Annotated in this window: 49 protein-coding genes and 1 tRNA gene (2 of these 50 cut by a window edge); 19 read left to right on the forward strand and 31 right to left on the reverse strand. The window is 73.2% G+C overall.

Annotated features, from left to right (window positions below; genetic code table 11):
• Both OG618_RS12980 and OG618_RS12985 read left to right on the forward strand, forming a co-directional pair.
• A protein-coding gene (locus OG618_RS12980) for a hypothetical protein (RefSeq protein WP_329487557.1) crosses the window boundary here: on the forward strand, positions 1-79 show its 3' end. Its footprint begins 1,046 nt before the window's first position; only the last 79 of its 1,125 coding nucleotides appear in the window; the start codon falls outside the window, past its left edge; it ends in the stop codon at positions 77-79.
• Positions 80-147: 68 nt separating this feature from the next.
• Positions 148-1,425, forward strand: a complete 1,278-nt coding sequence (locus OG618_RS12985; RefSeq protein WP_329487559.1) for a hypothetical protein — start codon at positions 148-150, stop codon at positions 1,423-1,425.
• A gap of 98 nt (positions 1,426-1,523) precedes the next feature.
• Here OG618_RS12985 and OG618_RS12990 read toward each other — a convergent pair whose 3' ends face one another.
• Positions 1,524-2,906, reverse strand: coding sequence for a glycine--tRNA ligase (locus tag OG618_RS12990; RefSeq protein WP_329487560.1), 1,383 nt, complete (start codon positions 2,904-2,906; stop codon positions 1,524-1,526).
• A gap of 190 nt (positions 2,907-3,096) precedes the next feature.
• Between OG618_RS12990 and OG618_RS12995 the strand changes: the two genes are divergently transcribed.
• The 4 genes from OG618_RS12995 to OG618_RS13010 are packed head-to-tail and all read left to right on the forward strand — an operon-like array spanning position 3,097 to position 6,216.
• Entirely contained in the window at positions 3,097-4,068 is a 972-nt protein-coding gene (locus tag OG618_RS12995) for a metal ABC transporter substrate-binding protein (RefSeq protein ID WP_329487561.1), read from the forward strand.
• Positions 4,069-4,085: 17 nt separating this feature from the next.
• Complete coding sequence (locus OG618_RS13000; protein WP_329487562.1) at positions 4,086-4,850, forward strand: metal ABC transporter ATP-binding protein; 765 nt, start codon at positions 4,086-4,088, stop codon at positions 4,848-4,850.
• Positions 4,847-5,770 carry a metal ABC transporter permease gene (locus OG618_RS13005; RefSeq protein ID WP_329487564.1) on the forward strand — a complete coding sequence of 308 codons (924 nt, stop codon included), beginning with the start codon at positions 4,847-4,849 and terminating at the stop codon, positions 5,768-5,770. Before OG618_RS13000 ends, OG618_RS13005 begins: the two co-directional genes overlap by 4 nt.
• Positions 5,771-5,805: 35 nt before the next feature.
• Complete coding sequence (locus OG618_RS13010; RefSeq protein WP_329487566.1) at positions 5,806-6,216, forward strand: Fur family transcriptional regulator; 411 nt, start codon at positions 5,806-5,808, stop codon at positions 6,214-6,216.
• A gap of 112 nt (positions 6,217-6,328) precedes the next feature.
• On the opposite strand, the gene OG618_RS13015 is transcribed toward OG618_RS13010, so the two are convergent.
• The 4 genes from OG618_RS13015 to leuA form a co-directional block, all read right to left on the reverse strand.
• Complete coding sequence (locus OG618_RS13015) at positions 6,329-7,174, reverse strand: isoprenyl transferase (RefSeq protein ID WP_329487567.1); 846 nt, start codon at positions 7,172-7,174, stop codon at positions 6,329-6,331.
• A 4-nt stretch (positions 7,175-7,178) separates the two neighbouring features.
• Complete coding sequence (gene recO / locus OG618_RS13020; RefSeq protein WP_329487568.1) at positions 7,179-7,925, reverse strand: DNA repair protein RecO; 747 nt, start codon at positions 7,923-7,925, stop codon at positions 7,179-7,181.
• A gap of 276 nt (positions 7,926-8,201) precedes the next feature.
• The gene (locus OG618_RS13025; protein ID WP_329487569.1) at positions 8,202-8,888 is read right to left on the reverse strand and encodes a TerB family tellurite resistance protein; all 687 of its coding nucleotides are present in this window, start codon (positions 8,886-8,888) and stop codon (positions 8,202-8,204) included.
• Between the two features lie 249 nt (positions 8,889-9,137).
• Entirely contained in the window at positions 9,138-10,934 is a 1,797-nt protein-coding gene (leuA, locus tag OG618_RS13030; protein ID WP_329487570.1) for a 2-isopropylmalate synthase, read from the reverse strand.
• A 332-nt stretch (positions 10,935-11,266) separates the two neighbouring features.
• Here leuA and OG618_RS13035 point away from each other — a divergent pair, with 332 nt between their 5' ends.
• Positions 11,267-12,286 (forward strand): M4 family metallopeptidase, encoded by a 1,020-nt coding sequence (locus OG618_RS13035; RefSeq protein WP_329487571.1) that lies wholly within the window; start codon positions 11,267-11,269, stop codon positions 12,284-12,286.
• Between the two features lie 114 nt (positions 12,287-12,400).
• Positions 12,401-12,667, forward strand: coding sequence for a protealysin inhibitor emfourin (locus tag OG618_RS13040; protein WP_329487572.1), 267 nt, complete (start codon positions 12,401-12,403; stop codon positions 12,665-12,667).
• A gap of 63 nt (positions 12,668-12,730) precedes the next feature.
• Here OG618_RS13040 and era read toward each other — a convergent pair whose 3' ends face one another.
• The 14 genes from era to hrcA all read right to left on the reverse strand — a co-directional run bounded on the left by era (position 12,731) and on the right by hrcA (position 26,584).
• On the reverse strand, positions 12,731-13,660 hold the full coding sequence (gene era, locus OG618_RS13045; RefSeq protein ID WP_329487573.1) for a GTPase Era: 930 nt from the start codon (positions 13,658-13,660) through the stop codon (positions 12,731-12,733).
• A 50-nt stretch (positions 13,661-13,710) separates the two neighbouring features.
• Positions 13,711-13,872 (reverse strand): hypothetical protein, encoded by a 162-nt coding sequence (locus tag OG618_RS13050; protein ID WP_329487576.1) that lies wholly within the window; start codon positions 13,870-13,872, stop codon positions 13,711-13,713.
• 139 nt (positions 13,873-14,011) lie between these two features.
• Positions 14,012-14,365: a cytidine deaminase gene (locus OG618_RS13055; protein WP_329487578.1), complete on the reverse strand. Its 354-nt coding sequence runs from the start codon at positions 14,363-14,365 to the stop codon at positions 14,012-14,014.
• 88 nt (positions 14,366-14,453) lie between these two features.
• Positions 14,454-15,035 (reverse strand): DUF4383 domain-containing protein, encoded by a 582-nt coding sequence (locus OG618_RS13060; RefSeq protein WP_329487579.1) that lies wholly within the window; start codon positions 15,033-15,035, stop codon positions 14,454-14,456.
• Positions 15,036-15,098: 63 nt separating this feature from the next.
• Positions 15,099-15,335: a hypothetical protein gene (locus tag OG618_RS13065; RefSeq protein WP_329487580.1), complete on the reverse strand. Its 237-nt coding sequence runs from the start codon at positions 15,333-15,335 to the stop codon at positions 15,099-15,101.
• Positions 15,336-15,367: 32 nt separating this feature from the next.
• The gene (locus OG618_RS13070; protein WP_329487581.1) at positions 15,368-16,693 is read right to left on the reverse strand and encodes a hemolysin family protein; all 1,326 of its coding nucleotides are present in this window, start codon (positions 16,691-16,693) and stop codon (positions 15,368-15,370) included.
• A 19-nt stretch (positions 16,694-16,712) separates the two neighbouring features.
• On the reverse strand, positions 16,713-17,207 hold the full coding sequence (ybeY, locus tag OG618_RS13075; protein WP_329487582.1) for an rRNA maturation RNase YbeY: 495 nt from the start codon (positions 17,205-17,207) through the stop codon (positions 16,713-16,715).
• 14 nt (positions 17,208-17,221) lie between these two features.
• Complete coding sequence (locus OG618_RS13080) at positions 17,222-18,355, reverse strand: PhoH family protein (protein WP_396487028.1); 1,134 nt, start codon at positions 18,353-18,355, stop codon at positions 17,222-17,224.
• Between the two features lie 226 nt (positions 18,356-18,581).
• On the reverse strand, positions 18,582-19,505 hold the full coding sequence (locus tag OG618_RS13085) for a ribonuclease Z (protein ID WP_329487583.1): 924 nt from the start codon (positions 19,503-19,505) through the stop codon (positions 18,582-18,584).
• A 5-nt stretch (positions 19,506-19,510) separates the two neighbouring features.
• A complete protein-coding gene (locus tag OG618_RS13090) occupies positions 19,511-19,864 on the reverse strand; it encodes a histidine triad nucleotide-binding protein (protein ID WP_329487584.1) in 354 nt (117 codons plus the stop codon).
• 182 nt (positions 19,865-20,046) lie between these two features.
• Complete coding sequence (locus OG618_RS13095; protein WP_329487585.1) at positions 20,047-23,367, reverse strand: S41 family peptidase; 3,321 nt, start codon at positions 23,365-23,367, stop codon at positions 20,047-20,049.
• 126 nt (positions 23,368-23,493) lie between these two features.
• Complete coding sequence (locus OG618_RS13100; protein WP_329487586.1) at positions 23,494-24,243, reverse strand: 16S rRNA (uracil(1498)-N(3))-methyltransferase; 750 nt, start codon at positions 24,241-24,243, stop codon at positions 23,494-23,496.
• Positions 24,244-24,333: 90 nt separating this feature from the next.
• The gene (dnaJ, locus tag OG618_RS13105) at positions 24,334-25,473 is read right to left on the reverse strand and encodes a molecular chaperone DnaJ (RefSeq protein WP_329487587.1); all 1,140 of its coding nucleotides are present in this window, start codon (positions 25,471-25,473) and stop codon (positions 24,334-24,336) included.
• 76 nt (positions 25,474-25,549) lie between these two features.
• The gene (gene hrcA / locus OG618_RS13110; protein ID WP_329487588.1) at positions 25,550-26,584 is read right to left on the reverse strand and encodes a heat-inducible transcriptional repressor HrcA; all 1,035 of its coding nucleotides are present in this window, start codon (positions 26,582-26,584) and stop codon (positions 25,550-25,552) included.
• A 260-nt stretch (positions 26,585-26,844) separates the two neighbouring features.
• On the opposite strand from hrcA, the gene htpX reads away from it, so the two are divergent.
• The 3 genes from htpX to OG618_RS13125 are packed head-to-tail and all read left to right on the forward strand — an operon-like array spanning position 26,845 to position 29,244.
• On the forward strand, positions 26,845-27,765 hold the full coding sequence (gene htpX, locus OG618_RS13115; RefSeq protein ID WP_329487589.1) for a zinc metalloprotease HtpX: 921 nt from the start codon (positions 26,845-26,847) through the stop codon (positions 27,763-27,765).
• A 29-nt stretch (positions 27,766-27,794) separates the two neighbouring features.
• Positions 27,795-28,379, forward strand: coding sequence for a PspA-associated protein PspAB (pspAB, locus tag OG618_RS13120; protein WP_329487590.1), 585 nt, complete (start codon positions 27,795-27,797; stop codon positions 28,377-28,379).
• 31 nt (positions 28,380-28,410) lie between these two features.
• The gene (locus OG618_RS13125; RefSeq protein ID WP_329487591.1) at positions 28,411-29,244 is read left to right on the forward strand and encodes a DUF3097 domain-containing protein; all 834 of its coding nucleotides are present in this window, start codon (positions 28,411-28,413) and stop codon (positions 29,242-29,244) included.
• A gap of 57 nt (positions 29,245-29,301) precedes the next feature.
• Here OG618_RS13125 and hemW read toward each other — a convergent pair whose 3' ends face one another.
• Entirely contained in the window at positions 29,302-30,531 is a 1,230-nt protein-coding gene (hemW, locus tag OG618_RS13130) for a radical SAM family heme chaperone HemW (RefSeq protein WP_329487592.1), read from the reverse strand.
• Between the two features lie 59 nt (positions 30,532-30,590).
• Positions 30,591-32,513, reverse strand: a complete 1,923-nt coding sequence (locus tag OG618_RS13135) for an AMP-dependent synthetase/ligase (protein ID WP_329487593.1) — start codon at positions 32,511-32,513, stop codon at positions 30,591-30,593.
• 323 nt (positions 32,514-32,836) lie between these two features.
• On the opposite strand from OG618_RS13135, the gene OG618_RS13140 reads away from it, so the two are divergent.
• The 4 genes from OG618_RS13140 to OG618_RS13155 all read left to right on the forward strand — a co-directional run bounded on the left by OG618_RS13140 (position 32,837) and on the right by OG618_RS13155 (position 38,828).
• Entirely contained in the window at positions 32,837-34,570 is a 1,734-nt protein-coding gene (locus OG618_RS13140) for an ABC transporter ATP-binding protein (RefSeq protein ID WP_329487594.1), read from the forward strand.
• 23 nt (positions 34,571-34,593) lie between these two features.
• Entirely contained in the window at positions 34,594-36,576 is a 1,983-nt protein-coding gene (locus OG618_RS13145; RefSeq protein ID WP_329492095.1) for an ABC transporter ATP-binding protein, read from the forward strand.
• Between the two features lie 148 nt (positions 36,577-36,724).
• A complete protein-coding gene (gene sigJ, locus OG618_RS13150) occupies positions 36,725-37,651 on the forward strand; it encodes an RNA polymerase sigma factor SigJ (RefSeq protein ID WP_329487595.1) in 927 nt (308 codons plus the stop codon).
• 109 nt (positions 37,652-37,760) lie between these two features.
• On the forward strand, positions 37,761-38,828 hold the full coding sequence (locus OG618_RS13155) for an NAD(P)/FAD-dependent oxidoreductase (protein WP_329487596.1): 1,068 nt from the start codon (positions 37,761-37,763) through the stop codon (positions 38,826-38,828).
• Positions 38,829-39,033: 205 nt separating this feature from the next.
• Here the strand turns inward: OG618_RS13155 and lepA are convergent, their stop codons facing one another.
• Entirely contained in the window at positions 39,034-40,902 is a 1,869-nt protein-coding gene (lepA, locus tag OG618_RS13160) for a translation elongation factor 4 (protein WP_329487597.1), read from the reverse strand.
• A gap of 312 nt (positions 40,903-41,214) precedes the next feature.
• On the opposite strand from lepA, the gene OG618_RS13165 reads away from it, so the two are divergent.
• The 3 genes from OG618_RS13165 to OG618_RS13175 all read left to right on the forward strand — a co-directional run bounded on the left by OG618_RS13165 (position 41,215) and on the right by OG618_RS13175 (position 43,377).
• Complete coding sequence (locus OG618_RS13165; protein WP_329487598.1) at positions 41,215-41,520, forward strand: antibiotic biosynthesis monooxygenase family protein; 306 nt, start codon at positions 41,215-41,217, stop codon at positions 41,518-41,520.
• A 169-nt stretch (positions 41,521-41,689) separates the two neighbouring features.
• Complete coding sequence (rpsT, locus tag OG618_RS13170; protein WP_329487599.1) at positions 41,690-41,956, forward strand: 30S ribosomal protein S20; 267 nt, start codon at positions 41,690-41,692, stop codon at positions 41,954-41,956.
• Positions 41,957-42,711: 755 nt separating this feature from the next.
• Complete coding sequence (locus tag OG618_RS13175; RefSeq protein ID WP_329487600.1) at positions 42,712-43,377, forward strand: hypothetical protein; 666 nt, start codon at positions 42,712-42,714, stop codon at positions 43,375-43,377.
• Between the two features lie 145 nt (positions 43,378-43,522).
• Here OG618_RS13175 and holA read toward each other — a convergent pair whose 3' ends face one another.
• A complete protein-coding gene (holA, locus tag OG618_RS13180; RefSeq protein ID WP_329487601.1) occupies positions 43,523-44,524 on the reverse strand; it encodes a DNA polymerase III subunit delta in 1,002 nt (333 codons plus the stop codon).
• Positions 44,525-44,702: 178 nt separating this feature from the next.
• Here holA and OG618_RS13185 point away from each other — a divergent pair, with 178 nt between their 5' ends.
• A complete protein-coding gene (locus OG618_RS13185) occupies positions 44,703-44,996 on the forward strand; it encodes a hypothetical protein (protein WP_329487602.1) in 294 nt (97 codons plus the stop codon).
• Positions 44,997-45,107: 111 nt separating this feature from the next.
• On the opposite strand, the gene OG618_RS13190 is transcribed toward OG618_RS13185, so the two are convergent.
• The 8 genes from OG618_RS13190 to OG618_RS13225 form a co-directional block, all read right to left on the reverse strand.
• Positions 45,108-47,735, reverse strand: a complete 2,628-nt coding sequence (locus OG618_RS13190; RefSeq protein ID WP_329487603.1) for a ComEC/Rec2 family competence protein — start codon at positions 47,733-47,735, stop codon at positions 45,108-45,110.
• A gap of 187 nt (positions 47,736-47,922) precedes the next feature.
• Positions 47,923-48,930: a ComEA family DNA-binding protein gene (locus OG618_RS13195; protein ID WP_329487604.1), complete on the reverse strand. Its 1,008-nt coding sequence runs from the start codon at positions 48,928-48,930 to the stop codon at positions 47,923-47,925.
• A gap of 294 nt (positions 48,931-49,224) precedes the next feature.
• Positions 49,225-50,070, reverse strand: a complete 846-nt coding sequence (locus OG618_RS13200) for a DegV family protein (RefSeq protein ID WP_329487605.1) — start codon at positions 50,068-50,070, stop codon at positions 49,225-49,227.
• 217 nt (positions 50,071-50,287) lie between these two features.
• Positions 50,288-51,061, reverse strand: a complete 774-nt coding sequence (locus tag OG618_RS13205) for a hypothetical protein (RefSeq protein ID WP_329487606.1) — start codon at positions 51,059-51,061, stop codon at positions 50,288-50,290.
• Between the two features lie 298 nt (positions 51,062-51,359).
• Positions 51,360-54,257, reverse strand: a complete 2,898-nt coding sequence (leuS, locus tag OG618_RS13210; RefSeq protein ID WP_329487607.1) for a leucine--tRNA ligase — start codon at positions 54,255-54,257, stop codon at positions 51,360-51,362.
• 208 nt (positions 54,258-54,465) lie between these two features.
• Positions 54,466-55,902 carry a hypothetical protein gene (locus OG618_RS13215; RefSeq protein WP_329487608.1) on the reverse strand — a complete coding sequence of 479 codons (1,437 nt, stop codon included), beginning with the start codon at positions 55,900-55,902 and terminating at the stop codon, positions 54,466-54,468.
• Positions 55,903-56,126: 224 nt separating this feature from the next.
• A tRNA-Ala gene (locus OG618_RS13220) sits at positions 56,127-56,199 on the reverse strand.
• A gap of 101 nt (positions 56,200-56,300) precedes the next feature.
• Positions 56,301-57,671: the 3' portion of an MFS transporter gene (locus tag OG618_RS13225; RefSeq protein ID WP_329487609.1), read on the reverse strand. 72 nt of this gene lie beyond the right edge of the window; only the last 1,371 of its 1,443 coding nucleotides appear in the window; the start codon falls outside the window, past its right edge — the gene reads right to left on this strand; its stop codon occupies positions 56,301-56,303.

Consider the following 57,671-nt stretch of genomic DNA (forward strand, 5'->3'; position numbering starts at 1 on the left):
CGTCGTCGGCTTGCTCACCACCGGTGCCGTCTGCGCGGTCCTGGACGGCAGTCGCAAACATTTCGACGCACTCCCGTAACTCTGTCGCCGTATATCGACGCCAGGATGACCCGCAGTCAGGGTCGAGATGGACAGGGTGCGGCGATCATGCGGATACGGCACACGGAACAACCCCCGGCTCAGCACAGCGGCGAGAGCGAACAGGACGCGCTCGACCTCCGTGCCGAGCTGGACGAATTACTGCGAGCCCGGCAGTACGCCAACCAGCGCGAACGGCGGCTCGCCGAGGCCGTGCGGGCCGTCCCGGAGCGGCAGCGGCCGGACGCGGAACTGCTGCGGCAGCTGGCCCAGGCGCGGACGCTGCGCGAGGGGCTCGGCACCCGCTGCCTGGAGCTCAGCGAGCAGTTGACCGCGCTGGAGGACCGGCTGCGCCAGCCGCCGGTCCGCAATCCGGTGCCCCGGCAGCCCACCGGCGCCCGCTTCGGGGGCGTGCGGGAGAAGGAAGGAGCGCACGCCCCGTCGGCGCGCCGAGCCGCTCCGCCGCCACCCGCCACCGGGGCCCGGTTCGGCTCCCCGCGGTCCCGCCCCGAGGAGGCCGGCGAACCGACCCCGCCCCGGACGGTCCCGGCGCCCCAGCCACCGCCCGCGCCCGAAGAGCCACCGGAGCCGCCCCGGCGCCGCTCCCCCGCCGAACTCACCGCCCTCGCCGAGCGGATCACCGCTCTGCACCGCCAGGGCGCCACCCAGGAGATCACCTCCCTGCTGGGCCAGGCCGCCGCCCTGCTCCTCCCGCTCGACACCGCCCGGCTGGCCGGTCTGCTCGCCCGCGGCGGCCCGCCCGACGCCTCCGTCCAGCTGGCCCGCGGCGCCGCGGCCGGCACTCCGACGCAGGCCGCCAGCACCCTCGCCGAACTGCGTTCCGCCGGCCTGGCCCAGGAGGCGACCGAACTGTTCCACGCCCTCTGGGCCTACCCGGCCGACGCGCTGCCGGCCCTGCTGGTGGCCCTGGAACGGGCCGGCCAGCACGCGGACAGCGCCACCCTGCTCTGGGAGTGGGGCTCCGCGCCCACCGCCGAGCTGGCCGCCCTCGCGGCCGGGCTGGAGCGGGCCGGCCGCTCCGAGGACGCCCGGACGCTGCTGCGCCAGGCCGCCGGCCGGCCCGCCGCCGAGCTCACCGACCTGGCCGGCACCCTGCCGGAGCCACTGTCCGGCGTCCTGCTGCGCGACCTCGCGGCGCTGCGCCCGCCGGCCGAACTCGTCCGGCTCGCCACCGCGCTCGCCCCGCACCGGCGGCTCTACGACGGCCTGCTGGCCGCCCTCCTGGAGGACGAGGGCCGCCACCGCAGCACCCTCGCCTCGCTGCGCGGCGCCGGCCTGCCGACCGCCCCGGCCGGCCCGCCGCGCTCCCGCTGGGGCCGCCGGTAGGCCGGGGTCGGCGGATTCGACGAGCCGGACGCGGGGAGCCCCCGCCCGCCGGAAGGCGGACGGGGGCTCCTTCGGCGCGACGGCCGGGTGTGCTGCGGTCAGCAGCCGATCAGCCGCGCGGCCAGGTACGACTTGACCTGGTCGAGCGAGACGCGCTCCTGCGACATGGTGTCGCGCTCGCGCACGGTCACCGCGTTGTCCTCAAGGGTGTCGAAGTCGACGGTGACGCAGAACGGCGTGCCGATCTCGTCCTGGCGGCGGTAGCGCTTGCCGATCGCGCCCGCGTCGTCGAACTCGACGTTCCACGCGGTGCGCAGGTCGGCGGCCAGGCCGCGGGCCTTCGGCGAGAGGTCGGCGTTGCGCGACAGCGGCAGCACCGCGACCTTGACCGGGGCCAGCCGCGGGTCCAGCCGCATGCCGACGCGCTTCTCCAGGACGCCCTTGGCGTTGGGCGCCTCGTCCTCGAAGTAGGCGTCGATCAGGAAGGCCAGCATGGCGCGGTTGAGGCCCGCCGCCGGCTCGATGACGTACGGGAAGTACCGCTCGCCGGACTCCTGGTCGAAGTACTTGAGGTCCTGGCCGGAGGCCTCGCTGTGCACCGTGAGGTCGTAGTCGGTGCGGTTGGCGACGCCCTCCAGCTCGGAGAACTCCTGGCCGCCGAAGTTGAAGCGGTACTCGATGTCCACCGTGCGCTTGGCGTAGTGGGACAGCTTCTCCTTCGGGTGCTCGAAGAAGCGCATGTTCTCGGTCCGCAGGCCGAGGTCGACGTACCAGTCCCAGCGCTGCTGGAGCCAGTAGTCGTGCCACTGCTCGTCCTCGCCCGGCTTGACGAAGAACTCCATCTCCATCTGCTCGAACTCGCGGGTGCGGAAGATGAAGTTGCCGGGGGTGATCTCGTTGCGGAAGCTCTTGCCGGTCTGGGCGATGCCGAACGGCGGCTTCTTGCGCGAGGTCGTCTGGACGGCCTTGAAGTTGGTGAAGATGCCCTGCGCCGTCTCCGGGCGCAGGTAGGCCAGGCCGCCCGCCTCCTCGGTGACGCCGAGGTGCGTCTTCAGCATGCCCGAGAACTCCCGGGGCTCGGTGAAGGAGCCCTTGGTGCCGCAGTCGGGGCAGTTGATGTCCTTGAGGCCGTTCGCCGGCGGGTAGCCGTGCTTGGCCTCGTACTTCTCCTCCAGGTGGTCGGCCCGGTGGCGCTTGTGGCAGGAGAGGCACTCGGTCAGCGGGTCGTTGAAGGTGGCGACGTGACCGGAGGCCTCCCAGACCTCACGGGCCAGGATCACCGACGAATCGAGCCCGACGACGTCCTCACGGGCCTGGACCATCGCGCGCCACCACTGGCGCTTGATGTTCTCCTTCAGCTCGACGCCCAGCGGCCCGTAGTCCCAGGCGGCACGCGTGCCGCCGTAGATCTCGCTGCAGGGGTAGACGAAGCCACGGCGCTTGCTCAGGCTGACGATCGTGTCGATCTTGTCGGCGGCCACAGTGCTCTCTTCAGTACGACGGCACGGTCAGGGCACGGCTGGTTGCGCGTACCCGAATACCTCAGGTTACCGGCCATACGGGTACGGGGTTCAAATCGGTATCGCCCGGCCCCGCCCAACCATCACCATCCACCGTTCACCCGTCCGAGTGATTTGACAATCATTTCCATCTAACCTGAGAATGGTTGTCATGATGATCCGACGACCTACCCGCACCGTCCTCGCCCTGACCGCGACCACCCTCGCCGGCACCCTCCTGCTCACCGCCTGCGGCGGGGACGGCGGCGCCAAGGGCACGGACGGCAAGCTGGGCGTCGTCGCCTCGTTCTATCCGATGGAGTTCCTCGCCTCGCAGATCGGCGGCGAGCACGTCAAGGTCACCACCCTGACCCCGGCCGGCACCGAGCCGCACGACCTCGACCTCACCGCCAAGCAGGTCGCGAGCGTCAAGAAGGCCGACGCCCTGCTCTACCTCAAGGGCCTCCAGCCGACCGTGGACAAGGCGGTCGCCGACTCCGGCGCCAAGCACGTCGTCGACGCCACCGCCGCCAGCCCGCTGGTCGACCACCACCTCGGCGAGGGCGAGGAGGGCCACGCCGAGGGCGACGGCCACCAGCACGACGGCGCCCCCGGCGACCCGCACATCTGGCTCGACCCGACCCGCTACGCGGCGGTCGCCCAGAGCGTCGGCGCCGAGTTCGCCAAGGCCGACCCGGCGCACGCGGCCGACTACCGGAAGAACACCGACGAACTGGTCGGCAAGCTCACCACCCTGGACCAGCGGTTCCGGGACGGCCTCAAGGACGCGAACACCAGGACCTTCGTCACCAGCCACGCCGCCTTCGGCTACCTCGCCGAGCACTACGGCCTCACCCAGGTCGCCATCAACGGCGTCGACCCGGAGTCCGAGCCCACCCCCGCCCGGCTGGCCGACGTCCAGAAGGCCGCCAAGGACAACGGCGTCACCACGATCTTCTTCGAGACCCTGGTCAGCCCCAAGCTCGCGGAGACCGTCGCCAAGGACCTCGGCCTCCGGACCGCGGTGCTGGACCCGCTGGAGGGTGTCAAGGACCCGGCCAAGGACACCTACCTGACGGTGATGGAGCAGAACCTCGCCAACCTGCGGGCCGCGCTCGGCACGGCCGGCGCCACCACCAGCTGAGGGGACGACAACACGCCATGACCCACCCGATACCCCCGGCCGTCCGCCTGCACGACGCCGTCGCCTCGCGCGGCGGCCGGCCGGTGCTGCGCGGCGTCGACCTCACGGTGCAACCCGGCGAGGTGGTCGCCCTGCTCGGCGCCAACGGCTCCGGCAAGTCCACCACCGTCAAGGCCGTCACCGGCGCCGTCCCGCTGGAGCACGGCAGCCTGGACCTGTTCGGCATCCCGTTCGCCAAGTTCCGTGCCTGGCACCGGGTCGGCTACGTGCCGCAGCGCACCACCGCCGCCTCCGGCGTGCCGGCCACCGTGCGCGAGGTGGTCTCCACCGGGCGGCTCCCGCAGCACCGGCTGCTGCCCTTCCGCCGCCGGGACCGGGACGCGGTGGACCGCGCGCTGACCGCCGTCGGCATGCTGGACCGGGCCGGGGACGGCGTCGCCGACCTCTCCGGCGGCCAGCAGCAGCGGGTGCTGATCGCCCGCGCCCTGGTCGGCACCCCCGACCTGCTGATCATGGACGAGCCGATGGCCGGAGTGGACGCCACCAGCCAGCAGGTGCTCGCCGACACCCTGCGCGCCGAGGTCGGACGCGGTGCGGCCGTGCTGCTGGTGCTGCACGAACTCGGGCCGCTGGAGCCGCTGATCGACCGCGCCGTGGTGCTGCGCGACGGCTGCGTCGCGCACGACGGCCCGCCCGTCCCCAACACCGGCCTGCACGCCCTGCCCGGCCACGACCACGTCCATCCGCACGCCGACCACACCCCGCCGAGGCTGCTCGCATGACCGAGATGCTCTCCTACGACTTCATGCAGCGCGCCCTGCTCGCCGCCGTCCTGGTCGGCATCACCGCGCCGGCCGTCGGCATCTACCTGGTGCAGCGGCGCCAGGCACTGCTGGGCGACGGCATGGGCCACGTCGCGATGACCGGGGTCGGCCTCGGCTTCATCTTCGACACCAGCCCGGTCTGGATGGCCGTCCTGGTCTGCGTCCTCGGCGCCGTCACCATGGAGCTGGTCCGCTCGCGCGGCAACCAGCGCGGCGACATCGCCCTCGCCATGCTGTTCTACGGCGGCATGGCCTGCGGCAAGCTGCTCGTCTCGAAGTCCGCCCAGGCCGGCGCCGGCAGCCTGGAGAGCTACCTCTGGGGCTCCATCCTGACCGTCGCCCCCGCCGACCTCGTCACCATCGGCGTCCTCGGCGCCGTGGTCATCGGCGTCACCGTGGGCCTGCGCCGCCAGCTCTTCGCGATCTGCCAGGACGAGGACTTCGCCCGGGTCACCGGCCTGCCGGTGCGCCTCCTCAACCTGCTGCTCGCGGTGATGGCCGCGATCACCGTCACGGTCGCCATGCGGGTGGTCGGGCTGCTGCTGGTCAGCGCGCTGATGGTGGTCCCGGTGGTGGCCGCCCAGCAGCTCACCCGCTCCTTCGCCGCCACCCAGGCCGCCTCGATCGGCCTCGGCGTCCTGGTCTCGCTGGCCGGCGTCACCGGCTCCTACCAGCTCGACGTCCCCTCCGGACCGGCCATCGTGCTGCTCGCCATCGCGGTGTTCGCGGTGTTCAGCGCGATCGCCGCGCCGCTGGCCCGCCACCGGCACCGGACGGCGAAGGCCGACCCCGGCCCCGCGGTCTGCGACGTCCAACTGCCCGGGCAGAGCGCGTCCGACGCGACCACTCCGGACCGGAGGGCGGGGCTGGCACAATGAGGTGCGAGATGCCCACACCCCCAGGAGGACCCACGGTGACCACCGCAGGCCCGTCGCCGCGCGCCCGCTCGACCCGGCAGCGAGCCGCCGTCTCGGCGGCCCTGGACGAGATCGAGGACTTCCGCAGCGCGCAGGAGCTCCACGACATGCTCAAGCACCGAGGCGACTCGGTGGGTCTGACCACGGTCTACCGCACCCTGCAGTCGCTCGCCGACGCCGGCGAGGTCGACGTGCTGCGCACCGCCGACGGCGAGGCCGTCTACCGCCGCTGCAGCAGCGGGCACCACCACCACCTGGTCTGCCGGCACTGCGGCGCGACCGTCGAGGTGGAGGGGCCGGCCGTCGAACGCTGGGCCAACTCGGTAGCCGCCGAGCACGGGTTCAGCGACATCGCCCACACCCTGGAGATCTTCGGGACCTGTGCGGAGTGCGCCAAGAAGGCCTGATCCGGCCGCGCCGAAGGGCCCGTGGGAGCTGGCTCCCACGGGCCCTTCGGCGTACCCCGTCGGGCGCGGTCCGCGTCCCGGCGCCGGGACGCGGACCGCGCCCGACGGCGGCTCAGCGCTGCGCGGGGACCTCCGCGGCCTCGCCGGGGGCGACCTCGTTGGGGATCGCCCCGCCGAAGCGGCGGTCGCGCCGCGCGTACTGCTCGCAGGCCCGCCAGAGGTCCCGGCGGTCGAAGTCCGGCCAGAGCACGTCCTGGAACACGAACTCCGCGTACGCCGACTGCCAGAGCAGGAAGTTGGACGTCCGCTGCTCGCCGCTCGGGCGCAGGAAGAGGTCCACGTCCGGCATGTCCGGGTGGTACAGGTACTTGGCGATGGTCTTCTCGTTGACCTTCTTCGGGTCCAGCCGGCCCGCCGCGACATCGGCCGCGATGGCCGCCATGGCGTCCGCGATCTCCGCCCGGCCGCCGTAGTTGACGCACATGTAGAGCGTGACGGCGTCGTTCTCCCTGGTCTGCTCCTCGGCGACCTTGAGCTCCTGGACGACGCTCTTCCACAGCTTGGGCATCCGGCCGGCCCAGCGGACCCGCACGCCCATCGCGTCCATCTCGTCACGGCGGCGGTGGATGACGTCCCGGTTGAAGTTCATCAGGAACTTCACCTCGTCGGGCGAGCGCTTCCAGTTCTCGGTGGAGAACGCGTACAGCGAGATGTTCTTCACACCGAGCTCGATCGCGCCCTTGAGCACGTCCAGCACCACGGACTCGCCGACCTTGTGGCCCTCCGTGCGCGGCAGCCCGCGCTCCTTGGCCCAGCGCCCGTTCCCGTCCATCACGATCGCGACGTGGTTGGGGACCAGCTCGCCGGGGATCTTCGGGGGCTGTGCGCCGCTGGGGTGCGGGGTCGGGGGGAGGTACTCCCTTTGCTTGCCACCGCCGAAGAGCCGTCGCGCTGCCATGTGCTCACTTCTCCACGTATCTCATCGAGCGGATGCCCCGCTCCAGGTGCCACTGCAGATAGGCCGCGACCAGGCCGCTGCCCTCCCGCCAGTACCTCGGCTCGCAGGTGTCGGCCGTCCGCCAGTCCCCTGACAGCAGCGCCCCGAGCAGTACCAGTGTCTCAGGGGAGGGTACGGCACAACCGGGGACTCGGCAGTCTCCGCACAGCACGCCGCCCGCCTGGAGCGAGAAGAACCGGTTCGGGCCCTCCAGGCCGCACTTGGCGCAGTCGGTGAAGCTCGCGCCGTACCCGTTGACGGCCAGCGAGCGGAGCAGGAAGGCGTCCATCACCAGGTGCGACTCGTGCACCCCGGCCGCCAGCGTCCGCAGGCCGCCGACCAGCAGCAGGTACTGCTGGACGGCCGGCTCGCCCTCGTTCTCGGCGAACCGCTCCGCCGTCTCCAGCATCGCCGTCCCCGCGGTGTAGCGGCCGTAGTCGGTGACGATCGAGCCGCCGTACGGGGCGATCGTCTCCACCTGGGTGCAGAGCGGCAGCCCGCGCCCCACCAGCTCGCTCCCCCGGCTGAAGAACTGCACGTCCACGTGCGAGAACGGCTCCAGCCGGGCGCCGAACTTGGACTTGGTCTTGCGCACCCCACGGGCCACCGCACGCACCTTGCCGTGCTGGCGGGTGAGCATGGTGATGATCCGGTCGGCCTCGCCGAGCTTCTGCGCCCGGAGCACCACGCCGTCGTCCCGGAACAGGCTCATGCGGCGGCCTCGCGGCCGGCGTCGAACAGTGTGGACATCCCACCATTGTCCCCCACCGGCCGACCTCCGGGCGGCAGCCGTGTGGCCCGCACCGGGGCCGTGGGGGAGACCCGATCGGTGCGGGGCACGGCGGGCCCGGGGTGGGGCGCCGCCCGGCCGGGGGGCCGGGGGGCGGTTCGGGCCCGGTTCGTGGGGGTCCCGGGGGCGGCCGTCCGGGGTCCGCGTGGTGCGACGGCCGAGGTCCTTCCCGCGCGGCCGGGACGTGGCCCGCGCGGCCTAGTACGAAGCGCGGGTGGCCGCCTCCAGCAGCGCCCCGACCCTCGCCTGCGGCAGGTCCAGGCAGCGCCCCACGGCGGCCAGCGCCTCCCGCTCCTGGGGCAGGTAGCGCCCGTCGGCCAGCGCGATCGCCGCCCCCTGCAGCAGCAGCCGCTCCCGGCCGTGGTGGGCCAGGTGCGGGGCGAGCGGTTCGAGCACCGCGTGCAGTTCCACCGCCAGCGCGCCGGCGTCCCCGAGCCCGGAGGACGCCTCCAGGTCGTGGGCGTCCCGGAGTTCGCCGCCGAGCCCGGAGAGCGCGGCCAGCGCGGCGAGCACCTGGGCCTCGCCGCAGTCGTCGAAACCGGCCTCCCGGACGGCCGCGCAGGCCGCCTCGCGGGCCGCCCGGTGCGCCGTCCCGCCGGCCGCCAGCAGCGCGAGGGCCACGGTGTACTGCGCGTCGCGCAGCATCCCGCCGAGGCGCACGCAGGTGGGCTGGTCCAGGCTCTCCACGCCGTAGCGGCCGTGGCAGGTGGTGCACTGCACGCTGCGGACGACCGGGCCGAGCGGCAGCACCGCCGCGCCCAGCAACCGCAGCCACCGCCGGCCGTGCTGCCGGCGGTAGTTGCGGTCACCGCCGCAGCCTGGACAGAAGAAGTCACCGAGAACGTCAGTCCGCCAGCGCGGGCGAACACCCCACAACCCTGTCACGGCGCCACTCCCCAGACATGGCAGGCGGCCTGCACAACAATGGGCAGGTCACGCGACCGGACCCCGAGGCCGTCCCACCGACCCGGATTTCCGGTGGGTCGATGTTGCCATGGTTACCGGCACGTGTCAGTACCTCGAACGGCTTCCGGGCCGAAAAAATGTGGCGCAGGCCACAGCCGCCCACCCGGGACCGCCCACGACGACGGCGGGCCGCCCCGGAGGACGGCCCGCCACTACCACTCGTACGAACTACCCGCGCTGCGCCCGGTTGACGGCGCTGATCATCGCCTTCAGCGAGGCCAGCACCGTGTTGCCGTCGATGCCCACGCCCCACAGCACCTTGCCGTCCACGGCGCACTCGACGTACGCCGCGGCCTGGGCGTCGCCGCCCTCGCTCAGCGCGTGCTCCGCGTAGTCCAGCACCCGGACGTCCACCCCGATCCGGCCCAGCGCGTCGGCGAAGGCGGAGACCGGGCCGTTGCCGGTACCGGCCAGGGTGACCGGCGCGCCCTCGACCACGGCCTGGGCGGTCAGCGCGTCCCGGCCGTCCTCGGTGGTCAGGCTGCGCGAGCCGCTCAGCGAGATCCGGCCCCACGGGTTGTCGGTGGTCGGCAGGTACTCGTCCTGGAAGACCGCCCAGATCGCCGCCGGGGTGACCTCGCCGCCCTCGGCGTCGGTCTTGGCCTGGATGATCCGGGAGAACTCGATCTGCATCCGGCGCGGCAGGTCCAGCTTGTGGTCGTTCTTCAGGACGTAGGCGACGCCGCCCTTGCCGGACTGGCTGTTGACCCGGATGACCGCCTCGTAGGTGCGGCCGACGTCCTTCGGGTCGATCGGCAGGTACGGCACACCCCAGGTGTGCTCGCCCACCGGCACGCCGGCCGCCTTCGCGTCGGCCTCCAGGGCGTCGAACCCCTTCTTGATCGCGTCCTGGTGCGAGCCGGAGAAGGAGGTGTACACCAGGTCGCCGGCGTACGGGTGGCGCGGGTGCACCTCCATCTGGTTGCAGTACTCGGCGGTGCGGCGCACCTCGTCGATGTCGGAGAAGTCGATCTGCGGGTCGATGCCCTGCGAGAACAGGTTCATGCCCAGGGTCACCAGGTCGACGTTGCCGGTCCGCTCGCCCTGGCCGAACAGGCAGCCCTCGATGCGGTCGGCGCCGGCCATGTAGGCCAGCTCGGCGGAGGCGACGGCGGTGCCGCGGTCGTTGTGCGGGTGCACCGACAGGCAGACGTGCTCGCGGCGGGACAGGTTGCGCGACATCCACTCGAACTGGTCGGCCTGGACGTTCGGGGTGGCCCGCTCGATGGTGGCCGGCAGGTTCAGGATGATCTCGCGGCCCTCGCCCGGCTGCCAGACGTCCATCACCGCCTCGCAGACCTCCAGGGCGAAGTCCAGCTCGGTGTCGACGAAGATCTCCGGCGAGTACTGGTAGCCGAAGACGGTGTCGTCGCCCAGCAGCTTCTCGGCGTACTCCATCACCAGCCGGGTGCCGTCGGTGGCGATCGCCTTGGTGGCCGCCCGGTCGTTGCGGAACACCACCCGGCGGAACAGCGGCGCGGTCGCGTTGTACAGGTGGACGGTCGCCCGCGGCGCGCCGACCAGCGACTCGACGGTCTTCTCGATCAGCTCCTCGCGGGCCTGGGTCAGCACCGAGATGGTGACGTCCTCCGGGATCGCCCCCTCCTCGATCAGCGACCGTACGAAGGCGTGGTCGGTGGCGCCGGAGGAGGGGAAGCCGACCTCGATCTCCTTGTAGCCCATGCCGACCAGCAGGTCGAACATCTTGCGCTTGCGGGCCGGGGACATCGGGTCGATCAGCGCCTGGTTGCCGTCCCGCAGGTCGGTGGAGAGCCAGCGCGGCGCCTTGGTGATCACCTTCGACGGCCAGCTGCGGTCCGGCAGGTCGACCGTGCCGAACGGCAGGTAGCGGCCGTGGCGCATGCCGGCGCCCCGCTGGCGCACGGTCGCGGCGGTGATCGGCGTCGGACGGTCGACGAACGCGCGACCGGCGGGGATGGACGCGGCGGAGCTCTGCTCGGTCATGGAGGTGACTCTCGGCTTCCTGTGATGCGGGGCTTGTCGGGGTGAGATGGACACCCGACCGGCCGGCCTGCTGCCGCGCACGACCCCTCGGTGGGCCGCAGTATTGCAACGCGCACAGCACAGTCCCCGCGGCGAGGGAGCCGGCCCTGGTGGACTACAGGCCCTCGACGCGGCAGCTAAGAAGAAGCAGCCCGTTGCGCATGATGTCGTCCAGCGTAACCGAGGAGCACGCGCCCCCGAAGTGAGCCGGGCGGACATTCCACCCCTTGAGACGGCGCCCGATTCCGTCCACGCCGGTGACAACGGGTCACGAATGCCTCACCCTTGGCCACATGACCGCCGAACCGCCGCTCTGCGCGATCGTTCCGCCGTACGTCCTGGACCGCCTCGCCGAGGCCGGTCACGAGCCCGCCGCCCGTTCCCTCGCCCTGGATGCCGCGCACCGCACGGCCCGCCTCACCGCCACTGCGCCGCAGCCCGGCGGCACCCGCCTGGAGCGGGTGGTCTGCGACGCCGGACACAGCGAACGGCTGCCCGGCCGCACCGTCCGCCGGGAGGACCAGGGGCCCGTCCCCGACCAGTCCGTCAACCACGCCTACGACGGCCTCGGCGACACCTTCGCCCTCTTCGCCGACGCCTTCGGCCGCCGTTCGATCGACGACCAGGGTCTGCGGCTGGACGCCACCGTGCACTACGGCCGCGACTACGACAACGCCTTCTGGGACGGCCGGCGGATGGTCTTCGGCGACGGCGACGGCGAGGTGTTCGGCGACTTCACCGCCTGCGTCGACGTGATCGGCCACGAACTCACCCACGGCGTCACCCAGTTCACCGCCGCACTGGAGTACCGGGGCCAGCCCGGCGCGCTCAACGAGTCCGTCTCCGACGTGTTCGGCTCGCTCGTCAAGCAGTACGCGCTGCGCCAGGACGCCGGCGAAGCGGACTGGCTGATCGGCGCCGGCCTGCTCGCCCCGGGCGTGCAGGGGGTGGCACTGCGCTCGATGAAGGCGCCCGGGACCGCGTACGACGACCCCCGGCTCGGCAAGGACCCGCAGCCGGCCCATCTGCGCGACTACGTCCGCACCGCCCAGGACAACGGCGGCGTGCACATCAACTCCGGCATCCCGAACCACGCCTTCTACCTGCTGGCCACCGCGCTCGGCGGACCGGCCTGGGAGCGGGCCGGGCGGATCTGGTACGACGCGCTGACCGGCCGGCAGCTGCCCGGGGACGCCGACTTCGCGGCCTTCGCCCGGGCCACCGTGGCGGCCGCCCGGGCCCGCTACCCCGAGCCCGCGGTGGGCGACACCGTGACGGCGGCCTGGGCGAAGGTCGGGGTCAGTACGGCCTGAGCCGCCCGACCGCGGTCGAGCCCGACTTGAGCGGTCATAAGGTTTAAGAGCGCATAAGGTCAAGGTCCTGGAAAAGCCCGGCAAACGCCATCCCTGCGTAGCACCATGGACACCATGCGTATCCAGGTGACCCGGACCGGCGGCCTCGCGGGGAACGTCCGCCGCGCGGAGCTCGACACCACCGCGCGGACGGACGCCCCGCACGTGCACGCGCTCGCCCGCGAGGCCGTCGCGGGCGGGCTGCGGGCGCCCTCCTACGGGGTGCCGGACGGCTTCCACTACGAGATCACCGTCGACGGCCGGACGGTGCACTGCGCCGACCCGAAGCTCACCGAGTCGCAACGGGAGCTGGTCTCGCTGGTGCTGCGCGAGGGCGCCTAGGGGACGGCGCGGGGCCCGTCCGGACGCGGTCGTCCGGACGGGCCCCGCTCGGTGCGGGCGGGCTCAGAAGCCCAGCTTGCGCAGCTGCTTCGGGTCGCGCTGCCAGTCCTTGGCGACCTTGACGTGCAGGTCCAGGTAGACCGGCGTGCCGAGCAGCGCCTCGATGTGCTTGCGGGCGGTGGTGCCGACGTGCTTCAACCGGGCGCCCTTGGCCCCGATCACGATGGCCTTCTGGCTCTGCCGCTCGATGTAGACGTTCGCGTGGATGTCCAGCAGCGGCCGGTCCGCCGGGCGGTCCTCGCGCGGGATCATCTCCTCGACGACCACGGCCAGCGAGTGCGGGAGCTCGTCCCGGACGCCCTCCAGGGCGGCCTCCCGGATCAGCTCGGCGACCATGATCACCTCGGGCTCGTCGGTGAGGTCGCCGTCCGGGTAGAGCGGCATGCCCTCCGGGAGCAGCTTGGTGATCAGCTCGGCGACCAGCTCGACCTGCTTGTCACCGACCGCCGAGACCGGGATGATCTCGGCCCACTCGATGCCCAGCTCGGCACCGAGCTGGTGGACGGCGATCAGCTGCTCGGCCAGCCGCTTGGAGTCGACCAGGTCGGTCTTGGTGACGATGGCCACCTTGGGGGTCTTCTTGATGTCGGCGAGTTCCTTGGCGATGAACTTGTCGCCGGGGCCGAGCTTCTGGTCGGCGGGCAGGCAGAAGCCGATCACGTCGACCTCGGCCCAGGTGGAGCGGACGAGGTCGTTCAGCCGCTCGCCGAGCAGGGTGCGCGGCTTGTGCAGACCGGGGGTGTCGACCAGCACGAGCTGGGCGTCCGGGCGGTGCACGATGCCGCGCACGGTGTGCCGGGTGGTCTGCGGACGGTCGGAGGTGATCGCGACCTTCGTCCCCACCAGGGCGTTGGTCAGGGTCGACTTGCCCGCGTTGGGCCGGCCGACGAAGCACGCGAAGCCGGAGCGGTACGAGGAGGAAGGGGCACTCATGGGCCCCATTCTCCCTGATCACCGGGCGCCCGGCGGACAGCCCGCCCCCGTCAGCCCTTTTTGCCGCCCAGAACGGCGGAGATCCCGCTGATCAGGACGATGAGGAGGAAGGCGACGGAGCCCCAGAGCCAGAACGGCGACCCGGTCTCCTGCCACTTGCCCATCCCCATGACGCCCAGCAGCAGGCCCGCGAAGAACGCGAACGGTCCCATGCCCCCAGCCCCCTCACCGCGACCTGCTCACCATCTGTACCGGTGAGATTATCTGCGGATCCTGGAGGGCCGGGCGCCCGGGCTGCCCCGGGCGCCCCGAGCCGTCCCCCGGCGGGCCCCGGTATGCCGTCGACGCGCCTCAGCGCGCCTCGGCCGCCACCTTCAACGCCCCGTCCGGTCCGGCGAGCAGCACCGGCGTCCCGGCCCCGCCGAGGTCCCGCACCGCGGCCAGATCGGCCTCGGCCGGCTCCCCGGCCTCGCTCACCACGGCGGCCGCCTCCAGCGACCTGGCGCCGCTGGCCACCGCCATCGCCACCGCCGTCTGCAGCGCGCTGAGCCGCAGCGACTCCAGCGCGACCGTGCCCGCCACGTAGGTGCGCCCGGTCTCGTCACGCACCGCGGCCCCCTCCGCGACGCCGTTGCGGGCGCGCGCGGAGCGGGCCAGGGTGATGATCTTCTTGTCTTCGGGATCCAGCTCGACGATGTCACTCATGGCGCCGAGCATAGGACGCCCCGCCGACCGGCCGTCCGCGCCCTGCGACGCGGACGGCCGGTCGGTCGCCTCAGCGGCCTCAGTGGCCTCAGTGGCCGATCGGATTGGGCGGCCCGGGCCGCATGACCTTGACGAAGGTCTTCGGACCGTTCGGCAGCGGCTCCTCCTCGGCGGACCGCTTGCGCCAGTACGGGTTGTCGTGCGGCAGATGGCTGCTGACCCTGCCGTACATCCCGAAGGTCACCACGACCAGTCCGAAGATGAACGCGAACAGCACGTTGGACATCCGGAAGTTGAGGATGTTGGCGTCCGGCCGGCCGAGCACCGTCAGCCCGTAGAAACCGGAGAGCACGAAGAGGATGCCGACCACCATGTTGAGGTTGGCGGCGAAGTTCCCGCCGATCACCGCGCCGGCCACCAGGACCGCGCCCATCACGATGGAGAGGATGCTCAGCGCTCCGTTGGTCGACATCCCGGCGATGTCGTCGCCCTCGGTGGACAGGAAGCCGGGATGGTCCGCCAGCCCGAGGATGCCGAACACGATCAGGAAGATCCCGCCGAGCCCCGCCCCGGTCCGCCAGACCAGGAGCAGCCGGTGGTCGACCGGCAGTTCGTCTTGCAGCTTCATGGTGACCTCCACCATGGCGACGTCGAAACGGCCTTCGTTCACGCTACTCCGACCGCGGAGCGGGCGCACGGCCTGGCTTCCGGGGGGCGGTACCCCCGCATGTGCCTAGCTGTAGGGGTGGCTCCCCTGCATGTGCGGCACCTCGTGCATGTACAGCGAGCCGCACTGCTGACAGCAGCGCAGCCCGGTGCCCCACTCCTGGTCCGGCCGGGTCTCGGCGTCGGTGTCCATCGTGCGGCCGCAGAGGGCCGCCGCGGGTTCGGCGGCCCGGACGACGTGCCAGGTCTTCGCCCCGGCCGACCGACCCTGCGGGCCGTACTCCGCACGCAGTAGATGAGTCATAACGCCATCGTCGCCCCGCGGCCGCCCGAACGCTACTCGCCGGACTCCTGGAGGGCCTCGGCCGAGACCCGGACCGGGATCGCGACCATCGAACCGATCCGGTTGCGGCGGCCGGCCGAGCTCTCCGCGGTCAGCCGGATCGCGGTCAGGTCGGTGGCCGCGTCCTCGGGCAGCGGGATCTCGCAGGACGAGCCCGGGATCGGCACCCGGCCGAGGTGCTTGGCGAGCAGGCCGCCGACGGTCTCGACGTCCTCGTCCTCCAGCTCGATCCCGAACAGCTCGCCGAGGTCCTCGACCAGCAGCCGGGCGGTGATCCGGTACGAGCCGTCACCGAGGTCCTCGACCGGCGCGATCTCCCGGTCGTACTCGTCGGTGATCTCGCCGACGATCTCCTCCAGGATGTCCTCAATGGTGACCAGTCCGGCCGTGCCGCCGTACTCGTCGATCACGATCGCCACGTGCGAGCGGCGCTGCTGCATCTCGCGCAGCAGGTCGCCGGCCGGCTTGGAGTCCGGGACGAAGACGGCCGGCCGCATCACCGCGCCGACCTCCTCGGACTCGGCCTCCCGGTTGATGTGGGTGCGCCGCACGAGGTCCTTGAGGTAGACGATGCCGACCACGTCGTCCTCGTTGTCGCCGACCACCGGGATCCGCGAGAAGCCCGAGCGCAGTGCCAGGGTCAGCGCCTGACGGACGGTCTTGTGACGCTCGATCATCACCAGGTCGGTGCGCGGCACCATCACCTCGCGGACGATGGTGTCGCCCAGCTCGAAGACCGAGTGCACCATCCGGCGCTCCTCGTCCTCGATCAGGTCGTCCTTCTCGGCGAGGTCCACCAGGGCGCGCAGCTCCGCCTCGGAGGCGAACGGCCCCTCGCGGTAGCCCTTGCCCGGGGTCAGCGCGTTGCCGAGCAGGATCAGCAGCCGCGGGATCGGGCCGAGCACGCCCGCCAGCGGCAGCAGCACGAAGGAGGCCGCCGTGGAGGTGGTCAGCGGGTGCTGGCGCCCGATCGTGCGGGGCGAGACGCCGACCGCCACGAAGGAGACCAGCACCATCACGCCGAACGCCAGCAGCACGGCCTGCCAGGTGGAGTCCAGGCTCCGCACGCAGACCACGGTGACCAGGACCGCCGCCGCCATCTCGCTGGCCACCCGGATCAGGGTGGCCAGGTTGAGGTAGCGGATCGGGTCGGAGGCCAGCGCCAGCAGCCGGGCCGAGCCCCGCCGGCCGGCCCGGACCGCCTCCTCCGCGCGGAACCGGGAGACCCGGGAGATACCCGCCTCGGCGCAGGCCGCCAGCCAGCCGAGGACGACCAGCAGCACGGCGCCGAGGATGAAACTCGTACTCTCACCACTCACAGGGGTTCGGGCTCCGCGCTCAGTGGGTGGTGGGGGCCGGGGAGATCCCGCCCAGGCCGCGGCCGGCCCGCCAGCCGTCGAGGATGGCCTTCTGGAGGCCGAACATCTCCTCCTCCTCGTCCGGCTCCTCGTGGTCGTACCCGAGCACGTGGAGCACCCCGTGGACGGTGAGCAGCTGCAGCTCCTCGTCCATCGAGTGCTTGGACGGAGCCGCCTTGCCCTGCTGCTCGGCCACCTCGGGGCAGAGCACGATGTCGCCGAGCAGGCCCTGCGGCAGCTCCTCGCCCTCCTTGCCGGGACGCAGCTCGTCCATCGGGAAGGACATCACGTCGGTCGGGCCGGGGAGGTCCATCCACTGGATGTGCAGCTCCTCCATCGCCGCACCGTCCACCAGGATCACGGACAGTTCTGACTGCGGGTGGATCCGCATCTTGTCCAGCGCGTAGCGGGCGACGTCGAGGATGGACTCCTCGTCGGCGTCCCAACCGGACTCATTGGCGATGTCGATCGACATGACGGGCTGGTTACTCAGCTTTCGGTGCGATGGGACTGTCGGGGTGCGCGCGGTGCGGTCGTCTTGCCGGGGCGCCGCTGGCCGGGCTTGCGGGCCGACGGAGCGTTCTCCTCGGCCTCCTGCCGGGCGTCCCAGCGCTCGTAGGCGTCCACGATCCGGCCGACCAGCTTGTGGCGGACCACGTCGGTGCTGGTGAGCACGGAGAAGTGGATGTCGGGCACGTCGACCAGGATCTCCTGGACGACCTTGAGGCCGCTGCGGGTGCCGCCCGGGAGGTCGATCTGGCTGGTGTCGCCGGTGACGACCACCCGGGAGTTGAACCCGAGGCGGGTGAGGAACATCTTCATCTGCTCGGGCGAGGTGTTCTGGGCCTCGTCGAGGATGATGAAGGCGTCGTTGAGGGTCCGGCCGCGCATGTAGGCGAGCGGGGCGACCTCGATGGTGCCGGCCGCCATCAGGCGCGGGATGGAGTCCGGGTCCATCATGTCGTGCAGCGCGTCGTAGAGCGGGCGCAGGTACGGGTCGATCTTGTCGAAGAGGGTGCCGGGCAGGAAGCCCAGCCGCTCCCCCGCCTCGACCGCCGGACGGGTCAGGATGATCCGGTTGACCTCCTTGGCCTGGAGGGCCTGGACGGCCTTGGCCATCGCGAGGTAGGTCTTGCCGGTACCGGCCGGGCCGAGCCCGAAGACGATGGTGTGCTTGTCGATCGCGTCGACGTAGCGCTGCTGGTTGAGCGTCTTGGGGCGGATGGTGCGGCCCCGGTTGGACAGGATGTTCGCGGTGAACACCTGCGACGGCGCCGGGCTGTCCGGGTCGTCGACGGCGCTCCGGAGCATGGCGATGGAGCGCTCCACGGCGTCCTCCGTGAGGGGTTGGCCGGTGCGCAGCACCAGCATCATCTCGTCGAAGAGCTGCTTGACGAGGGCGACCTCGGCGCGCTCTCCGGTGGCGGTCACCTCGTTGCCGCGGACGTGGATGTCCGCGGCGGGGAAGCCTCGCTCGATCACCCTCAGCAGCGAGTCCGCGGTGCCGAGCAGGGTGACCATCGGGTGCTTCTCGGGGATGACGATCCGGGCGCTGGTACGGCCCTCGTCGGCCGGTTCGGGGCGCGGCTGTCCGTTCGTACGGGTCTGCGATGTGTCACTCATAGGTCGGCGCTGGGGCCTGCCTCATCCCAATCCGTGGTCTCGTGGTGCCGCGCGGTCCTTCCGGGGCACCAGGGTACGCCGCGAGCGTGATCGCTGCGGCGGGCGGCGGGGCCGCTCCCGACGATGCTGGGGCAGATCGCGGAGCGGCGCGAACGGTTTTCCGCCCGGGACCGGTGCCCCGCCCGGGCGCACGGCCACCGGCCCGCGGCTCCGCGCGCCCGGCCGCTCACGGCCGCCGGCGGGGCGGCACGGGCACCCGGGCGAGGTCCTCGGCGAGCACGACGGTGCCGTCGAAGTGCTTGCGGGCGTCGGCGAGGTGCTGGCCGAGGTCCGGGTAGCGCTGCGAGAAGTGGGTCAGCACCAGGGTGCCCGCGCCGGCCTCGGCGGCGACCTTGCCGGCCTGGCCAGCGGTGAGGTGGCCGTGCTCCTCGGCGAGCCGGGTGTCGGCGTCGGTGAAGGTGGACTCGATGACCAGCAGGTCGGCGCCCTCGGCGAGTTCGTGGACGCCCTCGCAGAGCCGGGTGTCCATCACGAAGGCGAACCGCTGGCCCCGGCGGAACTCGCTGACCTCGTCGAGGGTGACCCGCCGGCCGCCCGACTCGATCGCTCCCCGGTGCTGGAGCCGGCCGACGTCCGGGCCGGCGATGCCGAGCGCGGCCAGCCGCTCGGGCACCAGCCGGCGGCCGTCCGGCTCGGTGAGCCGGTAGCCGAAGGACTCGACGGGGTGCGAGAGCCGGACGGCGTCCAGCGCGAAGCGGGCGCCGGGCGCCGGCAGCGGCCCCGGCCCGTCGATCGGGCGGGGGCGCAGCACGGCGGTCTCGTGGAACGCGGTGGCGTGCCGCAGCCGCTCGAAGTAGACCTCCCCGGAGGCCGGGAAGTAGATGTCCACCGGGTGCGGGACGCGGTCCAGGTTGATCCGCTGGATCACCCCGGCGAGGCCCAGGCTGTGGTCGCCGTGGAAGTGGGTGACCGCGATCCGGGTGATCTGGGTGGCGGAGACCCCGGCGTGCAGCATCTGGCGCTGGGTGCCCTCGCCGGGGTCGAACAGCAGGCCCTCGCCGTCCCAGCGCAGCAGGTAGCCGTTGTGGTTGCGGTGCCGGGTCGGGACCTGGCTGGCCGTGCCGAGGACGACGAGTTCGCGCTGTGACACGTCGTTCAGACCATGCGCTCGTTCATCGGCATGCCGCCGAGCACGTGGACGTGGGCGTGGAAGACGGTCTGGCCCGCGCCCGCGCCGGTGTTGAAGATCAGCCGGTAGTCGTCGAGGCCCTCGTCCCGGGCGACCTCGCCGGCCTCGGCGAGCAGCTCGCCGGCGATCCGCGGCTCGGCGGCGGCCAGCGCGGCGGCGTTCGGGTAGTGGGCGTGCGGGATGACCAGGACGTGGGTCGGAGCCTTCGGGGCGATGTCCCGGAAGGCGAGGACGCGCTCGGTCTTGCGCACCACGGTGGCCGGGATCTCGCCCGCCACGATCTTGCAGAACAGGCAGTCGGACTGCGGCTCGCCGGCCATCGGGGTCTCCTCGCGGTGTCGCACGGTGTCGGTCGGGGCGTACGGCCGCATGCTAGCCGAGCGGCCCGGTCGCCTGCTGGCAGTCGCGCCCGCCCCCGCGGACCCGCCGCCCGCGGGGGGCGTACGGCCCGCGGGGGTGCCCGGGCAGCTGCCCGGGCACCCCCGCCGGACCTGCGCCCCTCCTACCCGGCGTCCTGCCCGGCGCCGTCCCCGCTCTCCTGCCCCGCGCCCCGCGGGGCGTCCGGCGCCGGGCCCTGCTCCCAGGGCAGCGGCGGCGGCGTGCTGCCCGGGGTCTCGGTCAGCGCCGCCAGGGCGATCCGGACGCCCTCGGCGAGCTGCGGGTCCTCCCCCGCGGCCCACTGGTGCGGCGCGACCGGCACCTCAACGTCCGGGTCGACGCCGTGGTTCTCCACGCCCCAGCCGTAGCCCTCCAGCCAGAACGCGTACTTCGGCTGGGTGACCAGGGTGCCGTCCACCAGGCTGTACTTGCTGTCGATGCCGATCACGCCGCCCCAGGTCCTCGTCCCGACCACCGGGCCGAGCTTCAGCGCCTGGATGGCGGCGTTGACGATGTCGCCGTCCGAGCCGGAGAACTCGTCGGCCAGCGCGACGATCGGCCCGCGCGGCGCGTCACCGGGGTAGGGCACCGGGTTGGCGAGGTCGCGGGCGACCGTCCAGCCGACGATCCGCCGGGCCAGCTTCTCGATCACCAGCTGCGAGGTGTGGCCGCCGCGGTTCTCCCGGATGTCGACGATCACGCCCTCCCGGGCCATCTCCGACCGCAGGTCGCGGTGGATCTGGGCCCAGCCGGTGCTCTGCATGTCGGGGATGTGCAGGTAGCCGAGCCGCCCGCCGGACAGCTCCCGGACGGCGGCCCGCCGCCCGGCCACCCAGTCGTGGTAGCGCAGCGGCTCGTCGTCGGCGAGCGGGACGACCACCGGGTACCGGCGGTCGGTGCCGTCCTTGCCGGCCACGGTCAGCTCGACCGGTTGTCCGGCGGTGCCGGCCAGCAGCGGGGCCGGGCCGGCGGTCGCGTCCACCGGGCGGCCGTTGACGGCCAGCACCGCGTCGCCCGGGCGGACGGCGGCGCCCGGCGCGGCCAGCGGCGAGCGGGCCCGCGGGTCCGAGGACTCGCCGGGCAGGATCCGGGCGATCCGCCAGACCTCGCCGTCCTTGACCAGGTCGGCGCCGAGCTTGCCCTGCCGGCGGGCGGCCTCGGTGTGGATGCCGTAGGGCTGCACGTAGGCGTGCGAGGTGCCCAGCTCGCCGTGCACCTCCCAGAGCAGGTCGACCAGGTCGTCGTGCGAGCCGAGCCGCTCCACCAGCGGCCGGTAGCGGTCGAGGATCTCGGCCCAGGGCAGGCCGCCGAGGTCCGGGCGCCAGAAGTTGTCGCGCATCAGGCGGCCGTTCTCGTCGTACATCTGCCGCCACTCGGCGGCCGGGTCGACGGTCACCCGCAGCCGGTGCAGGTCGACGTCGATCTCGTCGTCGTCGCCCGCCGCCTTGTGGTCCGCCGGGACGATCCGCAGCTCGCCCTCGTCCAGCACGGCGACCCGGGTGCCGTCGCCGCTGACCGCGAACTCGTCGAGCCCGTCGACCAGTTGCTCGACCCGGCGCTTGCGCAGGTCGAACCGCTCCAGAGTGGGGCGCGGCTGCTCGTCCTCCGGCGTGGCCGCGTCGTCGCCGAGCTCGCCGGTGAGCGGGATCCGCGTCCAGAGCACGCCGTCCTTGGCGGCCGCCAGCTCGCCGAACCGGCCGCCCTCGACCGGGAAGGGGATGATCCGGTCGGCGATCCCGTCCAGGTCGACCCGGGTGGCGGGCGGGGCGTCGGCCGCCCCCTCCTCGCCGTCCGCCTTCTTGCCCTTGGGCTCGTCGTCCTCCCCGCCGGCCGGCCGCCCGGCCCGGCGCGGGCCGAACGGGGAAGGGGTGTCGGCGGCCAGGGTGACCAGGTACGGGCGGCAGCCGTTGGGGAACGACAGGTCGAAGACGTGCGAGTCGTAGACCGGGTCGAAGTTGCGCACCGAGAGGAAGGCCAGGTGGCGGCCGTCGGCGGTGAAGGCCGGCGAGGTGTCGATGAAGCGCGCCGGGGTGACCTCGCCGACCGTGCGGGTGGCCAGGTTGGCCAGCACGATCTGGCGCAGCGACCAGGCCCCGAAGCCCGGGCTCGGCCGCGACCAGGCGAGCCAGGCGGAGTCCGGACTGAACGCCAGCCCGCTGACCTCGCCGTCCGTGCTGCGGTCCAGCTCGTGCACCGTCCCGTCGGCGAGCGACACCAGGAGGACCCGGCCGTCGTGCGCGCCGACCGCCGCCTGCTTGCCGTCCGGCGAGACCGCCAGCGCGCGGACCCGGCCCAGCTGTCCGCCGGCCAGCCGGCGGCGCTCCTCGCCGAGCACGGCGGGGGCGTACTCGACGGCGTCCTCGCCGTCGGCGTCGGTCACCCAGAGCACGCCCTGCGCACCGTCCTCGCCCGGCACCACGTGGGCCCGCCGGGCCCGGACGCCGGGCGTCTCGTCCAGCACCCGGGCGGGGCCCTCCCGGTGCGGCAGCCAGTGCACGCTGCCGCGCACCACCACGGCGCCGGCCCGGCCGGTGCGGTCGGGGGCGGCGCTCTCCAGCCAGTGCGCGGCCGGCACCGGGCGGGGCCGCCGGCCGGCCCGGGGGCCGGACGGCCGGACGTCCAGCCGGCGCGGCTCGGCGCCGTCGAGGTCGTCCAGCAGCCAGAGGTCACCGGCCCGGTGCCAGATCACCCGGGTGCCGTCGCTGGTCGCGCCGCGGGCGTAGAAGCCCTCCGGGGAGGTGGTGTGGCGGCGCAGGCCGCTGCCGTCGGGGAGGCTGGAGTAGAGCTCGCCGACGCCCTCGTGGTCGGCCAGGAAGGCGATCCGGGCGCCGCCGGGCGCGTCGACCCAGAGCGGCGCCTCGATGTGCCCGTCCAGCTCCTCGTGGACGCGGGCGAACCGCTCGGCGCCGATCCAGAGCTTGCCGACCCGGCCGCCCCGGTAGCGCTTCCACCGCGCGGGCTCCGCACCGGCCGCCGAGAGCAGCAGCACCCGGTCGCCGCCCGGCTCGTACGCCACGCCGCCGACCGGCCCGTACGGCAGCCGCCGCGGCTCGCCGCCGTCCAGCGGTACGGCGTGGGCCCAGGTGCGGCGCAGGGTGGCCTGTCCGGCGGAGGTGGTGGCGACCGGGCTGCCGTCGGCCGTCCAGCCCTGCAGCTGCGTCTGGTCGCTGCCCCAGTACGTCAGCCGCCGGGACGGCCCGCCGTCCACCGGCGCGACGTGCACCTCGGGCGCGCCGTCCCGGGTGGAGACGAAGGCGATGTGCCGGCCGTCCGGCGAGAAGCGCGGGCGGCGGACCGGGACGTGATCGGCCGTCAGCCGCCAGGGCCGGCCGCCGTCCAGCGGGGCGAGCCAGACGTCGTTCTCCGCGACGAAGGTGATCAGGTCACCGTGCAGGTGCGGATGGCGCAGGTAGGCGCCGGCAGGGGTGCTCGGGGATTCGCTCACAGCCGCACCCTACGCACCCGCCGGGGCGGCGCGCCTCCGGTTTCGCGCAGGCCGCCCCCTACGGGGGACGAACCGCCGGGGAACGAACCACCGGGGGACGAACGGTCCGTGCGGCGACCGGCCCGCTCAGCCCCAGCGGCCGGTGCGGCCCAGCAGCAGGGCGCCGGCGGCCACTCCCGCGGTCGAGGTGCGCAGCACCGAGGACCCGAGCCGGTACGGCCTGGCACCGGCCTCGGCGAAGGCGGCCAGCTCCTCCGGGGAGACCCCGCCCTCGGGGCCGACCACCAGCACGATGTCCCCGCCGCCGGGCAGCGCGGCGCCGGCCAGCGGCTCGGCGCCGTCCTCGTGCAGCACCGCGGCGAGCGCGGCCCCGGCCAGGACGGACGCCAGCTGGCGGGTGGTGGCGAGTTCGCGGACCTCGGGGAAGCGCAGCCGGCGGGACTGCTTGCCCGCCTCGCGGGCGGTGGAGCGCCACTTCGCGAGCGCCTTGGCACCGCGCTCGCCCTTCCACTGGGTGATGCAGCGGGAGGCGGCCCAGGGGATCACCACGTCCACGCCGACCTCGGTCATGGTCTCCACCGCCAGCTCGCCGCGGTCGCCCTTGGGCAGCGCCTGGACGACGACGATCCGCGGCGCCGGCTCGGCCTCCCGGCGGACCCCGGCGACCGTCACCTCGACGGCGTCCTTGCCGTGCACGGCCGTGACGGTGCCGTCGGCGCCCAGGCCGAGCCCGTCGGCCAGGGTCACCGCCTCGCCCGGCTCCAGCCGCTTCACGGCGGCGGCGTGCCGCCCCTCCGGGCCGTCCAGCCGGACCACCGCGCCGGGGGCGGCGGAGGCGAGCTGCGCGGTCTCGACGACGAACACGGGCGCGGTCATGGCGGTTCCTGGAGTGGGGGTGGGGGGACGGACGGGGGAACGACGGCGCCCGGTGACCCGCCGGGAGCGGGGCACCGGGCGCCGGTACGGTCAGCGGCCGTTGAAGGCGTCCTTCAGCCGGGAGAACAGCCCCTGCTGGCCCGGCGCGAACTGGCCGGAGGGCCGCTCCTCGCCGCGCAGCACCGCGAGCCGGCGCAGCAGGTCCTCCTGCTCGGGGTCGAGCTTGGTGGGCGTCTGCACCTCGACGTGCACTATCAAGTCGCCCCGGCCGCCGCCGCGCAGATGGGTGATGCCGCGGGCGTGCAGCGGGATCGACTGGCCGGACTGGGTGCCGGGCCGGATGTCGACCTCCTCCAGCCCGTCCAGGGTCTGCAGCGGCACCTGGGTGCCGAGCGAGGCGGCCGTCATCGGGATGGTGACCGTGCAGTGCAGGTCGTCGCCGCGGCGCTGGAAGGTCGGGTGGGTGCTCTCGGCGATCTCGACGTAGAGGTCGCCGGCCGGGCCGCCGCCGGGGCCGACCTCGCCCTCGCCGGCCAGCTGGATCCGGGTGCCGTTGTCGACACCGGCCGGGATCTTCACGGTCAGGGTGCGGCGGGCCCGCACGCGGCCGTCACCGGCGCACTCCGGGCACGGGGTCGGCACGACGGTGCCGAAGCCCTGGCACTGCGGGCAGGGCCGGGAGGTCATGACCTGGCCCAGGAAGGACCGGGTGACCTGGGAGACCTCGCCCTTGCCGCGACACATGTCACAGGTCTGCGCGGAGGTGCCGGGGGCGGCGCCCTCGCCGCTGCACGTGGTGCAGGTGACGGCGGTGTCGACCTGGAGTTCCTTGGTGGTGCCGAACGCGGCCTCCTCCAGGGTGATCTCCAGCCGGATCATGGCGTCCTGGCCGCGCCGGGTGCGCGAGCGCGGGCCGCGCTGACCGGCGGCCGCGCCGAAGAACGCGTCCATGATGTCGGAGAAGCCGAACCCGGCCGCGCCCGCGCCGAAGCCGCCCGCGCCTCCGCCGTTGGGCGAGAGGGGATCCCCGCCGAGGTCGTAGACCTGCCGCTTCTGCGGGTCGGAGAGGACCTCGTAGGCGGCGTTGATCTCCTTGAACCGCTCCTGCGTCTTCGGGTCGGGGTTGACGTCCGGGTGCAGTTCGCGCGCCAGGCGCCGGAACGCCTTCTTGATCTCGTCCTGCCCCGCATCCCGTCGGACGCCGAGTACCGCGTAGTAGTCCGTGGCCACCAAATGCTCCGCTTGTTCCGCCTGTAGAAGTGCTTGCGACTGGTACCGGTGTCACCTGTGTGACACCGGTCGTTCCCTACGACTCGGCCAGGATCTGGCCCACGTACCGTGCCACCGCTCGCACCGCCCCCATTGTGCCCGGATAGTCCATCCGGGTCGGACCGATCACACCCAGTTTGGCCACGCTCTCGTCGCCCGAACCGTAACCGACCGAGACGACCGAGGTGGAATTGAGCCCTTCGTACGCGTTCTCCCGGCCGATCCGGACCGTCATCCCGGCGTCCGCCGTCTCACCCAGGAGGCGCAGCAGGACGACCTGCTCCTCCAGCGCCTCCAGCACCGGCTGGATGGTGAGCGGGAAGTCGTGGCCGAAGCGGGTCAGGTTGGCCGTGCCGGCCAACATGATCCGCTCCTCGTTCTGCTCGGCGAGCGCCTCGAAGAGCGTCGCCAGGACGATGGTGACGGCCGGCCGGTCCACCGCCTCGAACATCGCCGGGAGCTCGTCCAGCAGCCCCGGCACGTCGGGCAGCCGCACGCCGACGGCCCTCGTGTTGATCTTGGCACGGAGGTCCGCGAGGACCACCTCGCCGACCGGACCCGGGCAGTCGACCATCCGCTGCTCGACCCGGCCGGTGTTGGTGATCAGGACCAGCATGACCTTGGCCGGAGCGAGCGCGACCAGCTCGATGTGGCGCACCGTGGAGCGGGAGAGCGAGGGGTACTGGACCACCGCCACCTGCCGGGTGAGCTGGGCGAGCAGCCGGACCGTGCGGGCGACCACGTCGTCCAGGTCCACCGCGCCGTCCAGGAAGTGCCGGATCGCCCGCCGCTCGGGTGCGCTCATCGGCTTGACCTCGGCGAGCCGGTCGACGAAGAGGCGGTACCCCTTGTCGGTGGGGATCCGCCCGGCGCTGGTGTGCGGCTGGTGGATGAAGCCGTCCTCCTCCAGCGCGGCCATGTCGTTGCGGACGGTGGCCGGGGAGACCCCGAGGTTGTGGCGTTCGACGAGAGCCTTGGAGCCGACCGGCTCCTCGGTGCCCACGTAGTCCTGGACGATGGCGCGGAGCACGGCGAGCTTGCGTTCGTCGAGCTGGCGGACCTCACCGGCCATGGGGCACGCACCTCCCTCTTCGCACGTTGTCCGTGGTGACGTGTGTCGTTCCGGCATGGTGCGGTCCGCCGGGCGGACCGCGGCCTTTGGCACTCTGAACAGAGGAGTGCCAGAACCGTACCTGCCAGTGTAAGGCCCGGGTCCGACGGCAGGAACGGCACCGCCGGGGTGATCCTGCCCGCATCGCGCGGCGCGCGGGTGATGCCGCGGGACCGGCCGGGTGGCAGCATCGATAGCGAACGGCGAACGGAGGACCAGCGATGTCGACCTCGGGCCAGCCCACCCGCTTCGCCCCGGACCGCGGCCTGACCGGCCGGATGGTCGGGACCATGTTCGTGATCGGGCTCCTGTACGTGGGTTTCACCGGCCTGCTGATCGCGCTGCTGCGCGGCGCCTGGCCACTGATCGTGCTGATCTCCGGCGGGCTGTTCGTGGCCCAGTTCTGGTTCAGCGACAAGATCACCGAACGGGCGATGGGCGCCCACCGGGTGACCCCGGAGCAGTACCCCCAGCTGCACGGCACCATCGACCGGCTCTGCGCCCTCGCCGACATGCCCAAACCCCGGGTGGCGGTCGCCGACAACGACATGCCGAACGCCTTCGCGACCGGCCGCAACCCGCAGAACGCGGTGGTCTGCGTCACCACCGGGCTGCTGCGGCGGCTGGAACCGGAGGAACTGGAGGGCGTCCTGGCGCACGAGCTGTCGCACGTCGCCCACCGGGACGTCGCGGTGATGACCATCGCCGGCTTCCTCGGCGTACTGGCCGGCGCGATGACCCGGATCGCGATGTACGGCGGCTTCATGGGCGGCGGCCGCAACAGCAACGACTCCAACGCCGCGATCGCCGCGCTGGTCATCCCGCTGGTGTCGGTGGTGGTGTACGCGATCAGCTTCCTGCTGACCCGGTTGCTCTCCCGCTACCGGGAACTGGCCGCCGACCGGGCCGCCGCCCAGCTCACCGGCCGGCCCAGCGCACTGGCCTCGGCGCTCACCAAGGTGACCGGCCAGATCGCCGCGATCCCGACCAAGGACCTGCGGCAGGCCCAGCCGTACAACGCCTTCTACTTCGCCCCCGCGCTGAGCGCCCGGGAGGCCGCCTCGCAGCTGTTCTCCACCCACCCCTCGCTGGAGCAGCGGCTGGAGCAGCTGGCGAAGATCTCCACCCAGCTCGGCCGCTGAGCCGACGACACGCCCCGGAGGGGACCGCCGTGGGAATCCTGGACGCACTGTTCGGCCGCACCAAGCCCGTCCGGCCCGACCTCGACCAGCTGTTCGGCGTGCCCTCGGCCGCGCTGACCCTGGAGGCGGCGGCCGGCTTCCGGCCGACCGGCGTCGGGTCGGTCTGCTTCTCCTCGGTCGAGGGCGGCGCCTTCGTCGAGGTCGAGCGGCAGGTCCGGGCCCTGCTGGACGCCGACACCGAGCGCGGCGGCGTCCCGGTGGAGGCCTCCAAGGACGCCTACGGCTACTCCTGGCTGCTCGCCCGGCACACCCCCGAGGAGCTGCCGGAGCTGGTCAACGACCTGCACGCGGTCAACAGCGAGCTGGAGGGGAACGGCTTCGGCCCGCAGCTGCTCTGCTCGCTGGTGGCCTTCCGCGGCGCCGAGGGGCAGCCGCTGGCGCTGGTCTACCTGTACAAGCGCGGCACCTTCTACCCGTTCGCGCCGGTGCCGGGCGGCGGGGAGAAGCGCGACAGCCCGCTGGAACTGCAGGTCAACGCCATGCTGGGGAACGACCTGCGGCTGGAGAAGGACCTCACCCGCTGGTTCCCGGTCTGGGGCGCGCCGGGCCTGTGACGCCCCGTCGGGCCTGCCTATAGTCACCTGCATGCGCAGCCGCCAGTACGGACCCGACCTCACCCCGCCGTGGAAGCGGCAGCAGCCCGCCCCCGAGGTGCCCGCCGACCGGGACCTCGTGGTCGAGGAGGCCGCGACCGGCTTCTGCGGCGCGGTGGTGCGCTGCGAGAAGACCGCCGAGGGGTTCACCGTCACCCTGGAGGACCGGTTCGGCAAGCGGCGGGTGTTCCCGCTGGTGCCGCGCGGCTTCCTGCTGGAGGGCCGGACCGTCACCCTGGTCCGCCCCGCCGCCGCGGCGCCGGCTCCCCCGCGCGCCCCGGGCCGGACGGCCTCCGGCTCGGTCGCCGTCCCCGGAGCGCGGGCCCGGGTGGCCCGGGAGTCGCGGATCTACGTCGAGGGGCGGCACGACGCCGAACTGGTCGAGCGGGTCTGGGGGGACGACCTGCGGATCGAGGGCGTCGTTGTCGAGTACCTGGAGGGCATCGACGACCTGCCCGCGATCGTCGCCGACTTCGCCCCCGGCCCGGGCCGCCGGCTCGGCGTCCTGGTCGACCACCTGCTCCCCGGCACCAAGGAGCACCGGATCGCCGCCCGGGTCACCGGCGACGCCGTGCTGGTCGTCGGCCACCCGTACATCGACGTCTGGCAGGCCGTGAAGCCCTCCTCCGTCGGCATCCCCGGCTGGCCGGACGTCCCCTACGGCGAGGACTGGAAGGGGGGCGTCTGCCGCCGCCTCGGCTGGCCGGCCGACACCCCCGCCGCGTGGAAGCGGATCCTCGCCTCGGTCGACTCCTTCAAGGACCTGGAGCCCGCGCTCCTGGCGAAGGTCGAGGAACTGATCGACTTCGTCACCCTGGAGGACTGACCGGTCAGCCGTGGGCCCGCGACCGCGAGCCGGCGGCCGACACCACGGCAACGACTCTCAGTCCACCAGGTCGCGGACCACGGCGTCGGCCAGGAGGCGGCCCTGGAGGGTCAGGGTGGCCCGGCCGCGCTCGTGGGTGGTGCGGTCGAGCAGGCCGTCGGCGAGGTGCCGGTCGGCGGCCGCGCGGCCGGTCGCCGTGAGCAGGTCCAGCGGGATGCCCTCGGCGAGGCGCAGTTCGAGCAGGATGCGCTCGACCCGGCGGTCCTCGTCGGTGAGCCGCTCGCGGCCCTGGGCCGGGGTGCGGCGCTCGGCGAGGGCGCGGGCGTAGCCGGCCGGGTGCTTGGCGTTCCACCAGCGGACGCCGCCGACGTGGCTGTGCGCGCCGGGGCCGGCGCCCCACCAGTCGCCGCCGGTCCAGTAGAGCTCGTTGTGGCGGCAGCGGCCCTGCGGGGTGGTGGCCCAGTTGGAGACCTCGTACCAGGAGTAGCCGGCGGCGGCGAGCGCCTGCTCGGCGATCAGGTAGCGGTCGGCGTGCACGTCGTCGTCGATCATCGGCAGCTCGCCGCGCTTGACCCGGGCGGCCAGCTTGGTGCCGTCCTCGACGATCAGCGAGTAGGCCGAGACGTGGTCCGGCCCGGCGCCGATCGCGGCGTCCAGGGAGGCCCGCCAGTCGTCGTCGGACTCGCCGGGGGTGCCGTAGATGAGGTCCAGGTTGACGTGCTCGAAGCCGGCCGCGCGGGCCTCGGCCACGCAGGCCTCCGGGCGGCCCGGGGTGTGGTGGCGGTCGAGCAGCCGCAGGACGTGCGGCCGGGCGCTCTGCATGCCGAAGGAGACCCGGTTGTAGCCGCCCTCGCGCAGTTCGGCGAGGTAGGCCGGGTCGACCGACTCGGGGTTGGCCTCGGTGGTCACCTCGGCGTCGTCGGCGAGCCCGAACTCCGCCCGGATCGCCGCCAGCATCTTCACCAGGTCCCGGGCGGGCAGCAGGGTGGGCGTGCCGCCGCCGAGGAAGACGGTCCGCACGGGCAGGTCGGTGTCGCCGAGGACCTCGCGGGCCAGCCGGATCTCGGCGACCACGTTGTCGGCGTAGGTCTCCTGGGAGGCGACGGCGCCGGAGGAGCGCAGCTCGGTGGCGGTGTAGGTGTTGAAGTCGCAGTAGCCGCAGCGGCTCGCGCAGTACGGCACGTGCAGGTAGAAGCCGAACGGCCGCGACCCGAGCCCGGCGAGGGCGTGCGCGGGCAGGGAACCGTCGGACGGCACGGGTTCGCCGTCGGGGAGTGCGGAGGGCATGACCCCATTGTCCCGTACGGCCCCGGTGATCATCGAGGCCGTACGGGACGACGGACGGATCAGGCCTCGTTCGCGCCCGCGTACATCTCGGTGACGGCGTCCGCGTACGTCCGCTCGACCACCGGCCGCTTGATCTTCAGGCTCGGCGTGAGCTCGCCGTGCTCGATGTCCAGGTCGCGCGGGAGGAGGGTGAACTTCTTGATCGTCTGCCAGCGCTGGAGGTCGCCGTTGAGGCGCTGCACGAAGCCGTCGACCAGCTGGTGCACCTTCGGGTCGCCGACCACCTCGGCGTAGGACTTGCCGGCCAGGCCGTGCTCGGCCGCCCACGGCATGATCACCGACTCGTCCAGGCCGATCAGCGCGGTGCAGTAGTTGCGGCCGTTGCCGATCACCAGGATGTTGCTGACGAACGGGCAGACCGCCTTGAACTTGCCCTCCACCTCGCTCGGCGCGACGTACTTGCCGCCGGAGGTCTTGAACATGTCCTTCTTGCGGTCGGTGATCCGCAGGAAGCCGTCCTGGCCGATCTCGCCGATGTCCTCGGTGTGGAACCAGCCGTCCGGCTCCAGCACCTCGGCGGTCTTCTCCGGCAGGTTGTGGTAGCCGCGCATGACGCCGGGGCCGCGCAGCAGGATCTCGCCGTCCTCGGCGATCCGGATCTCGCTGCCGGGCAGCACGGTGCCGATGGTGCCGACCCGGAGGTCCTCGGCGGGGTTGACGCAGATCCCGGCCGAGCTCTCGGTCAGGCCGTAGCCCTCCAGGACGGGCACGCCGACGCCGGCGAAGAAGTAGCCGATCTCGGGTGCCAGCGCGGCACTGCCGGAGACCGAGCCGCGCATCCGCCCGCCGAACGCGGTCCGGATCTTGGCGTACACCAGCTTGTCGGCCACCGCGTGCCGCACCCGCAGCCCCAGCGGGGCGCTGTCGTGCCCGGTGGCGATCCGGTTGGCCTGGGTGACCCGGGCGTAGTCGCGGGCGGTCTTCGCCGCCCACATGAAGATCTTGTACTTGGCGCCGCCCTCGGCCCGGGCCTTGCCGGCGATGCCGTTGTAGACCTTCTCGAAGATGCGCGGCGCCGAGGCCATCATGGTCGGGCGGATCACCGGCAGGTTGTGGATGATCCGGTCCACCCGGCCGTCCAGCGCCATCACGTGACCGGTGGCGATCTGGCCGCAGATCAGGCTCTTGCCGAACACGTGCGACAGCGGCAGCCACATGAACTGCACGTCGTCCGCGCGCAGCAGCCCGCTCTCCTCCTGCGCCCGCCCCTGGTACGCCCAGCAGTCGTGGACCAGCCGCACGCCCTTGGGGCGGCCGGTGGTGCCGGAGGTGTAGATCAGGGTCGCCAGCTGCTCCTTGTCGAGCGCGTCGACGGCCCGCCGCACGGCGTCCGGGTGCTGCTCCAGGTACTCGGCGCCGAGCTGCTCCAGCTCGGCCAGGGTGAGCACGTTCAGCCCGGGCGCCCCGGCGACCGGGCCGGTGCCGTCGAAGAGGACGGCGGTGCGCAGCTCGGGCAGCTGGCCGAGCTCGCCGACGACCTTGGCGAGCTGCTTCTCGTTCTCGACGAAGATCGCCCTGGAGCCCGAGTCGGAGAGGATGTAGGCCGTCTCGTCGGCGTTGGTGCTCGGGTAGACGGCCGTGGTGGCCGCGCCCGCGCACATGTTGCCGAGGTCGGCGATGACCCACTCCAGCCGGGTGGAGGACATCAGCGCGACCCGGTCCTCCGGGCTGATGCCCAGCGACAGCAGGCCGGCGGCCACCGCGTACACCCGGGTGGCAGTCTGCGCCCAGGTCAGCGAACGCCACTGCTCGGCGCCGGGGGCGCCGTCCGCCGCGTGCTCGTCCACCGGGACGGGGAAGCGGTAGGCCTCACCCGCCGGCGTGGCGGCGACCCGCTCCAGGAACAGGTGGGCGACGGAGGCGGGCCGCCCGGCGACGATGTCGGCACGGCCGGAGTCGATCAGGGACTGCGCGGAACTCAACGAGGACCTCCGGGGGCGGGTGGCCGTCTGAGGGATGTCGCGGCGCCCGTGGGGGCGGTCGCCGGGCCCCCGGGCAATCGATCCGATACCGGTGAGTAACAAGGGGGCAATCAGCAGCCTAGGGGGAAACCGGTCATTCCGTAAGAGGGTGAGGACAGCTGGCACACTGTCGAGCCGCCGGTGCACGGCGCAACCGGGCCCGCCGGTGCGTTCAGCAAAGGACTGGACAAACCTCGGGGCGCGGGGCCGGAATCAACTGTGCGAGTCCACAGAAGCATGAGAATTGGGATGCGAACCCCACTGCCGAAGACAAGAGTGTGCCAGTGCTGATCAGACTGCTGAGGGCGTACCTGCGCCCGTACTCCCGACCGATCTCCCTGCTGGTGCTCCTCCAGCTGGTGTCCACGCTCGCCCTGCTCTACCTGCCGACGCTGAACGCCGACATCATCGACCAGGGCGTGGTCAAGGGCGACACCGGTTACATCCTGCGCATCGGCGGTGTGATGATCGCCGTCACCGTCGCCCAGGCGCTCTGCTCGATCGGTGCCGTCTTCTACGGCGCGCGCACCGCCATGGCGTTCGGCCGGGACGTCCGGGCCGCCGTCTTCGACCGGGTGCAGACCTTCTCCGCCCGCGAGGTCGGCTCCTTCGGCGCCCCCTCCCTGATCACCCGGACGACCAACGACGTCCAGCAGGTCCAGATGCTGGCCCTGATGACCTTCACCCTGATGGTCGCCGCGCCGATCATGTGCGTGGGCGGCATCGTCATGGCGCTCAACCAGGACGTGCCGCTCTCCGCGCTGCTGCTGGCCGTCGTCCCCCTGCTGGGCGTCGTGGTCGCCCTGCTCGTCCGCGCGCTGCGCCCGAAGTTCCGCAGCATGCAGAAGAAGATCGACACGGTGAACCGGGTCCTGCGCGAGCAGATCACCGGCATCCGGGTCATCCGCGCCTTCGTCAAGGACGACCACGAGCAGGCCCGGTTCGCCGGCGCCAACCGGGACCTGACCGGCGTCGCCCTCCAGGTCGGCCAGCTGATGTCGTTCATGTTCCCGGCCGTGATGCTGGTGGTGAACGCCTCCAGCGTCGCCGTGCTCTGGTTCGGCGCCATGCGCATCGACAGCGGCGGCATGGAGATCGGCGGGCTGACCGCCTTCCTCTCCTACCTGATGCAGATCCTGATGAGCGTCATGATGGCCACCTTCATGTTCATGATGGTGCCGCGCGCCGAGGTCTGCGCCGAGCGCATCCAGGAGGTCCTGGACACCAGCTCCAGCGTCGTCCCGCCGGCCACCCCCGTCACCGAACTCCTGGCCCGGGGCAAGCTCGAACTGCGCGCCGTCGAGTTCCGCTACCCCGGCGCCGAAGCCTCCGTCCTGCGCGGCGTCGACATCACCGCCCGCCCCGGCGAGACCACCGCCGTCATCGGCTCCACCGGCAGCGGCAAGTCCACCCTGCTCGGCCTCGTCCCCCGGCTCTTCGACGCCACCGCCGGACAGGTCCTGCTGGACGGCGTGGACGTCCGCGAACTCGCCCCCGAGACGATCGCCGAGACCGTCGGCCTCGTCCCGCAGAAGCCCTACCTGTTCACCGGCACCGTCGCCAGCAACCTGCGCTACGGCCGGCCCGACGCCACCGACGAGGAGCTCTGGCACGCCCTGGAGGTCGCCCAGGCCAAGGAGTTCGTCGAGCGCTTCCCCGAGGGCCTCGACGCGCCCATCGCCCAGGGCGGCAGCAACGTCTCCGGCGGCCAGCGCCAGCGCCTGGCGATCGCCCGCGCGCTCGTCCGCAAGCCCGGCGTCTACCTGTTCGACGACTCGTTCTCGGCGCTGGACTACGCCACCGACGCCAGGCTGCGCAGGGCCCTCTCCCGGGAGACCGCCGACGCCACCGTGCTGATCGTCGCCCAGCGCGTCTCCACCATCCGCGACGCCGACCGGATCGTCGTCCTGGACGAGGGCGCGGTCGTCGGCAGCGGCACCCACGGCGAACTGATGGCCGACAACCCGACGTACCGGGAGATCGTGCTCTCCCAGCTCACCGAGCAGGAGGCGGCGTGACCACCCCGCAGAAGAAGGCGCCCATGACGAAGGGCCCCGGCTCCGGCGAGGTGCCCAGCGACTCGCAGGCCGCCGCCGCCCGCCGCGGCCCGGCCGGCCCCGGCCGGTTCATGGGCGGCCAGGGCTCCGAGAAGTCGATGGACTTCAAGGGCTCGGGCAAGCGGCTGCTCGCCCTGCTCCGCCCCGAACGCGCCCTGCTCAGCGGCGTGCTGGCCCTCGGCGTGCTCAGCATCGGCTGCGCCGTGACCGGGCCCAAGGTGCTCGGCAGGGCCACCGACCTGATCTTCGCCGGCGTGGTCGGCCAGCAGTTCCCGGCCGGCATCTCCAAGGCGCAGGCCGTCGCGGACGTGCGGGCGCACGACGGCGGCGCCGCCGACCTGCTCTCCGCGGTCGACTTCACCCCCGGCCAGCACATGGACTTCGGCGCGATCGGCACCGTGCTGCTCTGGGTGCTGGCGATCTACGTCGCCTCCGCCGCCTTCGGCATCGTCCAGGGCCGGCTCGCCACCAAGGCGATCCAGCGGGCCAGCTACCGGCTGCGCCAGGACGTCGAGTCCAAGCTCGCCCGGCTGCCGCTCAGCTACTTCGACAAGCAGCCCCGCGGCGAGGTGCTCAGCCGGGTCACCAACGACATCGACAACATCGGCCAGTCCATGCAGCAGACCATGGGCCAGGTGGTGAACTCACTGCTCACCGTGGTCGGCGTGCTCGCCATGATGTTCTGGATCTCCCCGCTGCTCGCCCTGATCGCCCTGATCTCCGTCCCGCTGTCGGTCGTGGTGGCGACCAGGGTCGGCAAGCGGGCGCAGCCGCAGTTCGTCCAGCAGTGGAAGTCCACCGGGCAGCTGAACGCGCACATCGAGGAGATGTACACCGGCCACGCCCTGGTGAAGGTCTTCGGCCGGCAGAAGGAGTCCGCCGAGACCTTCCGGGAGCACAACGAGGCGCTGTACACGGCCAGCTTCCGGGCCCAGTTCATCTCCGGCATCATCCAGCCCGCGATGATGCTGATCGGCAACCTGCAGTACGTGCTGGTGGCCGTCGTCGGCGGCCTGCGGGTCGCCAGCGGCGCGCTGTCGATCGGCGACGTGCAGGCGTTCATCCAGTACTCGCGGCAGTTCAGCCAGCCGCTCACCCAGGTCGCCAGCATGGCCAACCTGGTGCAGTCCGGCGTCGCCTCCGCCGAGCGCGTCTTCGAGCTGCTGGACGCGCCCGAGCAGACCCCTGAGCCGGCCATGCCGGAACGCCCCGACGCGATCCGCGGCCGGGTCGCCTTCCAGGACGTCTCCTTCCGCTACGACCCCGACAAGCCGCTCATCGACGACCTCTCGCTGAAGGTCGAACCGGGCCAGACCGTCGCCATCGTCGGCCCGACCGGCGCCGGCAAGACCACCCTGGTCAACCTGCTGATGCGGTTCTACGAGGTCAGCGGCGGGCGGATCACCCTGGACGGGGTCGACATCGCGGCGATGTCCCGCGAGGACCTCCGCTCCGGCATCGGCATGGTCCTCCAGGACACCTGGCTGTTCGGCGGCACCATCGCCGAGAACATCGCCTACGGCGCCCAGGGCGCCACCCACGAGCAGGTCGTCGAGGCGGCCAGGGCCGCCCACGTGGACCGCTTCGTCCGGACCCTGCCGAACGGCTACGACACCGTCATCGACGACGAGGGCACCGGCGTCAGCACCGGCGAGAAGCAGCTGATCACCATCGCCCGGGCGTTCCTGGCGCAGCCGTCGATCCTGGTCCTGGACGAGGCGACCAGCTCGGTCGACACCCGGACCGAGGTGCTGATCCAGCGCGCCATGGCCCGGCTGCGCACCGGCCGCACCAGCTTCGTGATCGCCCACCGGCTCTCCACCATCCGGGACGCCGACGTGATCCTGGTGATGGAGAGCGGCTCGATCGTCGAACAGGGCACGCACGACGAGCTGATCGCCGCCGAGGGCGCGTACGCCCGCCTGTACCAGGCGCAGTTCGCCGAGGCCGTCGCCGAGGTGGACTGACCGGCGGGCCGCACCGGAGGGGGAGGTCGGGGTCACCCGGCCTCCCCCTCCGGCGTTCCGCCGACGGGGAGGCCGGGGCAGCGTGGCCCCGTCCGGGGGTGCCCCCTCGAACGCTCCGGCCGCCGCCCCGGGCCGCTACGGTGGGCCTGTGAGTGACGACCTGTCGGCCGCTGCCGCCGCACAACCCGACGCCTTCGAGGCCCACCGGCGCTACCTGGGCTCGGTCGCCTACCGGCTGCTCGGCTCGTTCAGCGACGCCGAGGACGTGCTGCAGGAGGCCTGGCTGCGCTGGCGCGGCACCGACCGGTCCGCCGTCGCCGACCCGCGCGCCTTCCTGACCACCGTCGTCACCCGGCTCTGCTACGACCAGCTGGGCTCCGCCCGGGCCCGCCGGGAGGCCTACTTCGGCGAATGGCTGCCCGAACCGGCCGTCTCCTACCAGGACTCCCCCGCCTCCCCGGCCGAGCTCGCCGAACTCGGCGAGTCCGTCTCGCTCGCGGTGCTCGCCGTCCTGGAGCAGCTCACCCCGGCCGAACGCGCCGCCTTCGTGCTGCACGACGTGTTCGCGGTCGGCTTCGACGAGATCGCCGCCTCCCTCGACCGCTCCCCCGACGCCGCCCGCCAGCTCGCCTCCCGGGCCCGGCGCCGGGTCAAGGACGGCGGGCGCCGCGCCACCGCCGACCCGGCCGAGCACCGGCAGGCCGTGGCCGCCTTCGCGGCGGCCAGTACCCGGGGCGACATCGAGGGCCTGCTGGCCGTGCTCGACCCGGACGTGGTCTGGCACTCCGACGGCGGCGGCGTCGTCAGCGCCGGCGCCCGCCCGGTCCTCGGCGCGGACAAGGTCTCCCGCCTGGTGGCCGGCCTGGTCGCGAAGTGGTTCCTGCCGGGCATGAGCCTGGTGCCCGCCCTGGTCAACGACGAGCCGGGGCTGCTCGTCCAGGACGCGGACGGCCGGCCCGGCGGCGTGCTGGCGTTCACCGTCGCCGACGGCCGGATCACCGAGGCCTTCGTGGTGGTCAACCCCGAGAAGCTGACCCGGGTGGCCGACGCCGCCGGCACGCCGACGGACCTGTGACCCGGCTCACCGTCACACCCTGACCGGCCGCGTCGTCCCCTTCCCGAACGGACACCGAGAACGTGTCGACAGAACGCTCCGCGGGGGCGTTTCGGAGGAGGCGGACGACATGACCGAGAAGCAGATCGTCGTACTGGGAGCCGGCTACGCGGGGCTGACCGCGGCGACCCGGGCGGGCCGGCACCACCGGGTGACCCTGATCGCCCCGGAGACCCGCTTCCTGCACCGCGTCCGCCAGCACGAGACCGCCGCCAGCCTCCCCGAGCACCGGCCCGCCCTGGCCGAGGTGGTCCGCGGCCGCGGCGTGCGGCACGTCCCGGCCCGGGCCACCGGCCTGGACCTCGCCGCCCGCAAGGTCTTCCTGGACACCGGTGAGGCCCTCCCCTACGACACCCTGGTCTACGCCCTCGGCAGCCGCACCGCCTGGCACGCCGTCCCCGGTGCCGCCGAGCACGCCTACTCCGCCGAGCGGGCCGCCGAACTGGGCGAGCGGCTGCGCACCGCCGAGCGGCCCGGCACCGTCGCCGTGGTCGGCGGCGGCGCCACCGGCATCGAACTGGCCACCGAGATCGCCGAGGCCCACCCCGCCTGGCGGGTGCGGATCGTCGCCGCCGGACAGGTCGGCGGCTGGTTCTCGGCCCGTGGCCGGGCCCACGTCCGCACCGTCATGACCCGGCTCGGGATCGAGGTGCACGAGCGGCACACCGTCACCGGGGTCGACGCCGGGGGCCTCGACACCACCGGCGGCCGGATCCCCGCCGACCTGGTCGCCTGGGCCGCCGCCATGGAGCCGCACCCGCTGGCGGCCGAGGCGGGCCTGACCGTCGACCCGGCCGGCCGGGCGGTGGTGGACGGCCACCTGCGCTCCGTCTCGCACCCGGAGGTCCACGTCATCGGCGACGCCGCCGCGGTGACCGTCCCCGGCACCGGCACCCTGCGGATGGGCTGCGCCACCGCCCAGCCGATGGGCCGCTACCTCGGCAAGCTGCTCACCGGGCGCACCGACAAACCCTTCGCGTTCCGCTACGCCGTGCAGTGCCTGAGCCTCGGCCGCCGGGACGGCCTGGTCCAGCTGATCCACGGCGACGACTCGATGCGGCCCTCGGTGCTGACCGGCCGGGCCGGGCGGCTGACCAAGGCCGCCATCGTCAACGGCGTGGTCTGGGCGCTGCGTTGAGAGCCTGAGCCGGGCCGCCGCACCGACCGGCCGCCGTGCGGACAGGCCGGCCATTCGGGCAGGCCGACCGTGCGGACAGGCCGGCCATTCGGGCAGGCCGACCGTGCGGACAGGCCGACGGGCCCGGGGCGAGACGCCCCGGGCCCGTCGGGCACCGCTGCGGCCGACCCCGCCGGGCCGGCCGGAAACACCCGGCTCGCGCCGGCTACTTCTTCTCCTTCGGCGCCTCGGCGTCGGTGGACAGCGCGGCGATGAAGGCCTCCTGCGGGACCTCCACGCGGCCGACCATCTTCATCCGCTTCTTGCCTTCCTTCTGCTTCTCCAGCAGCTTGCGCTTGCGCGAGATGTCACCGCCGTAGCACTTGGCGAGAACGTCCTTGCGGATCGCGCGGACCGTCTCACGGGCGATCACCCGGGAGCCGATGGCGGCCTGGATCGGCACCTCGAACTGCTGGCGCGGGATCAGCTTCTGCAGCTTGCCGGCCATCATCACGCCGTAGTTGTAGGCCTTGTCCTTGTGCACGATCGCGGAGAACGCGTCCACCGCGTCGCCGTGCAGCAGGATGTCGACCTTGACCAGCTGGGCGCTCTGCTCGCCGATGGGCTCGTAGTCGAAGGAGCCGTAGCCGCGGGTCTTGGACTTCAACTGGTCGAAGAAGTCGAAGACGATCTCGGCGAGCGGCAGGGTGTAGCGCAGCTCGACGCGGTCCTCGGAGAGGTAGTCCATGCCCTGGAGGTTGCCGCGACGGGCCTGGCAGAGCTCCATGATGGCGCCGACGAACTCGTTCGGCGCCAGGATGGTGCCGCGCACGACCGGCTCGTAGACCTCGGCGAGCTTCCCGGTCGGGAACTCGCTGGGGTTGGTGACGGTGTGCTCGGTGCCGTCCTCCATCACGACGCGGTAGACCACGTTCGGGGCGGTGGAGATCAGGTCGAGGTTGAACTCGCGCTCCAGGCGCTCCCGGATGATCTCCAGGTGCAGCAGGCCGAGGAAGCCGCAGCGGTAGCCGAAGCCGAGGGCGACCGAGGTCTCCGGCTCGTAGACCAGCGCGGCGTCGTTCAGGCGCAGCTTGTCGAGGGCGTCGCGCAGCAGCGGGTAGTCCGAGCCGTCCAGCGGGTACAGGCCGGAGAAGACCATCGGACGCGGGTCCTTGTAGCCGCCCAGCGCCTCGGTCGCACCCTTGTGCATCGAGGTGATGGTGTCACCGACCTTGGACTGCCGGACGTCCTTCACCCCGGTGATGATGTAGCCGACCTCGCCGACGCCCAGGCCGTCGGCGACCTTCGGCTCCGGCGAGATGACGCCGATCTCCAGCAGCTCGTGGGTCGCGCCGGTGGACATCATGGCGATGCGTTCGCGCTTGGTGAGCTGGCCGTCGACGACCCGGACGTAGGTGACCACGCCGCGGTAGGAGTCGTAGACCGAGTCGAAGATCATCGCGCGGGCCGGGGCGTCCTTGACGCCGACCGGGGCCGGGATCCTGTCGACCAGGTGGTCGAGCAGCTCCTCGACGCCGAGACCGGTCTTGGCGCTGACCTTGAGCACGTCGTCCGGGTCGCAGCCGATGATGTGCGCGATCTCGGCGGCGTACTTCTCCGGCTGGGCGGCCGGCAGGTCGATCTTGTTGAGCACCGGGACGATCGTGAGGTCGTTCTCCAACGCCAGGTACAGGTTGGCGAGGGTCTGCGCCTCGATGCCCTGGGCGGCGTCCACCACGAGGACGGTGCCCTCGCAGGCGGCGAGGGAGCGGGACACCTCGTACGTGAAGTCCACGTGGCCCGGGGTGTCGATCATGTTGAGGATGTGCGTCGAGCCGGCGTTCGGCCCCGTCTTCGGCGCCCATGGGAGGCGGACGGCCTGCGACTTGATGGTGATGCCGCGCTCACGCTCGATGTCCATGCGGTCGAGGTACTGGGCGCGCATCTGCCGCGGGTCGACCACACCGGTGATCTGGAGCATCCGGTCTGCGAGCGTCGACTTGCCGTGGTCGATGTGGGCGATGATGCAGAAGTTGCGGATCAGCGCCGGGTCGGTACGGCTGGGCTCTGGCACATTGCTGGGGGTCGCGGGCACCTTGGTCCGATTCTCCGTTGGTCCGGGGGCCGGGGGCGTCCGGGTCATCGCTGACCGGTTTCCCGGGGACCGGACAGTCGTCCGATCGAAATAGTTCTTCCCATCCTCCCACGAGCGCGACCTCCGCCGCCGTTCGGTTCCACCCGGGCCGCGCCGGGGGTGCTCCGGGGGTCGGTGCGCGGGTCCGTCCGGGAGTCCGTCGGGGAAGTCCGTCCGGGGCTGGTCCGCGGGCCCGTTCAAGTGCCGCCGCGGGGCCCTTGAACGGCCGTCCCCCTTCCCGCGCCCCGACCGGTCGGGGCAGGATGGTCGTCCATGATCCTGGAAAGCGCCCTCCTCGACGTCGTCCCCGGCCAGGAGGACGCGTTCCTCGCCGCCTTCGCGGAGGCGAAGCCGCTGATCGCGGTCCAGTCCGGCTTCCGCTCCCTCGCGCTGCGCCGCTGCCTCGACGAGGGCCGCGGCGCCAGGTTCCTGCTCCAGGTGGAATGGGAGACGCTGGAGGACCACACGGAGGGGTTCCGCCGTTCCGCCGAGTACCAGCGGTGGCGCGAGCTGCTGCACCGCTTCTACCGGCCGTTTCCCGAGGTCGAGCACTACGGCGAGCCGGTACTCCGGGCCTGATCCGGATCCGGCCGGTTTGGGTCGTGCGGTACCCCCCTGGTAGCGTGGGGCGCTGCACCTGGCCCAGGCATGCCCTCTCAGCAGTCCGGCGGCCGCGCGGTGCAACTCTCCCCCAGCCTTCGGCCGGGGGGACCCCAGAACCGTTTACTGACAAGACTGAGGCTCCTTCGTGGCGAACATCAAGTCCCAGATCAAGCGCAACAAGACCAACGAGAAGGCGCGCCTGCGCAACAAGGCCGTCAAGTCCTCGCTGAAGACCGCCCTGCGCAAGGCCCGTGAGGCCGCTGCCGCCGGCGAGACCGAGAAGGCCACCGTGCTGGCCCGCGCCGCCTCCAAGGCGCTGGACAAGGCCGTCAGCAAGGGCGTCATCCACGCCAACCAGGCCGCCAACAAGAAGTCGGCCATCACCAAGCGCGTCAACGCCGTCCAGGCCTGACTCCGCCGGGGCCCACGGCCCCGACCGTCCCAGGACGGACCGGCCCTCTACCCGGTCCCCTGAGGCACAAGCTCAAGACTCGCACCGCACGCGGCCTGCGTTCGCCACGCGGGTGCGGTGCACGAAGATCCACCGGAAGTGCCCGTTCGTAGGCACTTCCCCGACTGCCCGCCCGGTCCCCACCGGGCGGGCAGTCGTCGTTTCGGGCCGGGGCTTCCGCCGCGGACGTTCTCGCGCGGATCCCCGTCGCCCGGCGGACCGGCTGCGGATCCTGCGGCTGCGGCTTCTGTCGCTGCGGCTGCGGCTGCGGATCCTGTGGCTTCTGTCGCGTTCTGTGGTCCTGCCGCTATGGTCGGTGACGGCAGCTCGGGGGGCCGCGCTCACGGAAACCGGGCGGGTGGCGGTCGCGTCCCCCTCCCGGGGGGCCACCGCGTTCCGGGTCACCGTTTCGGGGCACCGTTTCGGGGCAGCGTTGCGAGTCACGGTTCCGGGGCGGCACCTTCGTGGCAGGCATCTTCGTCGACGCTCAGGGGGCACCTATGACGACGCCACCACCGCCACCACCACCGGCCCAGGGCGGACCGGGATTCGGCGGCTTCCCGCAGCAGCCACCGCCGCCCGGGACGGCCCCGGGCTTCGGACCTCCGCCCGGACTGCCCGCGTCGCCCGGCCTTCCCGCCTCCCCCGGACTTCCCCCCGCTCCGGGGCCCGTCCCCTCACCCGGTACGGCCCCCGCCGGGGAGCCCGGGCCGCGCGTGGGGACGGTCAGCAGGGGCGGAAACCTGCGCCGCAACGCCGTCTGGGCGTTCGTCGGCGCCGTGCTGGCCTCGGCCGCCTGGTCCGGCGCCGTGGCCCTGGTGCCGCGGATCGTCGACAGCGGCTCCCCGGCGCAGAGCCTCCACGGCTACCACGCGGTCGACAGGCTCTGCGAGTCGGGCACGCTCACCGCGTTCAAGAAGCAGTACCGCATGGTCGACGACTACCCGCTGCAGCACACCGGCCGGTCCGACTCCATGGACATCATGCGGTGCTATGCGCTGGTCAAACGGGCGGTCAGCGGGAGCGACGTCGCCGACTACGCCACCCTCGACATCCGCGCCGAACTGCACCGAGCGGTCGACTCCGCGCCCGAATTCGCCGCCACCCGAAGCTACTTCGAGCAGCAGAAGTACGAGATCACCGATGTGCCGAACCTCGGCCAGGAGGCCTACTTCGCCTACGGCGACGAGCCGACCAGCTCGGACCAGACCTTCCACGACATCAACCACTACCTACAGGTCCGGGACGGCGGGATGACGTACTCCCTGTTCTGGACGGACAACTACCAGGTCGGGAAGAACACCACGCTGGACCGCGAGACCGTCCGCCGGGCGATGCTCGACGACACCCGGGACATCCTGAAGGCGATCGGCGGCTCGTAAGGGCCGGTCGTGGCGGCCGGGTCGGGAGGGTTTCCCGTGGGGCCGGTCGGGCCGGTCGGGTCGGTCGGGTCGGTCGCAGGAGCTGCTCGTGGCGGCCGGCCGTCCCGGCGGGCGGGCTCGGGTCGCCGGGGCGCCCGTGCCGGGATCAGTAGGAACGGCCCCCGGAGCCGGCGCGCGCGGCCCGGGCGACGGCCACCACGGCCCGCTCCAGCGCGAAGGCGGGGTCGTCGGAGCCGCCCTTGACGGCCGCGTCCGCCTGGGCGATCGCCGTCAGGGCCGTGGCCACGCCGTCGCCCGTCCAGCCGCGCATCTGCTGGCGGACCCGCTCGACCTTCCACGGGGGCATCCCCAGCTCGCGGGCCAGATCGGCCGGGCGCATGTTCCGCCCGGTGGTCGCCAGCCGACCGATGCTGCGGACCCCGGACGCCAGCGCGTAGGTGATACCGGTCGGCGGCTGCCCGACGGCCAGCGCCCAGCGCAACCGCTCCAGCGCCTCGGCGGCCCGGCCGGTGACCGCGAAGTCCGCCACCTCGAAGCCGGTGGCCTCGGCCCGGCCGCTGTAGTAGCGGGCCACCACCGTCTCGTCGATGGTGCCCTCGACGTCCGAGGTGAGCTGGCTGCACGCGGCCGCCAGCTCGCGGAGGTCACTGCCGAGCGCGTCCAGCAGGGCCTGGCACGCCTCCGGGGTGGCCGACCTGCCGAGCGTGCGGAACTCTCCCCGGACGAAGGCCAGCCGGTCCGACGCCTTCGCCAGCTTCGCGCAGGCGACCTCACGGCCGCCGGCCTTCCGCCCGGCGTCCAGCAGGCCCTTGCCCTTGGCGCCGCCCGCGTGCACCAGCACCACGATCACCTCGTCGGCCGGGGCCTCGATGTACGCCTTGAGCTCCTTGACGGAGTCGGCGGAGAGGTCCTGGGCGGCCCGGACGACGATCACCTTGCGCTCGGCGAACAGCGAGGGCGTGGTCAGCTCGGCGAGGCTGCCGGGCTGCAGGGTCCCGGGCGGGAGGTCCCGCACATCGGTGTCCGGATCCGCAGCCCTCGCCGCCGCCACCACCTGGGCGACCGCGCGGTCGAGCAGCAGCTCCTCCTGGCCGACCGCGAGGGTCAGCGGGGCGAGCAGGTCGTCGGGTGCACTCTTCCTGGCCATCGCCTACCAGCATCCCATGGGGTGGGGACACTCCCACCCGGAGGAACGACCGGCGGGCGGGGGTGGGCGGGCCGGGTCCGACGGCCGGAGGGGCGGAGCCGCCGGGGGTGGGCCAGCGTGGGCCCGACCAGTGGGGGGTGTGCTCCGACGCGGGAGGCGCTCCCGGGAGAATGGGCCGGTGACCGAACACCTCACCACCGACCAGCCGGACGACTTCGACCCGAGCGCCCGGCAGCTCCTCGTCCTGCCCGACCGCGATGCCGCCGAGGACGCCACGGAGGAACTCAGCGCCAACCACCCCGACCTCGGCGAACTCGAAATCGTCCGGGACGCCCTCGCCGGCGAGGACGACGCCGAGGACGCCCAGTGGCTGGTGGTCGTGGAACCCCCCGAGGACGGCTGGACCGCGGAGCTGCTCCGCGCCCTGGACGCCGTCGCCGCCGAGCACGAGGGGTGGCGCGAGGAGGGCTGATCCGTCGGCCCCGCCAGGTCCTCCGGGGCCCGCCCCCACCCCCCACCCCCGCTCCCCCTCCCCGCCCTCTCCACCTCCTCCCTGTGGAGAGGGCGGGTTGAGCGAGAGGGCTCACGCCGGCGGGCCGCGCGGCCCGCCGGCCGTGTGCCGACCGCGCGACGCGGCCGCGGCGTGGCGGGTCCGCCCGCCGTGCGGGTGCACCGACGCCCCCAGACGAGCCGGGGTGTCGCCCGTCACCGCGATGTCCCCAGCGGTATCGGTGCGCAACACCGTGGCACCGAGGGCACGCAGCCGCTCCACCGTCCGCACGGACGGATGCCCGTACGGATTCCCCTCGCCACACGAGATCAACGCCAGTCTGGGCCTCAACGCGGCCGCGAGCTCCCAGTCCTGGTGCGCCGACCCGTGGTGGGCCACCTTCAGCACATCCACCCGGACACCACGGCCCCACCGCGCCGACAGCGCGGCCTGCGCGGGCGGTTCGAGATCGCCCAGCAGAGCCAGCCGCACACCGTCCGCCACCGTCACCAGCAGCACCACACTCGCGTTGTTGGCCCCGGCAGCCTCCGCCGGAAGCACGGCATCGGGCCACACCACCTCCCATGACAGCCCCGGTCCGGCCGACCGGCGCTCGCCTGTCCGCGCGCGCACCAGTGGCACTCCGGCCGCAGCCGCCCACCCCGACACCCGGGCGGCCTCGCCCGGCGGCTCACCCAGGACCGTCCCCTCGATCGCGCCCACCGAACGCCCCCGCAACACCCCGGGCACACCCTCCACGTGGTCCGCGTGGAAGTGCGTCACCACCAGCAACGGCACCCGGGTGATCCCGAGGTCGCGCAGACAGCGGTCCGCCGCACGCGGATCCGGCCCGGCGTCCACCACCACCGCGCTCCCCGGCGCCCCGCCGCCGGCGGTGACCGGCAGCACCACCATGTCCCCCTGACCCACGTCGCACATGACCAGCCGCCAGCCCGGTGGCGGCCAGCCGGTCGCGAGCCGGGTGAGCAGGGGCGGCCGCACCAGCACGGCCAGCAGGACCAGGAGGAGCAGGCCCGCCACCAGCGGCCGGGCCCAGCCGCCCCTGACGCGCAGACCGTCCGCTTCGGCGCGTCCGGGTGCCAGGAGAGGAACCGTCCAGCACACCGCCACCGTCGCCAGGGCCAGCGTCACCGTGCCGAGCAGCCCGCCGGGCCAGGAGATCTGAGCGCCCGGCAGCTCCGCCCCATGCCGGGCCACCGCCGCGAGCCAGCCCACCGGGAGCCCGGCCGGCTCCGCGAGCAGCCGGGCCAGGGCCGGCGAGAGCGGGTCCAGGACGAGCACCGCGAAGCCGAGCAGAGTCGCCGGAGCCACCGCCAGCTCGGCCAGCAGGTTGCACGGCACCGCGACCAGGCTGATGTGTCCGGACAGCACGACCGTCACGGGCGCGCAGAGCGCCTGGGCCGCTGCCGTCGCGGCGACGGCGCCCGCCAGGTGGTGCGGCCAGCCCCGCGCCCGCAGGCGCTGCGCCCAGTGCGGGCCGACCACCAGCAGACCGGTGGTGGCGAGCACGGAGAGCAGGAAGCCGAACGACCGGGCGAGGTAGGGGTCGAGGAGCACCAGGAGCAACGCCGTACCGGCCAGGGCGGGCACCGCCTGCCGGGGTCGGCCGGTGGCGAGCGCGAGCAGTCCGATCAGCCCCGTACCGGCGGCCCGCAACACGCTGGGTTCCGGTCGGCAGACGGTCACGAAGGCCAGCGTGACGACTGTGCCGAGCAGCGCGGTGGTGCGCAGCGGGATACCGAACGCGGCGGCCAGGCCACGTCGTTCGGCTGTACCGGCACGACTGGGGGCACCGAGCAGGACACCCAGCACGATCGCGAGGTTGGCCCCGCTGACCGCGACCAGATGCGCCATGTCGGTGGCCCGGAAGGCGTCCAGGAGGTCCCCGGGCAGGCGTGAGGTGTCACCGACCACCAAGGCCGGGAGCAACCCCCGCGCGTCAGGCGACAGATCGTCACTTGCCGTCCGCAGCCCCGCCCGCAACCGGCCGGCGACCCGTTGCGGCAGGCTGGGCGGCGCGAGCTCCCGTGGCGGCCCGTGGGCGATCAGCAGCGCGGCCGACTCGTCGTCGTAGCCCTCCCCCGCCGGGCGGACGTCCGCTTCCACGGCGACACGGGCCGACGGGAGCAGCCGTTGCCACGCGCCGATCTCCGGCCCTCGCGCCATCACCGTCACCGGCGTCCGCGTCCTGGTCACCGCCCCGGTGCCAACCGGCGGCGGGCCGCCCGCGCCGTCGCCCGGGGCCGGAGCCGCCGGCTCGAAGCCCGCCGGGACGGTGACCCGCTCCACCACCGCGTCCACGGTGAGGACGGTCTGCCCGGCAGCCGTTCCCCTGGTGCGGGAGGTGTGGGCTCTCGGGTCGGCGGTGATGGTCAGTTCGACACCCACCTCCGGCGCGGCGGCTCCGGCCCGGGCCAGCCCGGGCAGCGGCCCCCGGTGGAGGTCGGCGGTGTGCAGCAGGGTCGCGGCGGCGGCCGCCGCACCGGTGAGCAGCAGGGCGGCCAGCGTCATGGCGGCGCCGCGACGCCGCCGCACTCCCGGGCGGGCGAGCAGGAGGACGGCGAACAGGACGGCCGTGCCGGCGGCCGAGGACAGCAGGAGGCCGTGCCCGGGGCCCAGCCCGAGAACACCCGCCGTGACCACCCAGGCCGCGACGGCGGGGAGGAGCAGGCGAAGATCGCCGGGAGGCCGGTGCGGCACGACAGCGTCTGTGGTGACGGTGGCGGCGATGACGGCACCTCCTTCCGGGGAGTGACCGACGGGTCGATGGGCAGACAGGTCGACGGGAAGACAGGTCAATGGGCTGACGGGTCGCACGGCTCCGTGCGTCGGGCGAGCCGGAAGCAGGAGCATCGACCGGAAGCGTCACCTGGCGGGTACGGGCGGGTCAGAGCGTGAGCATCGGTCTGAGCTCCGCATAGGTGCGTTCGCCGATGCCGCTGACCTGCCGGAGCTGGTCGAGTGAGCGGAACGATCCGTGCGACGCGCGGAAGGCGATGATGCGCTGCGCCAGCGTCGGACCGACGCCCGGGAGCGTGTCGAGCTGTTCGAGGGTGGCGTGGTTCAGACTGACCGGCTGTTTCGGCACGGCGCCCGTGGCCGGCCCGCCCACGGCCTGCGCCGCGCCGTCCGGTTCGCCGACGAGAATCTGCTCACCGTCCGTCAGCACCCGGGCCAGGTTGAGGCCCTTGGTCTCCGTCTCGGGCAGCGGTCCGCCGGCCACGCGCAACGCGTCCGCCACCCGGGAGCCGCCGGGCAGTGTGTGGACACCGGGTGCGTGCACCCGCCCCCCGATGTCGACCACGACGACAGTGCGCGCCTCGGCGTCTCCCGGAGCTGCTGGGACGGGGCCGGCGGAGGCCTCCGGTGTGCTCGGGGGCGATGCCCCCGGCTCGGCCGGCGCGACCGCCGGCGCTGGCACCGCCACCGCCGGCACGGCGACCGGCTGGGGCCGCGCCAGCCAGAAGTGCTGGACGCCGTAGCCCACGGCGAGCAGCAGCAGGACGACCAGCCCCGACACGGCCCGCCGGTCGAGCATCACCGCAGGACCGAAACGAAACGGCGCGCGACCCGGGTCGGCAGACCCGTCATCGTCGGACGGCACACCGTAGGGCGGCACACCGTCAAACCCCGCGCCACCAGCGGGTCCATCGACCGGCGCACTCGGCACGTCACCCGACCCGCCGCCCAACCCGCCCCCGAGGGGCGAGCCCCCGGGCGGCCCGGTGGCCGACGGCTCCGCCGCACCGGCGGCTCCCCCGGCCACCCTCGCGGCCGATTCCTCGGCGGCCCCTTCAGCGCCTCCCCCGGCCGCCGGCAGCAGCGCTGCCAGCCGACGCCGCGCCGTCTCCCCGACCCGCTGGCGCTTCACCGCGCCGATGTTCATGCTCGTCATGCGGAGCACGCTAGGAGCCGTCCGCCGTCGATGGGAGAATCGGCGAAACCCTGTGGAAAACCCCGGGGTTGTGGACAACTCAGGTCGCTCGCACGAGTGATCAGCAGTTGTCGGAGTTGACTTCCCGCCTGGCAAAGGCCCTCACGAGGCCCGTCTCAGCCCCCGTCCGGAGGCGTCCTCACGCACCGCGGCTTCAACGCACCGCGGCTTCACGCCCCTCAGGGTTCACGCACTGCGGCTTCACGTCCCTCAGGGTTCACCACCGCGGCTTCACGCACCCCGGCTTCACGGGCCTCAGCGCGGCGAGACCACCACTGCCAGCAGCCCCGGTCCGACATGCGCCCCGATCACCGCGCCCACCTCGCTCACGTACAGGTCACACAGCCCGGGGATCCGCCCCCGCAGTCGCTCCGCGAGCGGCTCGGCCCGCTCCTCCGCCGCCAGGTGGTGGACGGCGATGTCGACCACCCGCTCCCCCGCCTGCTCGACCGCGATCTCCTCCAGCCGCGCGATCGCCCGCGACGCCGTCCGGACCTTCTCCAGCGGCTCGATCCGCCCGCCGTCCAGGTGCAGCAGCGGCTTCACCGCCAGCGCCGACCCGAGCAGCGCCCGGGCCGCCCCGATCCGGCCGCCCCGACGCAGGTGCTCCAGGGTGTCCACGTAGAAGAATCCGCTGGTCACCGCCGTCCGCGCGGTCACAGCGGCGACCACCTCGTCCAGTTCCCGCCCCGCCTCGATCGCCTCGGCCGCCGCCAGTACGCCGTATCCGAGGGCCATGCCGACCAGCCGGCTGTCCACCACACGCACCGGGACGGGCGCCTCGGCGGCCGCCAGCCGGGCCGCCTCCGCGGTCCCGGACAACTCGGCGGAGATGTGCACCGAGACGATGCCCTTCGCGCCGGCCTCGGCGGCGGCCCGGTAGGCGGCGGCGAAGGCCTCGGGGCTCGGCCGGGAGGTCGTCACCCGCTGCTTGCCGCGCAGCGCCTCGGCGACGTCCTTGGGCGAGATCTCCACGCCCTCGGCGAGGACGGTGTCACCGACCGCGACGCTCAGCGGCACCACCGCGATCTCGTGACGGTCGACGGCCTGCTGGGGCAGATAAGCCGTGGAATCGGTGACAAGTGCGAGGTCGGCGGGCATGAGGCGGAGGTTACTCCGCGTCCGGCCAGGAGGACAGCGCCCGAACCGGGCCTGCCCCGGCCCGCCCGCCCGCCGTCCGGCCCCGGCCTCGCCGCCGGCACCGGGCGGGCGCCAGGGACAGCCGGTCGGTGCGCCGGGCACGGCGACCCCACCCGAGCCCTCCGGGAGAGGTCGAGTCTTCCGGGATGTGGCGGGGCCGGAGGAGCGGGACGTCCGGTCAGCCCGCCGTCGGCCCGGCCGACGGCTTCCGCAGCCGGTCCGCCAGCCGCGACAGCGGGTCGTTCAGCCCCAGCAGTTCCTCGGCGCTCGGGCGCCCCTTCCCGTCCGTCAGCCCGGCCCGACCTGCCGCCGCCCCGCCAGCGCCAGCCGACCCACCGGAACCGACGCCCGAGCCGAAGCCCGCCCCCGTACCCGACCCGGAATCCGACCCCGCCCCCGAGTGGTCCCAGTGCCGCAACGCCCCCGCCTCGCTCTCGCACTCCTGGCTGAGCCGCCGGAGCTCGTCGTCGGCGAAGCGGTGCATCCGGTCCTGGGCCGCCCAGCGCATGGTCTCGGCGGAGTGGGTGATCCGTTCGGCGCGCTCCCGCAGCTCGGGCAGCTTGGCCGCGATCCGGCCCGGGTCCGGCTCGCGCTCCAGGATCCGCAGCTCAGCGTCCAGCTCGGCCGCGTGGGTGTCCAGCCGCCGGAGCAGGGCGAGTGCCTCACCGAGCTGGCCGTCCTGCACCAGACCGCTCTCCAGGACCTGGCGCGTGCCGTCCAGGGAGGTCCGCAGCCCCAGCCGGACGGCGGAGATCTGGCCCTGCGGGCCGGGCTTGGCGTAGGTCTTCGCCTTGAGGGTCACGTTCTCGACCGCGCGGCGGGCGTTGGCCTCGTGCCGCTCCACCTTCGTGGCGACCGCCCTCGCCGCCTTGACGGTCCCGACCACCACCAGCACCAGCATCGCGAGGCCGAAGAGCAGGGCCAGACCGACCATCACGCCGAGCGCGTCCATCACGAGCCACCTTCCGTCCGCCGAACCGGCCCCCACCGGGCCCAACGCGGGCCGGCCCACCGTGGGTTCCACGGTAGCCGCCCGACCCGTGCCGGGGGCAGGTCGAACGGGCCCGGGCTCCGGAGATCAGGGACAGATGGGGGATCTCCCCGAGGCGGGCCCGGCCGCAGGCAACGCATCCCGCCCCCCACCTGCCTCCACACACACCCGGCGAACCCCCGCCCCGGGAACGCCGAAGGGCGGGCGCCCCGAAGGACACCCGCCCCGGCCGTCAACGACCCACGGCGACCACCGGCAGTCAGCCGGTGACGATGTTCACCAGCTTCGGCGCCCGCGCGATCACCTTGCGTACCGGCGCGTTCCCGATCGCCGCGACGACGGCCGGGTCGGCCAGCGCCAGCGCCTCCAGCTCGGCGTCGGAGATCGACGGCGCGACCTCCAGCCGGGCCTTGACCTTGCCCTTGATCTGCACGACGCAGGTGACCGCCTCGTCCACCACGTACGCCGGGTCGGCGACGGGGTAGTCGGTGTGGGCCAGCGAGTCGCCGTGGCCCAGTCGGCGCCACAGCTCCTCCGCGATGTGCGGGGCCAGCGGGGCGACCAGCAGGACCAGCCGCTCGGCGACCGGTCGCGGCGTGGAGCCGCGCTTCACCAGGAAGTTGTTCAGCTCGATCGCCTTGGCCACGGCCGTGTTGAAGCGCAGCGCGGCCATGTCGCCGCGGATGCCGTCGATGGCCTTGTGCAGCGCGCGCAGCGTCGCCTCGTCCGGCTCCTCGTCGGTGACGACCAGCTCGCCGGTGGCCTCGGAGACGATGTTGCGCCACAGCCGCTGCAGGAAGCGGTACGAGCCGACCACCGCGCGGGTGTCCCACGGGCGGGAGACGTCCAGCGGGCCCATCGACATCTCGTACAGGCGCAGCGTGTCGGCGCCGTACTCGTCGGCGATCTCGTCCGGGGCGACGGCGTTCTTCAGGGACTTGCCCATCTTGCCGGCCTCGCGCTTGACCGGCTCGCCCTGCCAGAAGTAGCCGCCGTCGCGCTCCTCGACCTCGGTGGCGGGCACCGGGAAGCCGCGCTCGTCGCGGTAGACGTCGGCGGTGATCATGCCCTGGTTGAACAGCTTGTGGAACGGCTCGACCGAGGAGACGTGGCCCAGGTCGTGCAGGACCTTGTGCCAGAACCGCGCGTACAGCAGGTGCAGCACGGCGTGCTCGGCACCGCCGACGTACAGGTCGGCGCCGCCGCCGGGCTTCTCGGCGGTCGGGCCCAGCCAGTACTGCTCGTTGGCCGGGTCGACGACCCGCGCGCCGTTCGACGGGTCGATGTAGCGCAGCTCGTACCAGCAGGAACCGGCCCAGTTGGGCATGGTGTTGGTCTCGCGGCGGTACTTCTTCGGCCCGTCGCCCAGGTCCAGCTCGACGTTGACCCAGTCCTCGTTGCGCGACAGCGGCGTCTTCGGGGAGGAGGTCGAGTCGAACGGGTCGTAGGTGTGCGGCGAGTAGTCGTCCACCTCGGGGACCTCGACCGGCAGCATCGACTCGGGCAGCGCGTGCATCACGCCGTCCTCGTCGTAGACGATCGGGAAGGGCTCGCCCCAGTACCGCTGGCGGCTGAACAGCCAGTCGCGCAGGCGGTAGTTGACGGTGCCCTCGCCGATGCCGCGCTCGGCCAGCCAGGCGGTCACTGCGGCCTTGCCGTCGGCGACGCTCAGACCGTCCAGCGAGATGCCGTTCTCGGTGCCCTCGGCGTGGGCCGAGTTGACGATGACGGAGTCGTACGTGCTGAAGGCGTCGTCCCAGGTGCGCGGGTCCTCGTCGCGGCCGTCGGTCGGCTTGACGACGCAGCGCATCGGCAGCTGGAAGGCGCGGGCGAACGCGAAGTCGCGGTGGTCGTGGGCCGGGACGGCCATGATCGCGCCGGTGCCGTAGCCCATCAGCACGTAGTCGGCGACGAAGACCGGGACGGGCTCGCCGCTGACCGGGTTGACCGCGTAGGCGCCGGTGAAGACACCGGTCTTGACCTTGGCCTCGACCTGGCGCTCCACGTCGGACTTGGCGGCGGCACTCGCGCGGTAGGCGGCGACGGCCTCGGCCGGGGTGGCGGCGCCGCCGGTCCACTCGTCACGGGTGCCGGCGGGCCAGGCGGCCGGCACGATCGAGTCGACCAGGTCGTGCTCGGGGGCCAGCACCATGTAGGTGGCGCCGAACAGGGTGTCGGGGCGGGTGGTGAAGACGGTGATCTTCCGGTCGCCGGGGGCCGCGAAGTCGACCCGGGCGCCTTCCGAGCGACCGATCCAGTTGCGCTGCTGCAGCTTGATGGCCTCGGGCCAGTCCAGCAGGTCCAGGTCGGAGATCAGCCGGTCCGAGTAGGCGGTGATCCGCATCATCCACTGGCGCAGGTTCGACTTGAACACCGGGAAGTTGCCGCGCTCGGAGCGGCCGTCCGCGGTGACCTCCTCGTTGGCCAGCACGGTGCCCAGCCCGGGGCACCAGTTGACCGGCACCTCCTTGGAGTACGCCAGCCGGTAGTCGCCCAGCAGTTCGTCGCGCTCGGTGGCGGACAGCTCCGACCACGCGCGGCCGCCGGGGACCTCGCGCGAGCCGTCCGCGAAGCCGGCGATCAGCTCGGCGATCGGGCGGGCCCGGCCGGCCTCCTCGTCGTACCAGGAGTTGAAGATCTGCAGGAAGATCCACTGGGTCCAGCGGTAGTACTCCGGGTCGATCGTGGAGATCGAGCGGCGCGGGTCGTGGCCCAGGCCCAGCCGGCGCAGCTGCTGGCGCATGTTGGCGATGTTGGCCTCGGTGGAGACCCGCGGGTGGGTACCGGTCTGCACCGCGTACTGCTCGGCGGGCAGGCCGAACGCGTCGTAGCCCAGCGTGTGCAGCACATTGTGGCCGGTCATCCGCTGGTAGCGGGCGAAGACGTCGGTGGCGATGTAGCCCAGCGGGTGGCCGACGTGCAGGCCCGCGCCGGAGGGGTACGGGAACATGTCCATGATGAAGCTGTGCGGCTTCGCGGAGACGTCCCCGGCGCTCGGGTCGGCCAGGTCACCGGCCGGGTTGGGGGCGCTGAACGTGCCCTCCTTCTCCCAGATGTCCTGCCAGCGGGACTCGATCTCCGCTGCCAGGGTGGCGCTGTACCGGAACGGCTCGGTCGCGGCCTCGGCCGCGCCGGAAGCAGGGGTCGTCTCGCTCATGGTCCTTCAGGCTCCATCGATGTCAGTGGGCGAACCGGGCACAGGGCCGGGCGCGGCACGAAAGGCGGCGGAAAACAAAAAAGCCCCTCGCAGGAGGGGGTGCCACGCCGACTCCGGCACCCGCCCTGGGGCGCGGCCGGTCCTGGTCAGCGCGGCCGGCTAAGGAGCAGGCGCACGGTTCGCATGGGCTCAGGGTACCGCAAGGGGCTCAGGCCTCCTCCGGAGATATCGACCGCGAGGCCGCGTCGAAGTCGCGCAGCGCGCGGGCCACCCGTTCGGACTGCATGCCCGCGGCCAGGGCGCGTGCCCGCTCGGCCGTGTCGGCGGCCTCCCGGAGGGAGCCGGTGCGGCGCTGGGAGTCCGCCAGCCGGACCATCAGCAGGGCCCTGGCCCGCGCGCGGCCGGGGCCCAGCCCGGCCACCGCCTCGGTGAGCAGGGCCTGGGCGCCGCGGTGGTCGCCGAGGAACAGGTGGCCCTCCCCCACCATCCCCGCGAGGTCCGCCCGGGCCTGCGCCACATCCGGCCCGGCACCCGCGCCGGAAGCCGCACCTTGCCCCGCACAAGCACAAGCAGACGCACCGGCAGCGGCACCATCACTGGTACTGGCAGAAGCACCCGCACCCGCGCCCGCACCCGCAGAAGCACCCGCGCCCGCCGCGGCGTCCAGCTCCGCGAACGCCCGCCCGGCCACCGCCGCCAGCTCCTCCGGCTCGCCGCGCCGCCCGTACGCCCGGGCCATCCGGCCGAGCTGCAGGGCCCGGTCGACCGGCCCGAGCGCGTCACCCGCCGTCTCCAGCACCCCGGCGAGCACGGTGACCGCGTCCAGCCCGCGCCCTCCCCCGCCCTGGGTGGCCAGCACCACCAGGCAGCCCACCACACCCACCCCGAGCCGCAGGTCCCCGCTGAGGTGGGCGGCGCGCAGCGCGGCCACGAACGCCCGCTGGGCGGCCGCCTCGTGCCCCAGGTCGTACGCGGCCCAGCCCGCCAGCCGGGCCAGCCGGCTGGCCGTGCCGTACAGCACGCGGCCCAACTCCTCGTCGTACCCGCCGAGTTCCAGCAGCTTCGCGACCATGGCCAGCTCGGCCCGGGTCGGCCCGAGCACCAGGCCCCCGCCGCAGGCCCGCTCCAGCCGCAGCTTGCTCCGGTAGGAGAGCCGGAGCTCCCCGACCAGCGCGGGGTCGATCCGCAGCGCGCCCTCCCCGCCGCCGACCGGGGGCGGCGCGGTGGCCAGCCGGCCGGCGGCCTGGTCGAGGTCGGCGCCGCGGAACAGGTCGGTGAGACGGACCGGGCCGGCGTCGGTGGCCGCCTCGCGCAACGCGGTCTGGGCGGTGTCGGCCGTCCAGGGGTCGGTGAGCAGCCGCGGCGAGAGGATCTTGGCCCCCCGGTTGCCGCCCATCCGGCCCCAGAGCTGCTCGTAGGTGACGGCGATGCCGAGGGCGCGGCCGAGCACCTCGCAGACCGTCTGGTCGTGCGGGCTTCGCGGGACCATGCCCCGGTCGCGCCACTTGTACGGGGCGGTGGAGCTGATCGCCAGACCGGGCGGCAGGGTGAGGTTCACCTCGCGGGCCAGGCGCTCCGGGTTCCAGCCGAGCTGGTGCAGTATCCGGGCCAGCTCCTCGTTGCGCCTGCGCTCCAGATCGGCCATGGGACGACGGTAGCGGTCCGGCGGGGCCGGTTGCCGAGCCGTTCGGAAAACCCCGGACCGCCGGGGCCGCGAGCGCCCCCGAACCCTCCGGAGGGATCCCGGGCCGCGAGAACGCACCCCGGACGCCGCGGAACGCACCCCGGGGCGCCCCGGAAACGCGGCCAGCGCGCCCCGGAAAACACCGAGGGCCGCCTCCCGGAACGGGAGGCGGCCCTCGACTGCTGTGGAGCTACGGGGAATTGAACCCCGGACCTCTTGCATGCCATGCAAGCGCTCTACCAACTGAGCTACAGCCCCTTGACCTGCTGCGTCACCGGAGGTTTCCTTCGGTTTCCCTCGGCGACATCGACTACTTTACACGGTCGAAGGGGTGCTCCACGAATCCGTTACCGGAGGTACTACCCGGCCGTCGGGCGGGCGCGGGCGGCGAGGGCCGCGCCGACGCCGACCAGGCCCGCGATCGCGGCGGTGGTCACCAGCAGGGCGTGTCCGGAGTCCCGGGCCGCCGCCGGCAGCGAGACCCCGCCGAGGAAGACCGAGCCCAGCACCGCGACCCCGACCACCTGGCCGAGCTGTACGACCGTCACCATCACCCCGCTGGCGTCCGCCGCGTCGGCCGGGGCGACGCCGCCCAGCGCCCGGGCGAACAGCGGCGAGTACGTGCAGCCGGCCACGAGGCCCAGCCCGGTCATCAGCAGCAGCGCCACCGGGCCGATCTCCGCGCCGCCGCCGAGCAGCAGCCCGAGCAGCAGGTAGCCGGGGACGAGCAGCCCGGCGCCGAGCAGCGGCAGGACGCCGTGCAGCCGGGCGGGCAGCCGGTGCCAGTGCAGGCTGGAGAACCCGAAGCCGAGCGCCATCGGCGCCGAGCAGAGGCCTGCCCGCAGCGCGCTGTGCCCGAGGCCGGACTGCTGGTGCAGCGCGAAGGCGAACAGGAAGCCCGCGAAGGCGGCCATGATCATGAAGATCGCGCCCGCTGCCGGTCGCAGCGTGGCCGTCCGCAGCACCCGGCCGCTGATCAGCGGCTGTCCGCCGCGCCGGGCGATCCGCCGCTCGACCACCGCGAACAGGGCGAACAGGAGAGCGCTGGCGGCGAGCATCGCCCAGCCCCAGACGGGCCAGCCCAGTTCGTGGCCGAGCACCAGCGGCACCACCAGCAGCCCGAGGGCCGCGCCGAGCACCACCAGGCCGGGGAGGTCGAACCCGCGCCCGCGGTCGCCCGGCAGGACCGGCAGCAGCCGGGCGCCGGCCGACAGCAGGGCCAGCCCGATCGGCACGTTGACCAGGAAGACCGGGCGCCAGCCCGTCCCGAACAGGTCGGCGCTGACCAGGACTCCGCCGAGCACCTGGCCGACCGCCAGACCGCCGGCCAGCACGGCCGAGTAGAGGCCGAGCGCCCTGGTCCGGGCGGCGCCGGTGAAGGTGCGCTGCAGCAGGCTCATGACCTGCGGCACCATCAGCGCCGAACCGGCGCCCTGGAGCAGCCGGAAGGCGATCAGCCAGCCGGTGGCCGGTGCCAGCCCGCAGGCCAGCGAGGCGAGGGTGAAGGCGGCCAGGCCCAGCTGGAACAGCCGGCCGTAGCCGTAGCGGGCGCCCAGCCGGGCCCCGGTGATGAGCAGCACCGCGTAGGCGATGGTGTAGCCGGCGATCACGAGTTGGAGGGCCGCGCCCGAGGCGTGCAGGTCGGTGCGGATGGTCGGCACCGCGACGTTGACGATGGAGACGTCCAGGATGGCCATGAACTGGCCGCAGAGCAGGAGGGTGAGGAGCAG

Source organism: Kitasatospora sp. NBC_01246 (assembly GCF_036226505.1).
GTDB lineage: Bacteria > Actinomycetota > Actinomycetes > Streptomycetales > Streptomycetaceae > Kitasatospora.

What these genes read in the sequence shown, in the direction of transcription:
- OG618_RS12985 (WP_329487559.1), top strand. Translation starts at nt 148, where the DNA reads ATGCGGATACGGCACACGGAACAACCCCCGGCTCAGCACAGCGGCGAG.
- OG618_RS12995 (WP_329487561.1), top strand. Translation starts at nt 3,097, where the DNA reads ATGATGATCCGACGACCTACCCGCACCGTCCTCGCCCTGACCGCGACC.
- OG618_RS13000 (WP_329487562.1), top strand. Translation starts at nt 4,086, where the DNA reads ATGACCCACCCGATACCCCCGGCCGTCCGCCTGCACGACGCCGTCGCC.
- OG618_RS13005 (WP_329487564.1), top strand. Translation starts at nt 4,847, where the DNA reads ATGACCGAGATGCTCTCCTACGACTTCATGCAGCGCGCCCTGCTCGCC.
- OG618_RS13015 (WP_329487567.1), bottom strand. Translation starts at nt 7,174, where the DNA reads ATGGCAGCGCGACGGCTCTTCGGCGGTGGCAAGCAAAGGGAGTACCTC.
- recO (WP_329487568.1), bottom strand. Translation starts at nt 7,925, where the DNA reads ATGAGCCTGTTCCGGGACGACGGCGTGGTGCTCCGGGCGCAGAAGCTC.
- leuA (WP_329487570.1), bottom strand. Translation starts at nt 10,934, where the DNA reads ATGACCGAGCAGAGCTCCGCCGCGTCCATCCCCGCCGGTCGCGCGTTC.
- OG618_RS13035 (WP_329487571.1), top strand. Translation starts at nt 11,267, where the DNA reads ATGACCGCCGAACCGCCGCTCTGCGCGATCGTTCCGCCGTACGTCCTG.
- OG618_RS13040 (WP_329487572.1), top strand. Translation starts at nt 12,401, where the DNA reads ATGCGTATCCAGGTGACCCGGACCGGCGGCCTCGCGGGGAACGTCCGC.
- era (WP_329487573.1), bottom strand. Translation starts at nt 13,660, where the DNA reads ATGAGTGCCCCTTCCTCCTCGTACCGCTCCGGCTTCGCGTGCTTCGTC.
- OG618_RS13050 (WP_329487576.1), bottom strand. Translation starts at nt 13,872, where the DNA reads ATGGGACCGTTCGCGTTCTTCGCGGGCCTGCTGCTGGGCGTCATGGGG.
- OG618_RS13055 (WP_329487578.1), bottom strand. Translation starts at nt 14,365, where the DNA reads ATGAGTGACATCGTCGAGCTGGATCCCGAAGACAAGAAGATCATCACC.
- OG618_RS13065 (WP_329487580.1), bottom strand. Translation starts at nt 15,335, where the DNA reads ATGACTCATCTACTGCGTGCGGAGTACGGCCCGCAGGGTCGGTCGGCC.
- ybeY (WP_329487582.1), bottom strand. Translation starts at nt 17,207, where the DNA reads ATGTCGATCGACATCGCCAATGAGTCCGGTTGGGACGCCGACGAGGAG.
- OG618_RS13080 (WP_396487028.1), bottom strand. Translation starts at nt 18,355, where the DNA reads ATGAGTGACACATCGCAGACCCGTACGAACGGACAGCCGCGCCCCGAA.
- OG618_RS13090 (WP_329487584.1), bottom strand. Translation starts at nt 19,864, where the DNA reads ATGGCCGGCGAGCCGCAGTCCGACTGCCTGTTCTGCAAGATCGTGGCG.
- OG618_RS13100 (WP_329487586.1), bottom strand. Translation starts at nt 24,243, where the DNA reads ATGACCGCGCCCGTGTTCGTCGTCGAGACCGCGCAGCTCGCCTCCGCC.
- hrcA (WP_329487588.1), bottom strand. Translation starts at nt 26,584, where the DNA reads ATGGCCGGTGAGGTCCGCCAGCTCGACGAACGCAAGCTCGCCGTGCTC.
- htpX (WP_329487589.1), top strand. Translation starts at nt 26,845, where the DNA reads ATGTCGACCTCGGGCCAGCCCACCCGCTTCGCCCCGGACCGCGGCCTG.
- OG618_RS13125 (WP_329487591.1), top strand. Translation starts at nt 28,411, where the DNA reads ATGCGCAGCCGCCAGTACGGACCCGACCTCACCCCGCCGTGGAAGCGG.
- hemW (WP_329487592.1), bottom strand. Translation starts at nt 30,531, where the DNA reads ATGCCCTCCGCACTCCCCGACGGCGAACCCGTGCCGTCCGACGGTTCC.
- OG618_RS13145 (WP_329492095.1), top strand. Translation starts at nt 34,594, where the DNA reads ATGACGAAGGGCCCCGGCTCCGGCGAGGTGCCCAGCGACTCGCAGGCC.
- OG618_RS13155 (WP_329487596.1), top strand. Translation starts at nt 37,761, where the DNA reads ATGACCGAGAAGCAGATCGTCGTACTGGGAGCCGGCTACGCGGGGCTG.
- OG618_RS13165 (WP_329487598.1), top strand. Translation starts at nt 41,215, where the DNA reads ATGATCCTGGAAAGCGCCCTCCTCGACGTCGTCCCCGGCCAGGAGGAC.
- holA (WP_329487601.1), bottom strand. Translation starts at nt 44,524, where the DNA reads ATGGCCAGGAAGAGTGCACCCGACGACCTGCTCGCCCCGCTGACCCTC.
- OG618_RS13195 (WP_329487604.1), bottom strand. Translation starts at nt 48,930, where the DNA reads ATGACGAGCATGAACATCGGCGCGGTGAAGCGCCAGCGGGTCGGGGAG.
- OG618_RS13200 (WP_329487605.1), bottom strand. Translation starts at nt 50,070, where the DNA reads ATGCCCGCCGACCTCGCACTTGTCACCGATTCCACGGCTTATCTGCCC.
- OG618_RS13205 (WP_329487606.1), bottom strand. Translation starts at nt 51,061, where the DNA reads ATGGACGCGCTCGGCGTGATGGTCGGTCTGGCCCTGCTCTTCGGCCTC.
- leuS (WP_329487607.1), bottom strand. Translation starts at nt 54,257, where the DNA reads ATGAGCGAGACGACCCCTGCTTCCGGCGCGGCCGAGGCCGCGACCGAG.
- OG618_RS13215 (WP_329487608.1), bottom strand. Translation starts at nt 55,902, where the DNA reads ATGGCCGATCTGGAGCGCAGGCGCAACGAGGAGCTGGCCCGGATACTG.